The 57,671-nt window shown below is 45.6% G+C and carries 43 protein-coding genes and 1 pseudogene (2 of these 44 cut by a window edge); 24 read left to right on the top strand and 20 right to left on the bottom strand.

Features of this window, described 5'->3' with window-relative positions; translation table 11 throughout:
* The 11 genes from EYA81_RS05205 to EYA81_RS05155 form a co-directional block, all read right to left on the bottom strand.
* Positions 1 to 317, bottom strand: the 5' end (the start) of a protein-coding gene (locus tag EYA81_RS05205; RefSeq protein ID WP_131225435.1) for a sugar-binding domain-containing protein. It extends 2,404 nt beyond the left edge of the window; 317 of the gene's 2,721 nt are visible here — the first part of the coding sequence; it begins with the start codon at positions 315 to 317; its stop codon lies off the left edge, out of view.
* Positions 314 to 2,110 carry a glycoside hydrolase family 2 protein gene (locus EYA81_RS05200; RefSeq protein WP_131225434.1) on the bottom strand — a complete coding sequence of 599 codons (1,797 nt, stop codon included), beginning with the start codon at positions 2,108 to 2,110 and terminating at the stop codon, positions 314 to 316. The genes EYA81_RS05205 and EYA81_RS05200 overlap by 4 nt, the downstream gene beginning before the upstream one ends.
* Positions 2,111 to 2,149: 39 nt before the next feature.
* Positions 2,150 to 4,144 (bottom strand): glycoside hydrolase family 97 protein, encoded by a 1,995-nt coding sequence (locus tag EYA81_RS05195; protein WP_131225433.1) that lies wholly within the window; start codon positions 4,142 to 4,144, stop codon positions 2,150 to 2,152.
* A 14-nt stretch (positions 4,145 to 4,158) separates the two neighbouring features.
* The gene (locus tag EYA81_RS05190) at positions 4,159 to 5,451 is read right to left on the bottom strand and encodes an acetylxylan esterase (RefSeq protein ID WP_119961267.1); all 1,293 of its coding nucleotides are present in this window, start codon (positions 5,449 to 5,451) and stop codon (positions 4,159 to 4,161) included.
* A 13-nt stretch (positions 5,452 to 5,464) separates the two neighbouring features.
* Positions 5,465 to 7,528 carry an alpha-galactosidase gene (locus tag EYA81_RS05185; protein WP_131225432.1) on the bottom strand — a complete coding sequence of 688 codons (2,064 nt, stop codon included), beginning with the start codon at positions 7,526 to 7,528 and terminating at the stop codon, positions 5,465 to 5,467.
* A gap of 47 nt (positions 7,529 to 7,575) precedes the next feature.
* On the bottom strand, positions 7,576 to 9,456 hold the full coding sequence (locus EYA81_RS05180; protein WP_119961199.1) for an FAD-dependent oxidoreductase: 1,881 nt from the start codon (positions 9,454 to 9,456) through the stop codon (positions 7,576 to 7,578).
* A 136-nt stretch (positions 9,457 to 9,592) separates the two neighbouring features.
* Positions 9,593 to 11,323 (bottom strand): RagB/SusD family nutrient uptake outer membrane protein, encoded by a 1,731-nt coding sequence (locus EYA81_RS05175; protein WP_119961198.1) that lies wholly within the window; start codon positions 11,321 to 11,323, stop codon positions 9,593 to 9,595.
* A gap of 14 nt (positions 11,324 to 11,337) precedes the next feature.
* Complete coding sequence (locus EYA81_RS05170; RefSeq protein WP_131225431.1) at positions 11,338 to 14,661, bottom strand: TonB-dependent receptor; 3,324 nt, start codon at positions 14,659 to 14,661, stop codon at positions 11,338 to 11,340.
* A 225-nt stretch (positions 14,662 to 14,886) separates the two neighbouring features.
* On the bottom strand, positions 14,887 to 15,891 hold the full coding sequence (locus tag EYA81_RS05165) for a FecR family protein (protein ID WP_131225430.1): 1,005 nt from the start codon (positions 15,889 to 15,891) through the stop codon (positions 14,887 to 14,889).
* A gap of 53 nt (positions 15,892 to 15,944) precedes the next feature.
* Positions 15,945 to 16,526 carry an RNA polymerase sigma factor gene (locus tag EYA81_RS05160; RefSeq protein ID WP_118273886.1) on the bottom strand — a complete coding sequence of 194 codons (582 nt, stop codon included), beginning with the start codon at positions 16,524 to 16,526 and terminating at the stop codon, positions 15,945 to 15,947.
* Positions 16,527 to 17,070: 544 nt separating this feature from the next.
* Positions 17,071 to 17,940 carry an NAD kinase gene (locus tag EYA81_RS05155; RefSeq protein ID WP_118273887.1) on the bottom strand — a complete coding sequence of 290 codons (870 nt, stop codon included), beginning with the start codon at positions 17,938 to 17,940 and terminating at the stop codon, positions 17,071 to 17,073.
* Between the two features lie 104 nt (positions 17,941 to 18,044).
* On the opposite strand from EYA81_RS05155, the gene EYA81_RS05150 reads away from it, so the two are divergent.
* The 13 genes from EYA81_RS05150 to folE all read left to right on the top strand — a co-directional run bounded on the left by EYA81_RS05150 (position 18,045) and on the right by folE (position 29,194).
* On the top strand, positions 18,045 to 18,758 hold the full coding sequence (locus EYA81_RS05150) for a pyridoxine 5'-phosphate synthase (RefSeq protein ID WP_119961195.1): 714 nt from the start codon (positions 18,045 to 18,047) through the stop codon (positions 18,756 to 18,758).
* A complete protein-coding gene (locus tag EYA81_RS05145) occupies positions 18,758 to 19,474 on the top strand; it encodes a MotA/TolQ/ExbB proton channel family protein (protein WP_118273888.1) in 717 nt (238 codons plus the stop codon). The genes EYA81_RS05150 and EYA81_RS05145 overlap by 1 nt, the downstream gene beginning before the upstream one ends.
* Before the next feature lie 34 nt (positions 19,475 to 19,508).
* Positions 19,509 to 19,919: a biopolymer transporter ExbD gene (locus EYA81_RS05140; protein ID WP_005833355.1), complete on the top strand. Its 411-nt coding sequence runs from the start codon at positions 19,509 to 19,511 to the stop codon at positions 19,917 to 19,919.
* A 34-nt stretch (positions 19,920 to 19,953) separates the two neighbouring features.
* Positions 19,954 to 20,772: a TonB family protein gene (locus EYA81_RS05135; protein ID WP_118273889.1), complete on the top strand. Its 819-nt coding sequence runs from the start codon at positions 19,954 to 19,956 to the stop codon at positions 20,770 to 20,772.
* A 14-nt stretch (positions 20,773 to 20,786) separates the two neighbouring features.
* Complete coding sequence (locus tag EYA81_RS05130; RefSeq protein ID WP_131225429.1) at positions 20,787 to 21,341, top strand: DJ-1 family glyoxalase III; 555 nt, start codon at positions 20,787 to 20,789, stop codon at positions 21,339 to 21,341.
* Positions 21,342 to 21,375: 34 nt separating this feature from the next.
* Complete coding sequence (locus EYA81_RS05125; RefSeq protein ID WP_131225428.1) at positions 21,376 to 22,050, top strand: 2-C-methyl-D-erythritol 4-phosphate cytidylyltransferase; 675 nt, start codon at positions 21,376 to 21,378, stop codon at positions 22,048 to 22,050.
* Entirely contained in the window at positions 22,038 to 24,134 is a 2,097-nt protein-coding gene (gene recG / locus EYA81_RS05120) for an ATP-dependent DNA helicase RecG (protein ID WP_131225427.1), read from the top strand. Before EYA81_RS05125 ends, recG begins: the two co-directional genes overlap by 13 nt.
* Before the next feature lie 268 nt (positions 24,135 to 24,402).
* Positions 24,403 to 25,272 (top strand): M23 family metallopeptidase, encoded by an 870-nt coding sequence (locus tag EYA81_RS05115; RefSeq protein ID WP_117965248.1) that lies wholly within the window; start codon positions 24,403 to 24,405, stop codon positions 25,270 to 25,272.
* A 135-nt stretch (positions 25,273 to 25,407) separates the two neighbouring features.
* The gene (locus EYA81_RS05110; protein WP_005833349.1) at positions 25,408 to 25,950 is read left to right on the top strand and encodes a DUF1599 domain-containing protein; all 543 of its coding nucleotides are present in this window, start codon (positions 25,408 to 25,410) and stop codon (positions 25,948 to 25,950) included.
* A complete protein-coding gene (locus EYA81_RS05105; RefSeq protein WP_117965205.1) occupies positions 25,940 to 27,232 on the top strand; it encodes a BT_3928 family protein in 1,293 nt (430 codons plus the stop codon). Before EYA81_RS05110 ends, EYA81_RS05105 begins: the two co-directional genes overlap by 11 nt.
* Positions 27,233 to 27,281: 49 nt before the next feature.
* Complete coding sequence (tpiA, locus tag EYA81_RS05100) at positions 27,282 to 28,037, top strand: triose-phosphate isomerase (RefSeq protein ID WP_005829974.1); 756 nt, start codon at positions 27,282 to 27,284, stop codon at positions 28,035 to 28,037.
* A 102-nt stretch (positions 28,038 to 28,139) separates the two neighbouring features.
* On the top strand, positions 28,140 to 28,598 hold the full coding sequence (locus EYA81_RS05095) for an SPOR domain-containing protein (protein ID WP_117600821.1): 459 nt from the start codon (positions 28,140 to 28,142) through the stop codon (positions 28,596 to 28,598).
* An 8-nt stretch (positions 28,599 to 28,606) separates the two neighbouring features.
* Positions 28,607 to 29,194: a GTP cyclohydrolase I FolE gene (gene folE, locus EYA81_RS05090; protein WP_005829983.1), complete on the top strand. Its 588-nt coding sequence runs from the start codon at positions 28,607 to 28,609 to the stop codon at positions 29,192 to 29,194.
* Positions 29,195 to 29,216: 22 nt separating this feature from the next.
* Here the strand turns inward: folE and dnaG are convergent, their stop codons facing one another.
* From dnaG to recJ, 9 genes and pseudogenes are all read right to left on the bottom strand, one after another.
* Positions 29,217 to 31,319 (bottom strand): DNA primase, encoded by a 2,103-nt coding sequence (gene dnaG / locus EYA81_RS05085; RefSeq protein ID WP_131225426.1) that lies wholly within the window; start codon positions 31,317 to 31,319, stop codon positions 29,217 to 29,219.
* A gap of 87 nt (positions 31,320 to 31,406) precedes the next feature.
* Positions 31,407 to 32,180 carry a prephenate dehydrogenase/arogenate dehydrogenase family protein gene (locus EYA81_RS05080; RefSeq protein ID WP_117600823.1) on the bottom strand — a complete coding sequence of 258 codons (774 nt, stop codon included), beginning with the start codon at positions 32,178 to 32,180 and terminating at the stop codon, positions 31,407 to 31,409.
* 101 nt (positions 32,181 to 32,281) lie between these two features.
* A complete protein-coding gene (locus EYA81_RS05075) occupies positions 32,282 to 33,349 on the bottom strand; it encodes a bifunctional 3-deoxy-7-phosphoheptulonate synthase/chorismate mutase type II (RefSeq protein ID WP_131225425.1) in 1,068 nt (355 codons plus the stop codon).
* A 190-nt stretch (positions 33,350 to 33,539) separates the two neighbouring features.
* Complete coding sequence (locus EYA81_RS05070) at positions 33,540 to 34,724, bottom strand: pyridoxal phosphate-dependent aminotransferase (protein ID WP_117965209.1); 1,185 nt, start codon at positions 34,722 to 34,724, stop codon at positions 33,540 to 33,542.
* Positions 34,699 to 35,547 carry a prephenate dehydratase gene (locus EYA81_RS05065; protein ID WP_131225424.1) on the bottom strand — a complete coding sequence of 283 codons (849 nt, stop codon included), beginning with the start codon at positions 35,545 to 35,547 and terminating at the stop codon, positions 34,699 to 34,701. Before EYA81_RS05065 ends, EYA81_RS05070 begins: the two co-directional genes overlap by 26 nt.
* A 294-nt stretch (positions 35,548 to 35,841) precedes the next feature.
* Complete coding sequence (locus EYA81_RS05060) at positions 35,842 to 36,591, bottom strand: endonuclease/exonuclease/phosphatase family protein (RefSeq protein WP_117965211.1); 750 nt, start codon at positions 36,589 to 36,591, stop codon at positions 35,842 to 35,844.
* Positions 36,592 to 36,612: 21 nt separating this feature from the next.
* A complete protein-coding gene (locus EYA81_RS05055; protein ID WP_131225423.1) occupies positions 36,613 to 37,572 on the bottom strand; it encodes a lipopolysaccharide assembly protein LapB in 960 nt (319 codons plus the stop codon).
* A gap of 114 nt (positions 37,573 to 37,686) precedes the next feature.
* On the bottom strand, positions 37,687 to 39,666 hold the full coding sequence (locus EYA81_RS05050) for an ATP-dependent DNA helicase RecQ (protein ID WP_227201684.1): 1,980 nt from the start codon (positions 39,664 to 39,666) through the stop codon (positions 37,687 to 37,689).
* Between the two features lie 187 nt (positions 39,667 to 39,853).
* Positions 39,854 to 41,568, bottom strand: a pseudogene (gene recJ, locus EYA81_RS05045) (single-stranded-DNA-specific exonuclease RecJ).
* A gap of 191 nt (positions 41,569 to 41,759) precedes the next feature.
* Here recJ and yaaA point away from each other — a divergent pair.
* The 11 genes from yaaA to EYA81_RS04990 all read left to right on the top strand — a co-directional run.
* Positions 41,760 to 42,533: a peroxide stress protein YaaA gene (yaaA, locus tag EYA81_RS05040; protein ID WP_131225422.1), complete on the top strand. Its 774-nt coding sequence runs from the start codon at positions 41,760 to 41,762 to the stop codon at positions 42,531 to 42,533.
* A 147-nt stretch (positions 42,534 to 42,680) separates the two neighbouring features.
* The gene (locus tag EYA81_RS05035) at positions 42,681 to 43,676 is read left to right on the top strand and encodes a phosphatidylinositol-specific phospholipase C (protein WP_131225421.1); all 996 of its coding nucleotides are present in this window, start codon (positions 42,681 to 42,683) and stop codon (positions 43,674 to 43,676) included.
* 83 nt (positions 43,677 to 43,759) lie between these two features.
* The gene (locus EYA81_RS05030) at positions 43,760 to 44,584 is read left to right on the top strand and encodes an ROK family protein (protein ID WP_117600832.1); all 825 of its coding nucleotides are present in this window, start codon (positions 43,760 to 43,762) and stop codon (positions 44,582 to 44,584) included.
* Between the two features lie 174 nt (positions 44,585 to 44,758).
* Entirely contained in the window at positions 44,759 to 47,923 is a 3,165-nt protein-coding gene (locus EYA81_RS05025) for a TonB-dependent receptor (RefSeq protein ID WP_131225420.1), read from the top strand.
* 34 nt (positions 47,924 to 47,957) lie between these two features.
* Complete coding sequence (locus tag EYA81_RS05020) at positions 47,958 to 49,547, top strand: RagB/SusD family nutrient uptake outer membrane protein (RefSeq protein WP_131225419.1); 1,590 nt, start codon at positions 47,958 to 47,960, stop codon at positions 49,545 to 49,547.
* A 20-nt stretch (positions 49,548 to 49,567) separates the two neighbouring features.
* Positions 49,568 to 50,389, top strand: a complete 822-nt coding sequence (locus EYA81_RS05015) for an endonuclease/exonuclease/phosphatase family protein (protein WP_117600835.1) — start codon at positions 49,568 to 49,570, stop codon at positions 50,387 to 50,389.
* Between the two features lie 12 nt (positions 50,390 to 50,401).
* Complete coding sequence (locus EYA81_RS05010) at positions 50,402 to 51,211, top strand: hypothetical protein (protein WP_117600836.1); 810 nt, start codon at positions 50,402 to 50,404, stop codon at positions 51,209 to 51,211.
* A 224-nt stretch (positions 51,212 to 51,435) separates the two neighbouring features.
* Positions 51,436 to 54,366: a GH92 family glycosyl hydrolase gene (locus EYA81_RS05005; RefSeq protein WP_117600837.1), complete on the top strand. Its 2,931-nt coding sequence runs from the start codon at positions 51,436 to 51,438 to the stop codon at positions 54,364 to 54,366.
* A gap of 17 nt (positions 54,367 to 54,383) precedes the next feature.
* The gene (locus EYA81_RS05000) at positions 54,384 to 55,253 is read left to right on the top strand and encodes an endonuclease/exonuclease/phosphatase family protein (RefSeq protein WP_117600838.1); all 870 of its coding nucleotides are present in this window, start codon (positions 54,384 to 54,386) and stop codon (positions 55,251 to 55,253) included.
* Positions 55,254 to 55,375: 122 nt separating this feature from the next.
* On the top strand, positions 55,376 to 56,518 hold the full coding sequence (locus EYA81_RS04995) for an alkaline phosphatase (RefSeq protein WP_117600839.1): 1,143 nt from the start codon (positions 55,376 to 55,378) through the stop codon (positions 56,516 to 56,518).
* A 19-nt stretch (positions 56,519 to 56,537) separates the two neighbouring features.
* Positions 56,538 to 57,671, top strand: partial view of a trehalase family glycosidase gene (locus EYA81_RS04990; protein WP_131225418.1) — the 5' portion only. It continues 471 nt past the right edge of the window; only the first 1,134 of its 1,605 coding nucleotides appear in the window; it begins with the start codon at positions 56,538 to 56,540; the stop codon falls past the right edge of the window.

Raw genomic sequence — 57,671 nt, 5'->3', positions numbered from 1 at the left:
CATGCCGCAGGAATCTCTATTTCCCGCTGGTACCATGCGGGGCCCATATATTCGTAGACACGGGTCAGCCTATCCAGGTGGCGGTAAGGAGATTTGTAGCCTATTTTATAGTCATCTGTAATTCCCGGCAGAACGATGCTTTCCTGCAGGCGATGGCAGTAACGTACGTCCAGTGAACCTCTCCGGAAGTCCATGACATCTGTCTGGAATGCCCATTCACCGGACAAGTCCATTTCATTCTTTTCTTGGGCATGCCCGCTCCAGACCATAGAGGTCAGGAGGAGGGCAGCCATGTAGTGTTTTATTTTGTGTTTCATTGTTCTGTTTTCTTTTGGTTATAGTAATCACGCATGATGTACCATGCTTTTTTGCGTTGTCCCTGGTCGGAAACCAGTCCTTTACGGTTCCATTCCCCTCCCTGGTGTGGATGGAAACGGAAGGGAGAACGGAAATCAAAAAGAATCCACGGCGATGTTCCGCGCAGGTTGGGGATATGCTTGAACATTTCCAGATTGTCCTTGTAGAGTTGTGCCTGATAATCCTCACTCCAAGAACTCTTGACTTCCGCGTCGCCATGTTTGCCATAGAGCGCTTCGCCTCCGAACTCGGAAATGAAAAGAGGTTTGCCGGGAGCTACATTCCAGACAGCCTGGTCCGGAGCCAGTGGCCAGTCATGATACCATCCCATATATTTGTTGATGGCTACCATGTCCAGGATGTTGATAATGGAGTCATTCATCTCAAAGTTCCGGCTTTCGCGGTTGAAGCGTACCAAATCGAAGGCAGCCGTAATCAGACGGGTTGAGTCGATGTCCAGGCAACATTGTTTCATGTGTTTCAGAAATTCATTGCGCGGGGCGGAAGTGGCTGTTTCATTGGCAATCCCCCAAAAGGTAACGGAACAACGGTTTTTGTCGCGCATCACCATCTCTTTAATCATTCTGCCTGCTTTCTCACGGGTAGCGGTATTCTTGAAGTCAATCCCTTGCCAGATAGGTATCTCTTCCCATAAAAGGAATCCCATTCTTTCTGCCAGGCGGACAGTATATTCATTTTGTGGATAATGTGCCAGACGAATCATGTTGGCACCCAGCTCTTTGGCTTCGGATAACAGCATTGTTGCGTCCGCTTCTGAGAAGGCACGCCCGCGGCGTTGCGGAATTTCCTCGTGGAAGCTGATACTGCGCAGGAAGATGGGCCGGTCGTTCAGATAGATATCTTCGCCTTTTACATAAAGGTTACGGAAACCAATTTGCTCGTTGAGCCGGTCACTTTCCGAAGTGATGGTTACATCATACAGCTTTGGAGCATCCGGTGACCAACGTTGCAGTTTTTTGGTTTTGATAGTGGCCTGGGCAATTCCGTTGGCATCGGTAGTCATGTTCTGTCTGATGCCCAATTCGGGGATGGCGACTTGCACGTTGATGCCAGGCTTTGCTTCGGATAAGGTTACTTTGGCACGAATCAGGTTGGATTGTACCTTGTCCAACTGGATGAAATGGTCTTTGATGTAGCTTTGTGGAACGCTTACCAACATTACATCGCGTGTGATGCCGCCGTAATTCCACCAGTCAAAGGACATGGCAGGGATGGCATCCGTGGTGCGGGTATTGTTGACTTTCACCACCAGGAAGTTGTCCTTTTGCTTTACCTTATCTGTGATTTCCACCTGGAAGGGAGTGAATCCACCTTCATGGCTGGCTATTTTTTCCCCGTTCAGATATATTTTGCTACGGTAACTTACCGCACCGAAATAGAGAAACAAACGTTTGCCGTCAGTCTTTGGGGTATCGAAAGAGCGTCCGTACCATACAGTCCCTTCATAAAATTTCAATTCGGGCATTTGTGAATTGAAATCGGCAGGTACATTCAGGACCAAACCTCCGTCGAAAGAGTATTCATAAAATTGCTTGTTGTCTTGAGGTTTTCTGTTTTTGTACACCTGCATCCTTTCCCCTTGGTCATAAAGGTCTACAATGGCTCCCCACTTCCCATTCAGTAGCCGGTAGTCGCGTCCGTAAACATTGGACAATAAGTCTTGTGCTTGTGACTTGCCTCCCAGTACAGACACTGCGAGCAAACAAGTAATCATTAGTCTTTTAATTTTCATAAATCGTATGTATCAGTTAACGTTTAAAAAGCCTATGAATTATTCTTTGTATATTTTCAATGCGCATCCGCCTCCTTGTGCCATTTTGACGGTCAGTTTACGGGATGCAGGAATGTCTGTGACGGTCTTTTGGTAGTCGGAAGCCAGGCGGTTGGCATTCACTCCGTCATGAAACATTTCCGCTTTCCATCTGCCTGTACCGAGGAAAGAAAGGTCCAGTGTCAGAGTACGTGCATCCCAATTGGTCAGGGAGCCGACATACCAGACATCTCCTTTCCTGCGCGCCATTGTAATGTATTTTCCAATTTCTCCGTTCATGGCTACTGTTTGTTCCCAAACGGTAGGGATGGTAGCGATGAATTCCGTGCATTCTTCTTCACGGTCGTAATTGGTGGGACTGTCGCACAACATGTTCAATGGTGATTCAAATACTACATATTCAGCTAATTGGCGGCAACGGGTTCCCTGGCTCATTGGGGTATCCATTGAGGAGTGGTAACACCGTTTGTTGGCATTGTGCATGGCGCCTTGTGTATAGTCCACCGGTCCGGCCAGCATACGGATGAATGGCATGGTGACATCGTAGGTTACCTGGTCGGTATGGATGTCACTCCACTTCATCTGTTCCAGCCCGTGAACGGCTTCATAGTTGATGACATTGGGATAAGTGCGGTTCAGCCCGGTAGGTTTGTACGTGCCGTGAAAGTCTACCATCAACTTATATTTAGCGGCAATTTCGGCAGCCCGGTAGTGGAAGTCTACCATTTTCTGGTCATCCCTGTCCATAAAGTCAATCTTGAATCCCTTGATGCCCATTTCGGAATAGTGCCTGCATACATGTTCCATGTCGCGGGCAAAGGCATGGTAGCCTGCCCAAAGGATGAGTCCTACATTCTTTTGCCTGGCATAGGACGTGAGTTTCTTTAAATCTATTTCCGGTACAACCTGAAAGAGGTCAGCCTCGAGGTTGACAGCCCAGCCTTCATCTAGAATCACATACTCGATGCCATGCCGGGAGGCGAAGTCGATATAGTGCATGTATGTTTCATTGTTTATTCCAGCTTCGAAATCCACGCCTTTGATTCCCCAATGGTTCCACCATTCCCAGGCCACTTTGCCCGGACGTATCCATGAGATGTCTTTCATGCGTGATGGAGCAGCCAGCTTATAAACCATATCGTTATCTGCCAGCTCCTTGTCATTTCTTGCCACAACAATGATGCGCCAGGGTAGTTTGGCTTTCGGCTGGCAGGAAGCAATGTAGTTTTCACGCTCTGTGACCAATATTTGCAGTTGGTTATGCCCGCCTTGTTTTTTTGTTTTGGGGACGGCGGCAAAAGCGGAAGTGAGTGCTGTTCCCCCGTTCCTGTTGATGAGGAACATGCCCGGATAGCTCTCCACGTCGGATTCGGCAATACAAAGTTTACGGCCGTTTTCCTGCTCTATTACTACGGGGGTAAACATCAGTCTTTGGGGGTTCAGTCCGGATAGCTCTATATGTGTATAGGTGTTTTCAAAAGAGTTGGAGAACTGGGCCTCTATCGGTTGTTTATCGCCATCTTTTACATAAGGGACAATCGATTTGTAGTCCTTGTTGAAGTTGAAGGCGGCTTCTTCGTTTGTAACTTTGAACGGTCTGTTTCCGGTCGCTGCGAACCGGTATGCCATTCCTTCATTGTACATTCTGAAAATGAGGTTGAAATGTTCCCGGAAACTTAACGTCATTTCATTATAGACATCCTTTACTTCACTGCGCTTGTAGAAAGGAGAGGGAATCACCTCATTTGCCTGGCGATGACTGACTCTCTTAAGATGGGAGCCGTTACCCCAGACTGTCCCATTATCCAGATGTACTGATAAGGGAGAGGGGGCTACCAATGTATGCCCTTCTTCCGTCAGCTCGTAAGTGATCCGGTCACCTATATATAAGGTAACCTCCAACTTGCCGTCCGGTGAGTTCAGACGATATTCCTTTTGTCCGAACATGTTCGGGATGATGAAAAGCAGTGTTGTAATAAAAAAAAGTATTCTCATGATTCTTATAGTTTTTATTTGTTTTGTTGAAAGAAATCAGCGACCCATTTCCATGCGGCTACCCATTGTTCTGGGTAGGCATAATGAGCCGTTTCTTCGGATACTAATATTTGTTTGGGTGCTTGAATTACATTGTAGGCAGAATAGGTAGTAGTGGGTGGACAGACCATATCATTATATCCGAATGAGTAGAATCCGGGAACTTTTATTTGGCGTGCAAAATTAACTGCGTCATAATAACGTGCTGTATTTGCCTTTTCTGCAGTCTGATTTTCTTGCTTGTTAAACATGTGTGGCCATCCTCCGGCACGGTTATGTATATAGCCGACCATGTCACAAAGAGCAGGGTAAAAGGCTACCAGTCCTTTGACACGTGAATCAAGTCCAGCTGTCACGATGGACAATCCTCCTCCTTGGCTACTGCCGAATGTTATCAAATTGCTCCCATCGAATTGTGGTAGGGAATAAATAAAGTCAATGGCACGTACACAGCCTAGATATACACGTTTATAATAGTATTTATCCCGATTATCCAGATTGAACGTGTGGTACCCTTTTAATGCTCCCATATAGAGATTGGTATATACCGGTCCTGACATGTTGACCGGAATACCGTGTATTCCTATTTCGAAAACAATCCAGCCATTGGCAGCATGTTCCACATCTCCGGCATAAGAACGTATTCCTGCACCTGGTAGCTTTAAAACTGCGGGATATCGACCTTTTGCTTTAGGCATAGCCAGCATGCCGTATAAGCGTGTATGGGATTCATAATTCTGTATATTCACATGGAATACATTCACTTTCTCTGTACAACGTTCGGGTACAAGAGTCATTTGTACATCCATTGGTGTCTTTTGAGCCTGGAGCTTTGCTGTTTCCCAGAAATTTAGAAAGTCTTCGGGCAATGATGTGATAGGTTTTAATTTTTCTGGATCGATTCCAACGGTTACTATCCCTTGGTATTCGCGTCCTCCATATTTAACAAAGGCTTGGCAACGGAGAAAGCCAGGTTTTTCCATTGTTTGGGCTTCCACCGTAGCTGTCCCTTTTTCAGCTTGCAATATGCCTTCTTTGTGAGGCTTCATCATATCTTCTGAAATCTGGTACCGAATTTCTGTGTCAGGAATTGGTACGTTGTTTTTCAGTACCGTAATGCTGAATTCTATTTTTTCGCCTGGCTTATATAGCCAGTCTGTATGATTGGGAGTGATCTGTATCCGAATCAGCCGTTCGGCAGGTTGTCCGAAGGCTCGGTAAAACAGCATCAAGAAGGCGATTAAGAGTATACTCCTTGTGATTTTCATGTCAGTCTTTATTTTAGCGTTTGTTTTTAATCTCATACTTGTAGACAACATAGTCATTGATTGATGGCAGAGAGATTTCCAGCCTTCCTTTCTTTCCGGTTACTGCTGTCATCGCTTTGCCGTGTCCCATCAATGGGATACATCTTACTGTGACACCTTCTGGCAGCCAGGTTTCGACTTCTGTAGTCCCTTCTGGATGATTTTCACGGTACACAATCAAGTATCCTCTATCTTTCTTTAGAGACTGGAAGCCGGTCCAAGAGCGTCCCGACGGTTCATCTCCTATGGGTAGGATAGTGCCGGAATGCATGTCATGCTGAAATTTCTTGTAGGCTTCTGTATGTTCTCGTAATGTAAATGCTTCCTCGGGTAGATTGGTACCTTCCATCCAGGCAAGCGGCTGTCCTGCTAAAGTCGTAGCAAACAGATATTCAAATGAATAGTTTTCCGGAGCGAAGACTTCCCCTTTATATTTATCCGTATTTCTCCATTTGTTCAGGAACTCTATTTGCAGCTTTTCTGCCGGAACATATTTGGAAAGCATCCAGAGGTTACGCAAAGTCCAGTAAGGATAGTAGTTCTGCCAGTCGGTATAACGGTTTTCCAGAAAGATATTTCCATATTCATTGAACATGTGGTAGCCTCCGCGGCGGCTGGCTGTTGCATCAAGGTTGAAAATCACTTCCTCGTCCGTCTCTTCCAGCACTTTGTTGAATAAGCGGTGCAGGTTTGTTTCGGCTTCTTTACTGGGAATGGTGAGCCCGTCTATCTTGAATACTTTGATGCCGTATTCGCGATAAAGGCTGATGAGTGCTTGCGCATCTTTCTGCCAATCGGCAAAATCATTTTGTATGCTGGGATTGAACCAAAGACCGATTTCAATACCTAATTCCTTGCCACGTTTTACGATGGGATGCAAACCACGTGGATACTTTTGCGGGTCGGGTTTCCAGTAGTCTTTATTGTCCCAAATGTTCTTGAATGAACCGCGGGCTACAGCTGAATTAGGGCTTTTACCTATTTGCCAGCCATCATCAATCTGGAAATGGGTGATTCCCAGACGGGCGGCGCGTTCCAGTTCTTTCAAACAGAAGGATTCGTTTACTTTTGAGTCCTGGCTACGGTCTCCCCAGGTGTTCATCATAATCATCTCGTCGCGGTCGGCCCGGTAAGTACGTATATTCTTCTGATATGAACGAAGCGCTTGTAGGCGGCTCAGTTCACCTTCTCCGTATATTCCCAATACACATCCGTATGTTTGGGTCCAACGGTCGGGAGTCACCTCTTTCTCGGTAATGCCCAGGCCGGTTACTGTAAACTTCCCGAAATCAGTCAGAAAATCCTTTCCTTGATAGGCTAATTGTACCGAAGAGCAGGGAGCCTCTTTTAAAAAGAAGATGCCACAGTTGTCCTCGCCATTAAAGGCAAACAGCAGATTGCCGCGATATCCCAGTTTGCGATAGGAAATAATCTCTTTCTCGAAAACCAGGTTGTTGTGCCAGTCGGTCACATCGGAAAATTCCACGCTGCGAGCGTGCCAATGTTGTCCTTGGAAATGGAACTGGTCTAGTACAGCGGTTACTTCTTTAGATTTCATGTCTTCGGCGAATTCAATATTCTTCCGGTCGGCTGCACTAACTTCTCTGCCTCCGAAAATACTGTTTACTGTTCCTCTTAAATAGGTGTCGCAGGCTATGGCTGGACAATCATCATAAATACGATATACCCGTTTTATATCTAGCTTCTCCAGGCTGAAAGAAACTTCTACTTTCAGATAAGCGGGAAATATTTTAGTCTCTTTTACGGGAACTACTTTGAGTGAACCGTTTGATGGTTGCGGCAAATTTTTCGTTACTCTGAAATCTGGAGTAAGGCTGTGGTTCTTCCATGATTTTCCATTACTCTTGTCGGTCAGGCGGTAAGTTATGATATTTCCCCCGTTCCACAAAAAGGTGCGTTCGACCAAGCTGTTTCCGATGGTTAAAGTGTCATTTTTCAGACGGCCGTAACAAGTATCTTGTGCGTGTAACGAATATCCTCCGAAAAGGACAAATAATAATGTTAGAATATTTTTCATGATATGCGTGTTTTATTAATACTTAAATTGTAGTATCAACGTGTTTCTTACTTCTTGTTTTTTTCAATGATAAATATACGAGGCTCTTTTAATAATTTTTGTTCATTGAACTTCTGATTATCGGGAATCCCTTCTTTTTTTCCTACTCCCTCTTTCATCAGTGCTTTCAATTCCGGTAGGTGTTTCTGATATACTCCTCTCGGAGTGGTGTTGTACTTTTTACATAAGGAAGCTGCCATCCCGACAACTTCGCCCATCATTCCGGTGGTACGCATTACGCGGACAGTGCCCAGTGCCACATGGGTAACACTGATATTGCGGCCGGCCATAAAAAGATTCTCGATATTTCTGGAATATAGGCAGCGGTAGGGCACTGCGTAAGGATATATATGGATGTGTTTGGTTGCTGCTTTGAAGGGCGCATCAGGAAAGTGTGACGCATTGAGTGAATCCGGGAAATGCAGGTCGATGCTCCAGGTTGTGACGAAGGAGGCATCTTCGTGATAGACATTTTTGTCTATATCATCTTGCTTTAGAATATAATCGCCCAACAATCGGCGTGATTCGCGTTTCCCGGCAATATAGGCTACCCAGTCCAATGCGCGGTTCTTATATTTCTTGTTGTCCTTTAATTCATTTTTCAGAAAACTCCAGTTAGAATAGATGACCATTAAGCCATAATCACGTATACGTTCGAAGTCGTCGATTTGATTGAAGTTCATGCCGGTTTCCCATTTCCATTCACCCATCGTCACTTTTTCGCAATTCTTTTCATTGAATTGCAGGCCGTACGAGAAAATAGGGAAACGGGTAGGTTTACCTTTGTCTGCAGAGTACCATTGTACGGATGAACCCATTGTCATTTTGTCCGGTTGAATCGGTGCCAGCTCTTCTCCGTATTCGGTACGGGATTCGCGTCCCATGTTGTAGTCTGCACCGGCCAGATACCCGATGGTGCCGTCTCCGGTACAGTCGGAGAACAATGGTGCTTTCAGTTCCACTTCTTTTCCATTCTCTATATGCTTGATGATGACAGATTCTATTCTGTTGCCATCGGTCTTTACAGATATGGCGCGGTAGTTGGCATAAAGGGTGATATTCTTTTCATTGGCGATAAAAAGCTCCTTCTTTTCATCTTCATAGTTTGCGGCAGGTTTGGCATTTCCTTCTTTAGAATGTCCGAATTCTCTTATCATACGTCCCAGTCCGGAATTGGGGCCTACTCCGATATTGCCCCCTAAGTGAACCCTGACTTCAGAGCTATTATTGCCGCCAAGTACTGGGCGGTCGTTGATTAATGCCACTTTGCATCCCAATCTGGAAGCGGCTGCGGCTGCACACATACCGGCTATACCGCCACCAGTTACAATCACATCATAGGAGTATTGCTCCGGTTCGGCTGGAATATCCAGCATTTTTTTACGGAAATTTGTCAGTTGTACAGTTTCGTTAGGAGGTAGTTGCTCTTTTTCTGTTGTAAAATAAATAGCATCGCAACGGCCATTGAAACCGGTCAAGTCTTTTAATGTTAGATTACTATTCCCAGCCTTTACTGAAATTTTTCCGGCGGGTTGCCACATCCATTGGTTGCCTTCATCACCTAAAACTATAGGCAGCTTTTTATTACCGATTTTTAGAGTGAACTTTCCTGCTCCTTTGCCATCATACCAGGGAGAAGTCCAGTTATAGGTACGTACATATACATAATATGTACCGCTCTCGGGAAAAGATATGGTAGTGGAAGCATCCTCAACCGGGACTCCCATTCCATGAGCCATTAGATAGGGTGACCCCATAAGATCCATGAATTGCTGGTCTACTACCCATCCTCCTTTTTGGTCAAAGCTTTCTGCTTCTATCAATAGATTGGAGGCTGTGATAAGCTGGCTACAGAACAGTAGACTTAAAATCAATATAATTCTTCTCATAAATATGCGGTTCTTTATTTTGTTGTGGAAACGGTATAAAAGGGCTGCCCTGGATTTCTAATTTGCAGGGGCAGTCCTTTCATTACAGTTTGTTTATCCTTTTATTCACAATCTTTTTACCTATAATGTCTAACCGTTAATACCCTGGATTCTGTTTCATGTTTTCATTAATAATGATTTCAGATGTGGGGATTGGCCATAAATACTGCCGTTCGTCCCATTTGCGCTGGGAAAGTACTTGGATTAAGCCTTCTTTTTCCATAGCAGAGAAGTCTGCGATTCCATCTTCATCTATCTGTGGTGTAGTAGGCCAGAACCACAGTCCTTTTGATGTAACTTTGTCTCTTAATATGTCAGCAGGATATAGAATGCCGTAGTTCTTGGTGTTCAGAGCTTTGGTTGCCAATTTCCAACGAATGAGGTCCATGTAGCGGAGTCCTTCTTTAGCAAACTCTACGCGACGTTCCAGTCTGACTGTCTGGCGTAAGGACTTTTGGTCACGTGCTGTTACTGCCGGATATTTGTCTGTTTCAGAAGATTTCACTCCGTATGCTCTGGCACGTACACTATTGATGGCTTCTAATACAGATTCGTCAATCTTGTTCAGTTCAATCATGGCTTCTGCATAAGTCAACAATACTTCTGCGTAACGTATTTCAATATAGTCACTTTCCACTTTTTGTTTGTTATCTACCCAAGAATCGTCAATACCTTTTTTCCATAGCAATGCATTGAATGAGGTGTATTGTGCATTGGCACGGGTATCTTGGTTGGTTACCATTTTACCGGTTTTGTAGTTCATTACTTTTAATGCATCGGGATGAGGATCAAAGTCAAAGCTACAATGGCGGGTTCCAAATTCTACAATGGTGGCAGTACAACGGGGGTCACGGTTCTTGAAAGGATTGTGGGGATCAAAAAGAGGTGACTCGTCAATGGGCAACCCATCTGTACAGAGGAACGAAGCCAACAAGTCCCAAGAGGGTGCATACGAACCGTATCCTCCAGCATTTCTAGGTAGCTCATTTTTTGTGGCAGTAGCATCGTATAGAATGTTGTATTGCACGGAACGTGGGAATACAAGAATGCTTTCTATAGAATTTTTGGTATTCATCAAGAATAAGTCGCTGAAGTCGGGATGTAATTGATAAGCTTGCAAATTCATACACGCTTTAGCTGATTCGGCCGCAAGTTCCCAATCACCCATGTAAAGGGCAAAACGTGCTTTCATGGCTAGCGCAGCACCTTTTGTGAAACGTTGTGTCGAGTTACCGGTATAAGATACTGGTAACATAGAAATTGCTTTGTCGAAGTCTTGGTAAATTAAAGGTATAATCTCTTCTTTTGGAGTACGTCCTTTTTGGAAGGCTTCTTCAATGTAAATATTCTTATCTAGCCAGACAACATCACCAAAGAAAGAAACGAGTACTGCATATTTACAAGCTCTTGTAAAGTAAGCTTCTCCTCTGTATTGATTCAATATTTTTTCAGAGACACCAGCCTTTTCGGCGCGCTCAGACTTTTCAAGAAATGTATTGGCCATTGTTATACATTTATAGTTTGATTGCCATTGCTCTACTGGATACCAGTTCTCTGTTCCACCATCACCATTTACTGTACCGTCTAGGAGGTTGCAACGATTCACATTTCTATAGGTGAAGTTGTCGGTGGCTTGTTCCAGAAGTCCCTGGTTCATTTTATTCCAATATCCTATTTTATAGAATTCATTGGCAGCCATCAATAGTTCTTCTTCTGAAGAATACCAGTTTTCAGTGGAGGCCTCAGACAATGGAACTAAGTCCAAGTCATTGCAGGAACTTGCTAAAAATCCAAGTCCTAAAGCTAATATTATAAATTTATGTTTCATTTTTTTTCTTTCTTTTAAAAGTTAACAGATACGCCTAACAATATAGATGTTGTGATAGGATATTCACTTACTCCCATTTCAGGGTCCCATCCTTTCGGATATTTGCTCAAACAGAATAGATCGGAAGCACTGGCATAAATGCGTGCACCTTTGATACCTATTGCGTTCATCCATTCTTTAGGGAATGTATAGCCTAAAGTTATATTTTTGAGACGGAAATAACCTCCGTTGAACAGCCAATAATCTGACATGGCATAGTTGGAACTTTTGTTTACATGGGTTAGACGAGGATATTTGGCAACTGCGTTTTGTTCGTCCGTATTATAAGGACTCCAATAGTTTCCATCAATGATGGCGGGGAAATTCCCGTAATTGTTACGGAATGGTTCTACCATTTCTCTTGCCAAGCGTGCATTTTGTTTTCCGACACCTTGGAATGCCAATGAAAGGTCAAAATTTTTGTAGCCCAAATTGATATTACCACCATATAGGAAATGGGGTAATGAGCTGCCTAGTAATACTCGGTCATATTCAGGAGAAATCTTTCCGTCGGGTACACCGTCAGGACCAGATATGTCTTTGTATTTAATATCGCCCAATTGAGTGTTCTTATCATTGATTTTGGGAGAATTCTTTAAGTCTTCTTCTGTCAGGAAAAGACCATCGCTAACATAGCCATACCACTCATTGAATTCACTGCCTTCCATTTTAACTTTGTCACCGAGGAATTGGGTTCCTTGTAAATCCCCCATTTTGGAGGTGAAGTCAGAGAAGTTAATGGCTATTCCGTAGCTGAAGTCACCGATGTGGTCATTCCAACTGACATTCAATTCATAACCTTTGGTTGACATTTTGCCGGCATTGACGTCTGGGTCAGAGAATCCTAGAAAATCAGGGATAGCCATTGCTAATAGCATGTCTTTAGTATTTTTCCAGTAATAGTCACCGTTCACACGTAAGCGGTTGTTCAAGAAAGAAATGTCTAAGCCAATGTCTGTAGATTCAGTTTTCTCCCATGTTACATTTTCAATGGCATATTTCTGTTGGGATGCAGTTTGGTCAAAATAAATACCGTTGTTTTGATAGAAAATAGTGTTCCCAAATGCAATGGTTGACATATATGGGAAATCGCCAATACGTTCATTACCTAATGCTCCCCATGTAGCTCTAATCTTCAAGAATGACAGCCAGTCCCAATTAAGATTCTTCATGAAATTTTCTTCGCTGAGTACCCAACCGGCAGAGAAGGAAGGGAATGTACCCCATCTGTGTTTCTTTGCAAAACGTGATGAGCCGTCATGACGTATATTGGCCTGGAATAAATATCTGTCGGCATAGCTGTACATGACACGTCCGAAGTAGGAACGATAAGCGTACTCTTTTCCTTTTCCAGAGTTGCCAATTAAATCTTTAGGTCCATTATTGAGGTATGGAAAGTTCGTGAGAACGTATCCGTCTCTGTCAGCACCTAATTCTTCAATATATTCGTAATAGTTTTCGTAACCTGCCATAAGGTTGATGTCATGTTTTCCGGCAAACTTCTTTGCATAGTTTGCTATTAATTGTGTAGTGACATTGTAGCTGTCATTGCGGGTTTCTGAGAGTTTGGTTGTGTTGTATAGTCCGCTGTTGTCTAAGTATCCCCCTATTGTATTGGGATCATCTGCCAATGTATAGCTGGCTGCTTTCTTGAATGTTTTGAACTTGTCGTAATTAAAGCGAGGAGCAACGATTGCTGAAATTTTAAATCCGTCAAAAGGCTTGAAATCAATAGATGCTTTACCGCCCAATGCTGTGTACCATTTTTTTGTTGTACCACCCAATTTCATCAATCCATAAGGGTTAGCTCCTGATTTGCCTTCAGCTATACGGCCGTCATCCCATACTCCTGCATAAATAGCAGGCATGTAGCGCATCATTCCGAATGGAGTGAATTGCGGCATGTGGTGTTTAGTGCGCTTAACATTGAAGTCCAATGTAGCACTTAACTTTTGGGTAATGTTGAAGTCATTGTTTACACGTAATGTATAGCGTTGGAAATAACGGTCACCGTACAGACCGCCTACTTCATCATACGCTAAGGATGCTTTGGTCTTAACGACCTTGCTGCCGCCTGAAAGGTGGATACTGTGACTTTGACGGGTTGCGGACTTCTCAAGAATCAGATCTTGCCAGTCGGTTATAGGATACTGGTTGGGATTGGTTGCATTGTTTTTCACCCAGTTATTAACTTGATCTTCTGAATAGGCTTGGTATTTGCCACCGTCCGGATTATCTGTATATCGTAATTCATTAGCCATTTCCAGAAAACGTTGCACGCCTACAACCTCAGGCTCTGCGGTAGGTATTTCCCAACCGAATTCACCGTTATAGGTCAATGACAGTTCCTTGTCACTGGCTCTTTTGGTGGTGACAAGAATAACGCCAGCAGCGGCACGAGAACCATAAATAGCAGCGGAAGCAGCATCTTTCAATACAGAAATGCTCTCAACGTCGTTGGCATTTACTGAATTGATGTCACCAGGTACTCCATCAACGATAACCAAAGGATCTGAATTCCCGATGGTTGTGATACCACGTACATATATCTTGTCTGCATTTGCACCAGGCGCATTATTGTTACGGGTTACCATTAACCCAGGGATGGTTCCTTGCAAAGCGGTGGAAAGGGAAGTTGTTTTACGGGCGGCTACTTCTGCACCTCCCACAGAACCTACTGCACCGGTCAAGTCTTTCTTTTTTATGGTACCATAACCGATAACAACTACTTCTTCCAAAGTCTTTGAATCTTCTTGCAGCACTACATTGATTGCGCTTTTACCGTTGACAGCAACAGATGCCGGTATATAGCCTACGTAAGAAACGGTTAGAGTAGCTTTCTCCGGCACATCTTCCAATGTATATTCACCGTCAATATTGGTTATTGTTCCTTGTGTAGAGCCTTTGATAATAACGGAAGCTCCGATAAGCGGCTCATCATTTTCGTCTACGATTCTACCGGTTACTTTCTTTTTAGCACCTACAGATTTGTTGGTTTGCTGGAACAGCAAAATCTGCTTGTTTGCTTTTATTTCAAAGGAGATTTTCGTTCCTTTAAATAATTCTTTCAATACGGTCTCAAGTGAAGCATTTGATACATTTAAATCCTTTTTTGTTTCAAGATTGGGAAGTTTGTCTGTGTAGAATACGTTATAACCGCTAGCTTTTTCAATTTGCGGTATAATCTGCTTGATGGTCTGCTTGTTTACAGATAAACTGATTTGGGCGAAGCTGTTTCCCCAGAAAAACAGTGCACCCAGCAGTACTAAAGACCGCATAATCATTTTGTTTTGTCTCATGTCTAATAATATTAGATTAATTGTTTTTTATTTTGAGAAAGGCGTACCAAAGACCTGCTCTAATAAGATATTAGAGTAACTTATGACGAATTTCTCGTGAATGTTTAAACTAGAATTTTATTTTGCTGCCGAAAGCTGGCAGTTGTGTTTGGTGAAGTAAAAAGTTTATAAAATCTATTCCATATTTTCCTTTTTAAGTTAACATAAAGAGTTTATTAAACACTACTAATATATTACGATCGTATTATCAGATTTTATTTTGTAATTAATGCCGCCAGCTTGGCTGATGTATTCTAATACATTATTCAAACTGCTATTCTTAATGATGCCGTGATAAGTATATTGTTTTACTTTCTCGTTTTTGAATATAAATTTGCAATTATACATTCGAGTAAGCATGGTACAAATTTCTTCAAAAGATTCACCGTAGAACGCTAGTTCATTGCTTCTCCATAGCAAATAACTTGCATTAGGATGAAGCTCGCTTTTTTCGAACTGTCCATTGGTCAGGTTACAAACGAGCCTTTCGTTTGGCTTCATATATGCCTCGTGTCTGCCGTCGTCTACTTTAACCTTTCCACTTATCAGGATTACAGCTACTGATTTATCGTCTTTATGTGCACGTATATTGAAGCTTGTACCTAGTGCTTGTACATTGATGCCATTTGCTTTCACGATGAAAGGCTTTTCCTTGTCCTTTGCAACTTCAAAATAAGCCTCTCCTTCCAGGGAGACCATACGTGTTTTCTTGTTGTAAGTGTTGTCATATACAATTCTTGAATCGGAATTGATGTAGACCTTTGTGCCGTCAGCCAAAATGATGTCGGCCTTCTGCCCGTTGGATACGGACATGGTGACTTCTGTATTGGCGTCATCGGCCGGTCGTTTGACTCCTGCATAATAGGCTCCGCTTCCCACTGCCAATATGATGCAGGCAACTGCAGCATAGCGCCCAATCTGACGCAGGAAACGGTTCCTTGTTTTCAGGACCTTCGTTTCCGTGGTGGAACTTGCGTCTATCTGGCTTAAAAGTTCGGTGAACATTTCATTTTGTACGGCTTTGTCCATCGTGTCCGGAGCCAGTGCCCAGCATTGCTGATAGTATACGGAAAATTTCTGTTGAAAATCCGGTTGCTTAATCCATGATTTTAACTGCACATCTTCTTCAGGGCTGGTCAGTCCACGAAAAAAACGATCCAATAGTTCAATATGACTGTCTTTTTTATCCATGTTCTGTAATATATATCCGCAAGTCTGTCAAAACACTCACAGAATTTTGAATTTTAACAATTGTTTAGAAAGTAAAAGGAGAGAAATAACATGATGAATTTACGTAGTTCTTCTTTCAGTAGTTTCATAGTACGGTAGAAATGAGCCTCTACAGCACGTTCCGTCAAATCTAACTGGGATGCGATTTCCTTATTGGACAGTTCTCCTGCTCTCTTCAGCTGAAAAACCTTTCGTGAAATTTCCGGTAAGCCTTGCAGTAGTTGTTCTATCTGTTTTTCAATGATGGAGATGTCCATATCCACGGTATCTCCTTCGATAGCTGCTTCTTCTGTTTTCAATTTGTTTTCTACAAATTTGTTGTGCAGTAGCATACGTTCGGTTTCTTTATATACCATGTTGCGTGCAATGGTGCATAGATATGCCGGAAAGCTCTTCGCTGTATCCAGATTGCTGCGTTTTTCCCATATCGCCATGAAGCTGCTTTGGGTGATGTCTTTGGCTAATGACTTATCATATACAAGAAGAATAATGGTGTTATACAGCTTTGCACTATATTTTTCGTACAGCGCTTCAAAGGCAAATTTATTGCCTTCTCTCAATTTGGCTACCAATAGAGTATCATTTTCCTTCTGCATATTAATTCATCTTATATTTAAGGTTATAGACGCCATTCTAAATGGCATTTCCTTTGTTTGACAAAGTGTTATTTTACATAGATTATGCAAGAATAGACTGCAAAGGTGGCGTTTTTATTATTTATTTAAAAGCTTTTGGTTGAAAATATACATTCTTATTGCTTCTACGTCTGGACTTGTTTTATTCTTCTGTCGCGTGTTGAATCAGTTATCGGCTACAGGTGGTAGGTATCTCATTTCGGTATGTCGTTTTCATCTATTCCCAGCCGAAACAAGGGCTGAATAATAATCTGTATTGTTTACAAATAGTGTGGGCCTGAATAGAGTCGTATTCTGAACCTAATTCTGTCGTATAGTGAATGCCATTCAGTCGTATATTGAATAAGGTTCAGTAGTATATTGAATGTATTGTGTTTAATGATGTTGATAATCAGGCTGTTATAGACTTTTGTTTCGTCCTTAATAAAATGCGACAAATTGCCGGAATATCATTGCGCTCATTTCGCAGTGGATACGAATAAGAATTTTGGGAAGTGATATAGGCTTATCTGATATCTGCCCCCCACATCAGTTTATTACGAAGCGTATCAAAAAAGATGTGGTTGTACCGCTTGACTACCTTTATGCTATAGTCGGCACGTGAGATGTGCAACCGGGTCGTTTCTTTGCAGGACTCGCTACGGCCGTCGATGGCAACCAAGAAGTTATGGCTGCGGCTTTCCACATCAAGTGTAATTTCCCAGTCGTCACAAATGACGATGGGACGGACGTTGAGGCTGTGTGGAGCCACAGGGGTGATGGCGATGGTTTTACTGTGAGGCACGATGACCGGACCACCGACGCTGAGTGAGTAGGCGGTGGAACCGGTAGGTGTGGAGACAACCAGGCCGTCAGCTTGATAGGTGGTCAACGGAGCGCCATTGATGGCGGCGTGGATACTGATCATGGACGAACTGTCCCGCTTCAATACAGCTATCTCATTGAGGGCGTAAGGGGATTGCATCAAGCGTTCATCGTCGCACCTCAGTTGCAGTACACTACGCTCTTCTACCTTATAGTGATTGTTGTAGATTTCATCGAAGGTCTCTTCCATCTCTTCCGGTGAGATGTCGGCAAGGAAACCCAGCCGGCCGGTATTGATGCCCAGTATGGGGATATTCTTCTTTCCTACACGGCTGGCTGCTTTCAGGAAAGTGCCGTCGCCACCGATGCTGATAACCATGTCGGCACAGAAATCATCTCCGTCAAACAATTCGGCGTCAGGTATGTTTAGATGTAAATCGGCAGTCAGGAAGTGATGAAATTCCCGGCAGATGCAGAGCTGTGCATGATGCTGTCCGAGCAACCGGAAGAGGTTTTCTGCATGCGAGGATTTCTTTGCTTGGTAGGTATTTCCGAATATGGCAAATTTCATAATCAATTCTGTTGGATTGAAGTGCAAAGATGCTATTTTTTTCTCAGAATGCTGCCAATATATAACTATTATTTGTACTTTTGTCCCAAACTATAAACCGAATTATGACTAGATTAAGCGTTAATATAAATAAGGTGGCAACGCTGCGCAATGCCCGTGGAGGTGATGTTCCGAATGTTGTGAAGGTAGCGCTGGATTGTGAAGACTTTGGTGCTGATGGCATTACGGTGCATCCCCGTCCTGATGAGAGGCATATCCGCCGTAAGGATGTATATGATTTGCGGCCGTTGCTGCGGACAGAGTTCAATATCGAGGGTTATCCTTCACCCGAATTTATGGATTTGGTCTTGAAGGTGAAACCGCATCAGGTAACTTTGGTGCCCGACAGCCCTACACAGCTGACTTCAAACGCAGGCTGGGATACCAAGACCCATTTTGACTTCTTGAACGAAGTGTTGGATGAGTTCAACAATGCCGGTATCCGTACTTCCGTATTTGTTTCCACCGATGCCGAAATGATAGAATATGCTGCCAAAGCCGGTGCCGACCGCGTGGAGCTATATACGGAACCTTATGCTACGGCTTATCCCAAAGGACGGGAAGCGGCTGTAGCTCCTTTTGTCGAGGCTGCCAAGGTGGCCCGCAGCTTAGGTCTGGGGCTGAATGCCGGACATGATCTGAGCCTGGTGAATCTGAATTATTTTTATCAAAACATTCCGTGGCTGGACGAGGTGTCCATCGGGCATGCGCTGATTAGTGACGCGTTGTATCTGGGATTGGAGCGTACGGTCAAGGAATATAAAAACTGTCTTCGCTGATGAATGTAATGTTGTTATTGGCCCAAGTGGCTCCGGCACTGACTGACTCTATTGCAGGTGCCAATCCGGTACTGACACAAGTAAACGCTTCCGACGAAATGAATTTATGGAGTATGGCCATCAAAGGTGGCTGGATTATGGTTGTCTTGGGGTTGATGTCCGTACTTTGTTTCTACATCTTGTTTGAACGTAATTATGTTATCCGGAAGGCGGGGAAAGAAGACCCTCAGTTCATGGATAAAATAAAGGATTATATTTTGGGTGGGGAATTGAAAGCTGCCATTGCTTATTGTCGCAGTGTGGATACTCCCTCGGCCCGTATGATTGAAAAGGGTATCAGCCGTTTGGGACGCCCGGTGAACGATGTGCAGGCTGCCATCGAGAATGTGGGTAATATTGAGGTTGCCAAACTGGAGAAGGGAATGACGATTATGGCCACGATTTCCGGTGGCGCTCCTATGCTAGGCTTCCTTGGCACGGTGACGGGTATGGTACGTGCGTTTTGGCAAATGGCAAATGCCGGAAATAATATTGATATAACGTTGCTTTCCGGTGGTATTTATGAGGCGATGATTACTACGGTGGGCGGTTTGATAGTCGGTATTATAGCTATGTTTGCCTACAATTACCTGGTGACATTGATAGATGGCGTGGTCAATAAGATGGAAGCCAAGACAATGGCATTCATGGACTTGTTGAACGAACCGGCGAAATGATTAATTAAAGAATTAAGAATTAAAACTTAAAGGCGTGTTAAAACGTAGAGCTAAAATATCACCCAATTTCAGTATGGCGTCCATGACGGACCTGATTTTCCTGCTGCTGATTTTCTTTATGATAACATCTACCATGGTATCGCCCAATGCTATCAAGGTACTGCTGCCGCAGGGAAAGCAACAGACTTCTGCAAAGCCTTTGACAAGAGTTATCATAGATAAGAATCTGAATTATTATGCTGCTTTTGGCAATGACAAGGAACTGTCTCTGACGCTTGAAGAATTGACTCCTTTCCTACAATCGTGTGCGGAGAGGGAGCCTGAAATGTATATAGCTTTGTATGCTGACGAAACAGTGCCTTACCGGGAAATCGTGAAGGTGCTGAACATTGCAAACGAGAATAAATTCAAGATGGTGCTGGCTACACGACCACCGGAAAACTAAATCGTACATTGTACATGGCTAAATTGTAAATGCAATGGTGAATCGGAAGAAGAAAGGAAAATATATAGGTATGGCAGGTGCACTTGTGGTGCATGTTGCCATTATTGCCCTTCTGATACTGGTAGGATTCACACTGCCGGAACCCTCGGAAGAAGGCGGTGTGCCCGTTATGCTGGGAGAGGTGCCCGATGCACTGGGCCCTGCCGACCCTTCTTTGGTAAAGGTGGATGTCATGCCGGAGGAAACCGCTCCTCAGGTGCAGGAAACGGTGGAGCAGGACATCATTACGCAGGAAACTGAAGAAACCGTTGCCATAAAGCCTAAAGCCGAACCCAAGAAAAAGGAGGAGGTGAAGAAACCGGAAAAGACGGAAGCCGAAAAAGCAGAAGAGGCTCGCAAACTGGCAGCGGCAAAAGCCGAACGGGAACGTAAGGAAGCCGAGGAAGCTGCCCGTAAACGGGTAGCTGGCGCTTTTGGCAAAGGTGCTCAAATGGGCAGTAAAGGCGATACGGAAGGCGAAGGTATTCAAGGAAGTCCTACGGGGAATGCTCCGTCCGGAGCCACTTCGGGTACGGGAGGCTACGGCTCGTTTAATTTGGGCGGACGTTCTCTTGGTGAGGGCGGATTGCCGCGACCGGTATATAATGTGCAGGATGAAGGTAGGGTTGTGGTGACCATCACAGTGAACCCTGCCGGACATGTGATAGCGACCAGCATCAACCGCCAGACCAATACCGTCAATCCCGCATTGCGGAAAGCGGCAGAGGATGCTGCCAAGAAAGCCCGTTTCAATGCGGTAAGCGGCTTGAACAATCAGACGGGAACAATAACGTATTATTTTAATCTAAAATAAGAGGAGGAACAATTATGGGTACAGTTTATGTCTTTTTTGCCGACGGATTTGAAGAAATAGAAGCTTTTACTTCTGTGGATGTGATGAGACGCGCCGGACTGAACGTAGAAATGGTGACGGTAACCCCTGATGAAATAGTGACGGGAGCACACGATGTTCCGGTCTTGTGCGATAAGAATGTAGTGAACTGCGACTTCTTTGATGCAGAGCTTATATTATTGCCTGGCGGTATGCCGGGTGCGTCCACTTTGGAGAAGTGTGGAGAACTGCGTAATCTGTTACTGCGTTTTGCCCAAGAGCAGAAACCGATTGCTGCTATTTGTGCGGCTCCTATGGTATTGGGTAAGCTGGGATTGCTGAAAGGCAAGAAGGCTACTTGCTATCCCGGCTTTGAACAGTATTTGGAAGGTGCCGAATGTACGGGTGCTCCGGTAGAAAGAGACGGCAATATCATCACTGGTAAAGGACCGGGCGCTGCCATGGAGTTTGCATTGGCCGTAGTGGAACTGTTGCAAGGCAAAGAGAAGGTGCAGGAACTGAAAGAAGCCATGTGCGTAACAGATTTATGATTTTAAATCATAAATCATAAATCATAAATCATAAATGGTTCAGTATGCTCTGATTGTTGCCGGTGGCAAGGGCTTGCGCATGGGGACCGAACTCCCCAAACAGTTTCTCCCGATAGGGGGGAAACCTGTTTTGATGCGCACTCTGGAGGCGTTTTATGACTACAATGCTGAGATACGGATAATATTGGTGCTTCCCCACAGCCAGCAGGATTACTGGAGGCTGCTGTGCAGGGAGTACCGTTTTTCATTGCCGCATGCCATTGCAGATGGAGGGGAGACGCGGTTCCACTCTGTAAAGAACGGTTTGGCTTTGGTCAAGACACCAGCTTTAGTCGGTGTGCACGATGGGGTGCGTCCGTTCGTGGCCCGGGAAGTGATTGCACGCTGTTATGACTTGGCGGCCGAAAAAAAGGCCGTAATTCCGGTAATCGGTGTGGTGGAGACCGTTCGCCGTATGGAAGGGAAAGGCAGTGTGACTGTCGGCAGGGATGATTATAGATTGGTGCAGACTCCCCAGGTTTTTGATGCGGAACTGCTGAAAGCGGCATACGAGCAGCCTTATGCACCCCATTTTACCGATGATGCTTCTGTGGTGGAGGCATTGGGCGTATCTGTCTTTTTGACGCCGGGAAATCGGGAAAACATTAAAATAACCACTCCTTTTGATTTAAAAATAGCCACAGCTCTGATAGGTTCATGTTCGATTTAGCCACGCGTGACATAAAATATTTGTCGGGCGTCGGGCCGCAGCGTGCTTCGGTGCTCAATAAGGAATTGGGCATTTATTCCTTGCACGATTTGCTATATTACTTTCCATATAAATATGTAGACCGTAGTCGGATTTATTATATTCAGGAGATCGATGGGACAATGCCCTATATTCAGCTGAAAGGTGAAATACTAAGTTTTGAGACGGCTGGAGAAGGGCGCCAGCGCAGGTTGATTGCTCATTTCTCGGACGGTACGGGGGTGGTGGACTTGGTTTGGTTCCAGGGCATCAAATATTTGGTTGGGAAGTATAAAGTGCATCAGGAATATATTGTGTTCGGAAAACCGACCTTCTTCAATGGTAGAATCAATATGGCTCATCCGGATATAGACTCTGCTTCGGATTTGAAATTGTCGTCCATGGGGTTACAACCTTATTATAATACGACTGAAAAGATGAAACGGAGTTCTCTCAATTCGCATGCCATCGAGAAGATGATGAATACGGTGGTGCAGCAGTTGCGTGAGCCGTTGCCCGAGACCCTTTCTCCCGCTATACTTGCCGAGTATCATCTGATGCCGTTGACGGAAGCTTTGGTCAATATACACTTTCCCGCTAATCCGGATTTATTGCGTAAGGCAGAGTATCGGCTGAAGTTTGAGGAGCTCTTTTACGTACAGTTGAATATCCTGAGGTATGCAAAAGACCGTCAGCGGAAATATCGCGGTTATATTTTTGAAAGGGTGGGCGAAGTGTTCAATACCTTCTACTCCCGTAATCTTCCTTTTGAGTTGACCAACGCACAGAAGCGGGTGTTGAAGGAAATCCGTAAGGATGTAGGCTCAGGAAAGCAGATGAACCGCTTGTTGCAAGGGGATGTGGGAAGTGGAAAGACGCTTGTCGCACTGATGAGTATGTTGATGGCGCTTGATAATGGTTTTCAGGCATGCATGATGGCACCTACCGAGATCTTGGCAAATCAGCACTATGAAACCATCCGTGAGCTGCTGTATGGAATGGAGGTACGTGTGGAGCTGTTGACCGGTTCTGTCAAGGGCAAGCGGCGCGAAGCTATCCTTGCCGGTTTGTTGACGGGAGACATACATGTCTTAATAGGTACCCATGCCGTTATTGAAGATACGGTGAATTTTGCTTCGCTCGGTTTGGTTGTGATTGACGAGCAGCATCGTTTCGGTGTGGCCCAACGGGCACGCTTGTGGACAAAGAATGTACAACCTCCCCATGTATTGGTGATGACGGCAACCCCGATTCCCCGTACATTGGCAATGACGCTTTATGGCGACCTGGATGTGTCTGTTATCGATGAATTGCCTCCCGGACGTAAACCGATTGTCACTCTTCATCAGTTTGATAGCCGTCGGATAAGTTTATATCAGTCCATGCATAAGCAGATTGCCGAAGGCCGGCAGGTCTATATTGTCTACCCGCTGATTAAGGAAAGTGAAAAGATTGACTTAAAGAACCTTGAAGAAGGGTATCTGCATGTTTGTGAAGAGTTTCCCGAGTGTAGGGTTTGCAAGGTACATGGAAAGATGAAACCTGCTGAAAAGGATGCTCAGATGCAATTGTTCGTATCCGGCGAGGCACAGATAATGGTGGCTACCACCGTGATTGAGGTAGGTGTAAATGTGCCCAATGCTTCGGTGATGGTGATTGAGAACGCCGAGCGTTTCGGGCTGTCCCAGCTTCATCAACTTCGGGGACGTGTAGGACGTGGAGCTGACCAGTCCTATTGTATCCTGGTTACCGGCTACAAGTTGGCAGAGGATACAAGGAAGCGTTTGGAGATAATGGTGCGGACTAATGATGGCTTTGAAATAGCGGAAGCAGACTTGAAACTGCGTGGTCCTGGAGATTTGGAAGGGACACAGCAGAGCGGCATTGCTTTCGATCTGAAGATTGCCGATATAGCCCGTGACGGACAACTGCTGCAATATGTCCGTGAAGTAGCGCAAACGGTGGTGGATACAGATCCACATGGCATGTTGCCTGAGAACGAGGTCTTGTGGCGACAACTGAAAGCGTTGAGAAAAACGAACGTTAATTGGGCTGCCATTAGCTAAAAAACGGTTAAACATGCACTTTTATTACATTTTATGTTGTAAAACATGTTTGCTTGTAAGTCTCCTATCTATAGGGGATTAAGACATCTTTGCGAGCTTTACATTTTCCTCCTCTTCGAAAAAATAGTTAATGACTGATGTCGTTTTTCAGAGAGAAATGTTACCTTTGGGAGAATTTTTGAAAATCAATCTGGATATTCGCGTAGAACAAGTGGTGTTTGATTTGCCGAGATGCTTGCAACGGATATCAAAATGAATGACGAAACGGATGAATTTTAATTGGATAAAAACAGCTTTATTGGCTGCGACGGCAATGGTTAGCTTGAATTCTTTCTCGCAGGACTTGATTGCCCGCCAAGCCCCCGTCGACAGAAAACTTAAGAGTGTAGATTCACTGGCTTTGCAAAAACAGATACGTGCGGAACAATCATTGTATCCGGGTTTAGATTTGTATCCCAACTGGAACAACGAATTCGTACAAGCCTATGGCAATGCGATTGTGCCTGAGAGCTATACATTTGATTTGACCGGTTTCTGTATGCCTACTCCCAATACCCGTATCACAGATGTATTCGGTTACCGTCCCCGGAGAAGAAGAGCTCATTATGGTTTGGATATCAAGGTGTATGTAGGCGATACAATCCGTGCGGCTTTTGATGGAAAAGTACGCGTTGTCAAGAATCAAGGTCGTCGTGGATACGGCAAATACGTCGTTATTCGTCACGACAATGGTTTGGAAACCGTTTACGGACACTTGTCTAAACAATTAGTTGATACAAACCAGTTGGTAAAAGCTGGCGAACCGATTGCATTGGGAGGAAATACCGGACGTTCTACCGGTTCACACCTTCACTTTGAAACCCGTTTCTTGGGTATTCCCATCAATCCTGCGCTTATGTTTGATTTTGAAAAGCAGGATATCGTAGCTGATTCCTATACTTTCCATAAGACAAAAGGCTCTTCCGGTACGGCGCGTAGCATGGCATCGGGTGAAGGTCTGTTCTATAAGGTGAAGAAGGGAGATACATTGGGCAGGATTGCCGCCCGTCAGGGAACCTCTGTAGACAAGCTCTGCAAGCTGAACAGAATTACGCGTAAAACAATCCTGAGACCGGGACAAGTATTACGCTGCTCATAAAAACGTAAACAATCTCTATAGAAGAGGGTACTTTAATAGATTTTAGAGTGCCCTCTTTTTCTTTTTCTTTAATTATTCCTATCTTTGCAGCGCACTGTGAAAATAGGCTGTATTCCAGCATAAACAAGCAAGGAAATGAAAGATACCAAGCAACAGTTTGAACATGTCATTGCGGTTTGCCGTGACTTGTTCTCCAAAAAACTTCATGATTACGGTCCGGCGTGGCGCATTCTTCGTCCGTCTTCTGTGACAGACCAGATATTCATCAAAGCTAACCGCATCAGAAGCATTGAAACGAAAGGAGTGACTTTGGTAGATGAAGGCATCCGTTCTGAATTCATAGCTATTGTCAACTACGGAATTGTAGGGCTGATACAGTTGGAGCTTGGATATGCCGAGGCTGCCGATATGACCAATGAAGAGGCATTGGTGCTGTATGATAAATATGCCAAAACCTCTTTGGAGTTGATGCTTGCCAAAAATCATGACTATGATGAGGCTTGGCGCAGTATGCGTATCAGTTCGTATACGGATTTGATATTGATGAAGATTTATCGGACAAAGCAGATTGAAAGCTTGTCCGGAGCGACTTTGGTTTCGGAAGGTATTGATGCCAATTATATGGATATGATTAACTATTCTGTATTTGGTTTAATTAAGATTGAATTTGGAGATTGACAAGAAACATATTATCAGGAAAGTTTGGGTGAACCTCTGCCGTTTTCTGTTGGGGGCTTTGTTCATATTTTCCGGATTTGTGAAAGCCGTTGATCCGTTGGGCTTCTTCTATAAAATTCAAGATTACTTGACGGCTTTCGGCATGATTTCCTGGTTTCCTTCTTATGCACCTTTGCTGGTAGGGATAGTGTTGTCTGCCATAGAGTTTAGTGTAGGTGTTTTCTTGTTTTTGGGTATACGCCGGAAGGTGGCATCTGCATTGGCGTTATTGCTGATGGCTGTAATGACTCCGCTAACACTTTATTTGGCTTTGGCGAATCCGGTATCTGACTGCGGATGTTTCGGTGATGCGTGGATATTGACCAATTGGCAGACTTTCGGCAAGAACGTAGTCTTGTTGGTGGCGGCAGTATCTGTATTCAAGTGGCAGGATTTACTGGTACGTTTCATTACTCCGAAGATGGAGTGGATGATTTCCATGTATACGTTTCTATTTGTGTTTGCGTTGTCCTTCTATTGCCTGGAGAATTTGCCGATACTTGATTTCCGACCTTACAGAATTGGAGCGAATATCAAGGAGGGCATGGAAATTCCGGAAGGTGCTAAACCAAGCGTGTTTGAAAGCCGGTTCATTTTGGAAAAAGGAGGAAAGCGTCAGGAATTTACATTGGACAACTATCCGGACAGTACATGGACGTTTGTAGAATCACATACGATACTGAAGGAAAAAGGTTATGAACCTCCCATTCATGATTTTTCCATGATGAGTCTGGATACATGGGAAGATATAACGGACAGCGTACTGTCGGATAAAGGATATACGTTTCTGCTGGTTGCCCATCGGATAGAAGGAGCGGACGACAGTAACATCGACCTTATCAATGAAATATACGATTACAGTGTGGAGCATGGTTATGGCTTTTATGCCTTGACTTCATCTCCGGAAGACGAGATAGAATTGTGGCGTGACAAGACTGGAGCGGAATATCCTTTCTGCCAGACAGATGATATTACGCTGAAGACCATTATCCGTTCAAATCCTGGTCTGTTGTTGGTAAAGGACGGAACAATTTTGAATAAGTGGAGTGACAACCGGCTGCCTGATGAATATGTGCTGACCGATAGCCTGGACAAGTTGGAATTGGGCAAGCAGAAACAGGAAAGTGACTTACAAACAATAGGCTATGTGTTGCTGTGGTTCATCCTTCCTCTGATGATGGTGCTTTGTGTCGATATTTTAGTCGTAAGGCGTCGGGAGAAACAACGCCTCAGACAACAATAGTATCAAATAGTAAATAGTAAATACATTAACCCTTTTAATAATAAAAAAAATGAGAAAAAACATTGTTGCAGGAAACTGGAAAATGAACAAAACCCTCCAAGAGGGTATTGCTCTTGCAAAAGAACTGAATGAAACATTGGCTAACGAAAAGCCTAACTGTGATGTAATCATCTGTACTCCGTTTATCCACCTGGCATCTGTTACTCCTTTGGTAGACGCTGCCAAGATTGGTGTAGGTGCAGAAAACTGTGCAGACAAGGAGTCAGGCGCATATACCGGCGAAGTATCAGCTGCTATGGTTGCTTCTACTGGTGCAAAATATGTCATTCTGGGTCACTCTGAACGTCGTGCTTACTATGGTGAAACAGTTGCTATTCTGGAAGAAAAAGTAAAATTGGCTTTGGCTAACGGTCTGACTCCGATTTTCTGTATCGGTGAGGTATTGGAAGAACGTGAAGCAAACAAGCAGAATGAAGTGGTAGCTGCTCAGCTGGCTTCTGTATTCTCTTTGTCTGCCGAAGATTTCTCTAAGATTATCTTGGCTTACGAGCCGGTTTGGGCTATCGGTACCGGTAAGACTGCTACTGCAGAACAAGCACAGGAAATCCACGCTTTCATCCGTTCATTGATTGCTGAAAAGTATGGTAAGGAAATCGCTGACAACTGCTCTATCCTTTATGGTGGTAGCTGCAAGCCCTCCAATGCAAAGGAATTGTTTGCCAACCCGGATGTTGACGGCGGTCTGATTGGCGGTGCTGCCTTGAAGGTTTCTGACTTCAAGGGTATCATCGATGCCTTTAATTAATGGATAATGGAGGATTGATAATTGATAATGGGGGTGTGCCCGTTGTCAGTTATCAATTCCCTTTGTTTTTCATTATCAATTATCTACTATCAATTATCAATTATGAAAAAGCTTGGTTTACTTTTAGTTGCATGTTTCGTTTTTGCAACGATTTCTGTAGCGCAGAACAATATTGTGAAAAGCCTGGAACGTAATGTACCAGGACAAGGCAGGGTGACTATCCATCAAGATGCGCGCATTGCGGCATTGATAGGTTCGGAATATGTACCTGCCGGTTCGGATGAGCAGAAAGTAATTAAAAGTTCGGGTTACCGCATACAGGTTTATGCAGGGAATAATACCCGTCAGGCCAAGAACGAAGCTTATGCGGTAGCTACCCGCATCAAGGAACATTTCCCCGAACTTACAGTTTATACCTCTTTCAATCCTCCTCGCTGGTTGTGCCGTGCAGGAGATTTCCGCAGTATCGAAGAAGCGGATGCCATGATGCGTCAGTTGCGGGCTACCGGTGTATTCAAGGAAGTCTCTATTGTGAAAGAGCAGATAAATATCCCTTTATAAAGAATATCATGTTAGGAAAAGAAGAAATTGTATCTCCTTCATTGGATGAACTGAAGGAACATTATCACCGCATCCTTACTCTGCTGGGTGAAGATGCCGGACGTGAAGGTTTGCAGAAGACACCTGAACGGGTGGCGAAGGCCATGTTGTCGTTGACGAAAGGGTATCATATGGACCCGCACGAGGTACTTCGTTCAGCCAAGTTTCAAGAAGAATACAGTCAGATGGTGATTGTGAAAGACATTGATTTCTTCTCACTTTGCGAACATCACATGCTTCCCTTCTACGGAAAGGCACATGTGGCATATATTCCTAACGGCTATATTACCGGACTGAGCAAGATAGCCCGCGTAGTGGATATTTTCTCTCACCGCCTGCAAGTGCAGGAACGTATGACTCTCCAAATAAAAGAATGTATTCAGGAGACGCTGAATCCGCTGGGGGTTATGGTTGTTGTGGAGGCTAAACACATGTGCATGCAGATGCGCGGAGTAGAGAAACAGAACTCCATTACCACTACATCCGATTTTACCGGAGCATTCAACCAAGCGAAGACCCGCGAGGAATTTATGAATTTAATCAGGCATAATTCTTGATGGAAAACTCTCCGAATTGAATTTAAAAATTCAGGATGACTCTGTCTCCCAGTCGCTTTGCCATGATGCTTTTTACTTTGTTCAATTCGTTGTAGCGCTCCATGATACTGTTGCATTGAGTTTCATCGTTGGCTATGGTAGGGTTTTGCAATGCAAATAGAGTATGCTTCAATTCTTCGCAGACGATGGCATATTTGAAGTTAATCATTAACCGTGGTATTAGCTCATAAAGGCGTTCTTCGTCCGTCACCATTTGTTCTATCTGTGATTTCCTTAACTGATAGCGGTTGCTGATAAGCTCCACGCTCAGCTTGCTGATGACGGGGTCGGGATGCGCCACAAAATACCGTTCGGCAGTAAAGCCCTCATTGTGGATACGTTCGGCAGCCTCTGTCAGGATTTGCCGGTGAAGCGGATTATGGAAGGCAAGCTCGTCTTCTTTTAAATCATTGACTATATATTCAGTTACAGTGATAGGAGTTTCCTGCCCCTCTTCATTGGTGACATTGCACATCACCCGCTCGCCATAGAGCACTACCATCTTCAGAATAAGCCGTTCGTATTTATAGAACTCCTGGCCTTCCTTGCCTTCCTGCGGGATGAAGGATACATATTCTTCCTGGGGTAGAAAAGGTGGAGGTGTTTCGGAAGGGAGACTGGCAGGCAGTGATTCGGGCGTGTAGCCGATAACTTGCTGTGCGTCGGGGGGGGCAACTGTGGCTGTTTGACTGCCATTGATGCCTGCTTCTGCATTGGCTCTTGAGGCATTGGCCGACCGACGCTCACGTTCTGCTCGCTCAGCTTGTTGCTCGGCTTGCTTTTCGCGACGTTTGGCAACCTCAGAAACCAGCAGTTTGTCTTCTACGTGCAGTAATTGGGCGCACTCCTTGATATAGACATCGCGCACAATGGCTTCGGGAATGATGGAAATGCTCTGCACAAGGTTTCCTATAAGCTCGGCGCGCTTGATGGGGTCTTTTCCTGCATCTTCAAGCAACAGATTGGTTTTAAAGCGGATAAAGTCCGTTTCATTCTCTTGTATGAAATTCTGGAATTCCGTCGCATTGTGTTTGCGAGCAAAGGAGTCCGGGTCGTCCCCGTCGGGCAGGAGGCAAACTTTGACGTTCATGCCTTCTTCTAGCAACATGTCAATACCTCGGATAGAGGCCTTTATACCGGCAGCATCACCGTCGTAAAGTACTGTCATATTGTTGGTGAAGCGATGAATCATCCGGATTTGTCCGGGTGTCAATGCTGTACCCGAAGAAGCAACCACATTCTCTATGCCCGATTGGTGCATGGAAATGACGTCTGTATAACCTTCGACCAGAAAGCAACGATCTTGTTTCATAATGGCTTGTTTGGCAAAGTATATGCCGTACAGCTCGTTGCTTTTATGATAAATTTCCGATTCAGGCGAGTTGACGTACTTTACCTTGACGCCTTTGGTGGCACCGGCAAGCACACGTCCTCCGAAAGCTACCACCTTGCCGGAGAGAGTGTGTACCGGAAAGATGACCCGCCCCCAGAAGCGGTCACGCAGTCGGTGGTCGTCTGTTTCGTAGCAGAGGCCGGTCTTGACGAGATAGTCTTTTTTGTATCCTTTCTTTAGGGCTTCTTGAGCGAGTGCATCGTGGCTCTCGGTACAGTAACCTAACTGGAACTTCTCGATGATGTCATCGCGGAAGCCGCGGCTGCGGAAATAGGCCATACCGATACTCCGTCCGTCTATGTGGTTCTTTAGGATGTTCTGGAAGTAGTCGCGGGCAAAGTTGTTTACGATGAAGAGGCTTTCCCGTTCGCTCTGTGCTATCTTCTCCTCACTGGATAGTTCGCGTTCTTTGATTTCAATGCCGTATTTCTTAGCAAGATATTTCAGTGCCTCAGGATAAGACATCTGTTCGTGTTCCATGATGAAATGCACTACATTTCCTCCTTTTCCGCAGGCAAAGCACTTGCAGAGCCCTTTGGCGGGGGATACATAGAAGGAAGGGGTTTTGTCATCGTGGAAGGGACACAGTCCTACATAATTCACACCGCGTTTGCGCAGGGTAACGAAGTCCGATACTACATCGTATATTTGTGCGGCATCAAGAATTCTGTCTATAGTGGGTTGGTCTATCATGAAAGCGGTTCTATTAACAGTGCAAAGATAAAAAAAATCCCTCGTTGAGGACGAGGGAACCTGATGTTTTCACAATGGACATTTTATCTATTTAATCTTTTCTCTGATTTTGGTCAGATACTTCTTCATGCCTTCCGCATCCTTGTTGTTGATGATTTCCAGCAGATTCTTCAGTTCCAGACGGATGTTCTCCACTTGTGAGGGAGTGCGCGGGTTGAAGAGAATTTCTTGGAGCAGGTAATCGTCTTCACTCAGCAATCCTTTGGCGATAGCCATGTGCTTTTTGAATGTAGTGCCCGGAGCTTCCTGGTGTTTCATGACTGCCGAAAATACGAAGGTAGAAACAAAAGGGATGGACAGCGAATAGGCTACAGTCTCATCATGTTCGTCGAATGTATATTCAAAGATATTTAGCTTCATTGTCTGGTAAAGGTCTTTAAAGAAAATTTTTCCCAAGTGGTCACCTTCGCTGATGATGATGGCATTCTCTGTATTCAGATTACTAAGACTGGCAAAAGTCGGGCCGAACATGGGGTGTGTCGATACATATCGGAAACCGCTTTCTTCGTAAAATTTCTTCAATCCGGTCTTTACCGAAGCAATGTCACTGATGATGCAGTCCTTAGGCAGTACTGGCAACACTTGGCGGAAGGCGTCCAGTGTGTATTTCACCGTAGCTGCATTGATGACTAGTTCTGGTTCGAATTCCTTGATTTCTTCCAATGTAGTGAAACGGTAGGTGTTGTAGACAAAACGCAGTTGGTGCGGGTTAACGTCGAACACAGCCGTCTCGTGCTGGAAACTCAATATATCTGTAAAGAAAGAGCCCATTTTTCCGGCTCCAAGTATTAATATTCTCATGATGTTTAATGTGCTAATGTGTTAATGTGCTGATGTGCTAATTGCCATGCGGCATTACTGCGCAGCCAATTAGCACATTGGCACATTAGTACATTAAATAATTACTTATTTATAATTTCCATTTGTTGCCTCACACTCTCTTCGTGTATCGCCTCAAATACCTTTTTGATGAACTCGGCATCCATACCGCACAATGCACCTTGCGAGCCGCGTTTCTCAAGGATTTCGTTGTAGCGTCCGGTTTGTAGGATGGTCATATCATGTTCCTTTTTGTAAGTGCCGATTTCTCGTGCCACACGCATTCGCTTGGCCAGCTCTTGAATGAGATTGTTATCACATTCGTCAATCTGCTTACGTAATTCACTGAGGTTTTCAGTGCTTTGCGTTTCCTTGCGGATGACGAGCAGGTTGAGGATGTAATCTAGCACATCCGGAGTTACTTGTTGTGCTGCATCGCTCCAGGCACAATCCGGGTTGCAGTGACTCTCGATAATCAGTCCGTTGAAGCCCAAATCCATAGCTTGCTGGCAGAGTGGAGCTACCAGTTCGCGCTTTCCACCTATATGGCTGGGGTCGCAGATGATGGGCAGGTTCGGGATGCGTCGGCGCAACTCAATGGGGATATGCCATTGGGGCAAGTTACGGTAGAGCTTCTTGTCATAGCTGCTGAATCCGCGGTGGATGGCACCTAGGCGTTTCAGGCCTGCATTGTTGATGCGTTCCAAAGCTCCAATCCAGAGCTCCAAGTCGGGATTTACCGGATTCTTTACCAGTACCGGGATATCGACGCCTTTCAGTGCATCAGCAATTTCTTGTACGGCGAAAGGGTTGGCGGTGGTACGTGCACCTACCCAAAGAAGGTCAACTCCAGCCTTTAGGCATTCGTATACATGTTTGGCGGTGGCTACTTCGGTGGAAACGTACATGCCGGTTTCCTTCTTTACCTCTTTCAGCCAGGCAAGGCCGTCTACACCGATGCCTTCGAAACCGCCCGGTTTGGTACGCGGTTTCCAGATGCCGGCACGGAATAGTTTGATGCCTTTGTCTGCCAGTTGTTTGGCAGTGCTCATTACTTGTTCTTCTGTCTCTGCGCTACAAGGGCCGGCAATGATGAGGGGGCGTTTGTCCTCAATGCCGGGAAGGGTGATGGGTTCTAATTCGAGTTCCATATTCTTTGTTTATTAGTTTTTTAAAGTTTGTTGTATGAATGTCTCTTTTTCACTGTCCGTTTTCCTATATGGGAATCGTCGTTTCCCTATATGAGAACTATCGTTACCCTATATGGAAAATGCATTTACCTGCCTTTGAAAATACAGGTAAACATAAGGGTATGATTCTTAATATACTATATCCTATGTGCTAATTCATTATCTCCTTGATGCGGCTCAATGCTTCTGCCAGCTTTTGGTCCTTGCAGCAGAGGGAGATGCGGATGTATCTCTTGCCGTTGCTGCCGAAGATAAATCCCGGGGTGATGAATACACGCGCCTTGTGCAGCACGCGTTCCGTCAGCTCCTCCACATCTGCACAGGTGTCGGGTATTTTGCCCCAGAGGAACATGCCTACCTGGTTTTCATCGTACGTGCATCCCAGGGTGTGCATGATTTCGCCTGCCAGCCTGCGGCGGTTGCGGTAGTTGGCGTTGTTGCCGTCATACCAGTCGTGTTCGGCTTCCAGTGCAGTGGCGGCGGCGAGTTGCATGGCGCGGAACATGCCGCTGTCGATGTTGCTCTTCACTTTTAGTATCCATTGCACGAAGTCGGCATTAGAGGCAAGCATGCCGATACGCCAGCCCGGCATGTTGTGGCTCTTGCTCATGGAGTTGAACTCTATGCAACACTCCTTGGCGCCGGGGATGCTGAGGATACTGATGGGGTGTTCGTTCAGGATGAAGCTGTAAGGGTTGTCGTTCACGATGACGATGTCCTTGCGGCGGGCAAAGTCTACCAACTTCCGGTATAGTTCGGGGGTGGCATTGGCTCCGGTGGGCATGTTGGGATAGTTGGTCCACATCAGCTTCACGCGGCTCATGTCCATTTGTTCCAGCTCGTCGAAGTCGGGCATCCAGCCGTTTTCTTCTTTTAGGTTGTAGTTCACCACTTCGGCACCGAGAATCTTGCTCAATGAGGTGTAGGTGGGATACCCCGGATTGGGCACCAGCACTTGTTCGCCGGGGTTGACAAAAGCAAGCGTCACGTGCAGGATGCCTTCTTTGGAACCGATAAGCGGTTGTATCTCTGTGTTGGGATTCAATGCTACGCCGTACCACTTCTCGTACCACCGGGCAAAGGCTTGGCGCAGTTCGGGGATGCCCACGTAGGGCATGTAGCCGTGTCCATCCGGGTTGCAGGCGGCTTCGCAGAGCGTTTGGATGGTCTTTTCAGAGGGTGGCATGTCAGGGCTTCCGATGCCCAGACTGATGACATCCTTGCCTTCGGCGTTCATTTGCGCCACTTCTTTCAGTTTCTTCGAGAAGTAGTATTCGCTTACGCTTGCCAGACGTTCGGCTGGCTTTATCTTAGATGTTTGATTTTCCATCTTCATATTCTCCTAATATTTTTAGTTCTTTGGTCAGCGGTGTGATTGCTGCGATAGATTGTTTGTATCTCAGTACATTGTCGAACACGACATCTACGTAAAACTGATACTCCCATTCCCGTCCGATGATGGGGAGGGACTGTATTTTGGTCAGATTGATTCTGTAGAAGGACAAGATGGACAATACTTGAGAAAGGCTTCCTTCGGTGTGGGGCAGTGTGAACACCATGCTGGCCTTGTTGACATCCTTGCTGCGGTGCCGGTTCAGTTCATCCACCTGCCAAGGGTCGGCTACCACAAGGAAGCGGGTGAAGTTGTGCTTGTTTGTTTCGATGCCTTCCTGCAGAATCTTCATGCCATAACGCTCTGCGGCTGCTTTGGAGCAGATGGCAGCATGGCCTTTCAGGTTTTCTTTTTGGATGATTTCGGCACTGCGGGCGGTATCTTCGCCTTCCACCACTTTTATACTGGGGTGCTGTCCGAGGAATTCACGGCATTGCATCAGGGCGATAGGGTGGGAGTTGACTTCGGTAATATCAGCCCAGTCTTCATCGGGCAGGCAGACAAAACTATGGGAAATGCGCAGCTTGTACTCGCCAACAATCTGTGCACCACTTTGGCGTAATAGCTCATTGTTATGTAGCAAACTACCTGCAATGGTGTTTTCTATTGCCAGCATTCCTATGGTCTGACTGTCTTTTTTGATGGCACTGAACACGTCTTCAAAGTTGGCGCAACAGATTAATTCTATTTCTTCTCCTTCGAAGTACTTGTGTGCGGCGATGTCGTGATACGAGCCTAATATTCCTTGAATGGCTACCTTTCTCATTATTCTTTATTTTCTTGGTTATGCTATAAAAAAAATCCCGCTTCCATACGATGGAGCGGGATTCTGTATATTTACTTGTTTCTCTATTCAGTCCTTAAGCATCACTGTCACTTGATACATACAAACTCCCGCTCTACTTTCTGGCTAAAGTAAAAGTAAAAAAAGAAGTAATATGCATAAGTAAATGACTTCATACTTGTATTCTCTGTTTTTGAATTACGCGACAAAAGTAATGCTTTTCTTTTATATACAAACAAAAAACAATGTTTTTTTTAGGGATAGTAGCAATTTAACTTATTTCCCTTTAATTTGTACAATGACTTGAACCGGACGATGGTCGGATGAAATGGTGTCTTCTATGACTTTCCGGTATTGTACGTCAAACCGATACCCATTCTTGGAATAGCCGTAGATGTAGTCTATACATCGGTTGGGACGGTCTGCCGGGAAAGTATAAGAGGTTGTGTCATTGAGGGTGGCAAAATGTTTTGCCAATTCCAGCTGGGGAGCGCTTGCTGGTGCAGAGTTCATGTCGCCTGCCATAAAGATGGGCTTATCGACGTTTTGCAAGGCTTTTTCTATCAATGGTACGGCAAGGAGCTGGTCTTCTGGAGTGAGGGACTGGTGTGTGGCACAAAATACATAATCTTTAAATTCTGCAATAATGAGGGTACGTTTTTCTTCCCGTCCGGGCATTGGAATGATTTTGTATTTTATGGGTATCTCTCTGGAGAGGATTCCGATGCCGTAGCTTCCACCCTGAAAAGGAATGGCTGCTGCATAAGTCCCGTGCATTCCGGTCAGTTTTTCTAGTTCTCCGAGAGCATGGATTCCTTTGTTGCGCACCGTTACACTGTCAAGTTCCTGCAGGGCGACTATGTCCGGAGAAGTTTGACTGATAACATTGGCAATGCGTCGGTAATTGTACTCCTTGTCCATACCGATACAATTATGTACGTTATAGGACAATATGTTCACTTGCTGTGCATGGGCAGGTGCGAACATCAGTACAAAAAGTACTGATAGAAATAAATTTCGTTTCATTGGCGGCAATAATTGAATTTGTTATAATCCTAGGATATTACCGGTACTTCCCTCCGGTTGGTTACCATATTGTCCGTTAAAGTTCTGTATCTCTTTAGGATTGAGTTCCAGTCCTTTCTTCATGTCCTCCGCAGAGCCTTCCTTGTCTCCGTTCAGCAACTTGGCACGTCCGCGCTCATGATAGGCCTCTGCGAAATTAGGGTTCAGTTCTGTGGCTTCCGTAAAGAGCTCGATGGCTTCTGCCAGCTTGTTTTGGGTGATGTAAAGCTGTCCTAAGTAGAGGAAGGCTTGTTCGTTAAAGGGATTCAACTCCGTCACTTTCTGATAACTGCTTTCTGCTTTTTCTTTGTCTCCCGTAGCTTCTTCTATCTTTCCACGGAGCAAGATGGCACTTTCGTCTTCCGGGTCTTGTGCCAGAATGGTGTCTATGTCTTCCATCGCTTCCTTGTATTGCTGCATTTGGACCAGTGCTTCGGCACGGAGCAGACGGGCTTCGGTAAAATCATCTTTCAGTACGATGGCTTTCGTAAGATGAGCGATGCACATGATGCCGTCTCCTTGTCCATTGTTTGCTTTGCCTAGCAGGTAGTGTGCCATGGCGTTGCCCTCTTCTATTTCGATAGCTTTCTTTGCCGCTCCTGCCATGGCAGGATAGTCTTCCTGCATGTAGCATACGTTGGCAAGACTGAGGTAGGTGGAGGTATGTTCCGGCTCTATTTCGGTCATGCGTTCCAGTAGTTTGTGTGCCTCGTCCAGTTCGTTGGTCTGGGTGTAGACTTGGGCAAGGTAGCCCATGGTTTCAAAGTCTTCCTGAATGGCAAGGGCTTCAATGAAGCATTTGATGGCGTAGTCTGTACGGCCCATGCGTTGTGCACGCATACCGTCATACTTGAATATCTCAAAATTCTTCTGCTCGTTTTTTTGTTTCTCATTTGTCGGACTGTCTGACTTGCCGGAGAAAAAAAATTTAAAGAATCCCATAGGTGATTAAAAATTAAAGAATTAAAAAATAAAAAGGAAAAGGAGGAGCATGGCTGATAAGAGATGTTCCTCGTCAGCGGCAGGACATTCTTTTCCAACGGCAAAAGTAATGAATTATTTTTTGATTTGAAGCATTCCGTTGACAGCAATTACCTTGCCTTCGTCCAACAATTCATGTAACACATCGATGAGCATGTTTTTATCGTCCGGTATCTGTTCTGCCAAAGTGGCTGGAGTTTGTTGTTTATCAGATAGGGCTTGAAGAATCTTTTCAGAAAATTCCTTTTCCGAAAGGTGGCCGGAAGGTTTCTTGTTCTTCAAATTGATGCAAGTGTCGCACTGCCCGCAGTTATGCTCGTTCTTCTCTCCGAAGTAGTGTAGCAGCATCCGGCTACGGCACACGGTATCACTGCTCACGTAATCCAGCATGGCACTTATGCGTTTCTCATATCGCTCTTTGCGTTCCTCGTACACGGTGGGAGGGATTTGCAGGTGGCGCATTTCAACCCTCTCTCGCGTGTATATTATATATGGTGTCTTTTTGCGGGGGATGTAACTGACGATATGTAGCTTGGCTAGGTGGATGAGCTGTTCATACACTTGCCGGCGTGTGAGTCCGGTGCATATGGCCAGTGAATCTTCATTGATGAAAGCATGGTCTGTGAAGACCCCGGTATAGGAGCGGAGAATGGTTTGGATGAGTTTGTCCATATCTTCGCCGAGTTCCCTTAGTTTATAAAGTTCGTCTCGTCGGATAGTGAACAGTAGACGGGATGCATTGTCTTGTTCGTCTGTATATTCCAAGTATCCCGCTTGTGTCAGAATCTTCAAAGCACTGTCCACGGGAACGGGGAAGTACTTGAACTTTCGGCAAAAGTCTTCTATATTGAACTCGCGTACACAGCCTTGTCCATCTCCCATTGCCATCTGGTAATAGTATTGAAGATGCTCATATACTTCCTTTATATACTCTTTTTCAGGAAAGGTGTCGGGAATGCGTTTGTGCAGTGTTGCCTTATCCGACTTGGCGTAAAGGATGACCGCGTAGGCTTTTTGTCCGTCCCTTCCGGCACGTCCTGCTTCCTGGAAGTAGGCTTCTATGGAATCGGGCAGATCCATGTGGATGACAATCCGTACATCCGGTTTGTCGATACCCATACCGAATGCATTGGTGGCGACCATGACACGGCTTTCTCCTGTTTGCCAGCGTTGTTGGCGGATGTCTTTGGTGGCGTTATCCAGTCCGGCATGGTAGAAATCTGCGGTGATGTCTTCGTTGTGCAGCAGTTCGGTAATTTCCTTGGTGCGGCGGCGGTTGCGCACATAGATGATGGCGCTTCCGGGCATACGGCGCAGGATGTGCAACAGCTCTCCCGTCTTGTTTTCCGTCTTGCGGACGATATAGGCAAGGTTTTTGCGTTCGAAACTCATGCGGAACACATTTTCCTCACGGAAATGCAAACTGGCCTGGATATCTTTCACTACTTCCGGAGTGGCGGTGGCTGTCAATGCCAGGATGGGGATGCCGGGCAGCAGTTTGCGTATTTCGGCTATCTTCAGATAGGCAGGACGGAAATCGTAACCCCATTGTGATATGCAGTGGCTTTCGTCTACTGTAATCATACTGATTTTCATCTTCTGCAGTTTGGTGCGGAAGATTTCGGTATCGAGCCTTTCGGGGGAGATATAGAGAAACTTGAAATTGCCGAAGATGCAGTTCTCTAATGTGACGATGATTTCCTGCCTGCTCATGCCTGAGTAGATGGCAAGCGCTTTGATTCCTCGTTTTTTCAGGTTTTGTACCTGGTCTTTCATGAGGGCAATCAACGGAGTGATGACCAGGCAAAGTCCTTCTTTGGCAAGAGCCGGAACTTGGAAAGTGATGGATTTTCCTCCTCCCGTGGGCATTAGTCCCAAAGTGTCCCGTCCCTCAGTAATGCTATTGATGATGTCTTCCTGGATTCCCCGGAAGGCGTCATAGCCCCAGTATTGTTTCAGAAGCTTCCCCCCCAATCTACCTTCTCCAGCTCCTCCGCTATCAGGGGAGAGCAATCCCGTAGGGAGGGGAGTTTTGGAGTTACTATTGCTGTTCATGGTCTTATTAAACTTCTTGCCATTCCTATCGTAGGTGTTTCAAAATACTCTTAATGCTTTCTTTAGAAGCGGATTACGAGGAATAATGCGGATTCAGTAAAATAAATCCGTGGAATCCGCGTAATCCGCGCCTGAAATTATAACATAAAGAAAATGCTTATATACTTTTGATACATCCTCATGACTTTTAATTCGGCTTTATGTCTTCAATCTGCAACTGCACTTCACCCCTCTTATGAGTATTCTCTTCAATAGAATAGCAGATGTCGAAGGAACGTTTGGTCTTGATGAAGCGTACGTGGGAACTTTGCCCGAAAGCGATGCCGTTCATCACATTGTTCGATTTATTATCCACTAATTCCAGCTTGATATGTTCTTGGTCGCGACCTACGACTTTGCTGGTACCATAATCATAGACATTGTGCGTGCAGAAAATAGGTTTGGCATTGTCCGGTCCGAATGGATTGAACTTCTTCAGGTCGCTGAAGAATTTCGGAGTGATGTCTCTGAAATCAATCTCGGCATTGATGTCGATGACGGCGCATGTCTGTTCCGGCAGGATATTTTGTGATACGAACTCTTCGAAACGTTCGATAAAAGCTGGTACATTTTCCACCTTCATGGAAAGGCCGGCGGCATAGGTATGCCCTCCGAAGTTTTCCAAAAGGTCGCGGCAGTATTCAATGGCTTTGTAGACGTCGAATCCGGAGACGGAACGGGCAGAGCCGGTTGCCATGTCATCCGTGCGCGTCAGCACTACTGCCGGGCGGTAATAGATTTCAGTCAGCCGGGAGGCAACGATTCCGATGACACCTTTATGCCAGTCTTCATTGTACAATACTATAGAACGGCGATCGGCAAGTCCGTCCAAATCGGCCACAATCTTATTGGCTTCTTCGGTCATGGTCTTGTCCAAGTCCTTGCGGGTCTCATTGTATTGATTGATTTGTCCGGCTTTCTCCAGGGCAAGAGAAAAATCTTTTTCAGTAAGCAGGTCAACGGCTTCTTTTCCGTTCTGAATACGTCCGGAGGCATTGATACGAGGACCTATTTTGAATACAATGTCACTGACAGTGATATCCTTGTCCGTTAGTCCGCAGACATCAATGATGGCTTTCAGACCTACACTGGGATTGCTGTTCAATTGCTTTAGGCCATGGTAGGCAAGGATACGGTTTTCACCCATGATGGGTACAATATCTGATGCGATGCTGACGGCGCAAAGGTCCAATAGGGGAATCAGGTGATGGAACTCGATACCATTGTTGATGGCAAATGCCTGCATAAACTTAAAGCCTACACCGCATCCGGACAGATGCTCATAAGGATAGGTGTTGTCTTCCCGTTTGGCATTCAGAATAGCTACAGCAGGGGGAGTACATCATCGGGGACATGATGGTCGCAGATGATGAAATCAATGCCTTTCTCCTTGGCGTATGTGATTTCTTCGACGGCTTTGATACCGCAGTCTAATACAATAATTAAGCCTACACCACTTTCTGCGGCATAGTCTACTCCTTGGATTGAAACTCCATACCCCTCATTGTAACGGTCGGGGATATAGTAATCAATGTTCGAATAGAACTGTTGAATAAACTTATAGACCAATGCCACAGCCGTGGTACCGTCTACGTCATAATCTCCATAAACAAGAATGCGCTCTTTCTTTCCCATTGCCTTGTTCAGGCGCTCTACGGCTATATCCATATCCTTCATCAGGAATGGGTCGTATAAGTCCGGTAATTGGGGGCGGAAAAACTTTCGGGCATCCGCTGCCGTTGTTATTCCCCGCTCCACCAGCAATTTTCCCAATATTGAGCTAATTCCCAATTCTTGGGCCAGTTGTTGGCTTGCTTCTGCCTGTTCGGGTGTAATGGGTTGATAATTCCATTTGTGAGTCATTTTATATATTATTTTTTCTTTTTCTATCTCGAGATGTTGGGGAGTGGGGGCTAATACGTGCACTTTTCTCTAACAAGGTGTAAAGGTATGAAAAACTCTTGAAACGGAGGTGGATTCTGTGGAAAATCTTTATAACTATATGCATTCTCCACTAAAAATCTTTATTTTTGTATCTATAAAAAAATATTGCTATGCTTGTTTTTATTTCTTGTGCAAAGACCATGGCAGCGCACTGCTCTGTTGTCGTGCCCGAAGTCACAGTCCCGAAATTCGAGGTGGAGGCTGTGCGGAATGCGTTGGAAATGTCTCAGTATTCGGTATCCGAATTGGAAAGGCTTCTTCGGGTGAATACCAAAATTGCTGCCGAGAACCGTTTGCGTTTTCATGATTTCTGTTCGGAAGAGAATTGTCCGATGCCGGCCATCTGCGCCTATACCGGAGCTGTTTTTAAACGTATTCTTCCGAAGGATTTTTCAGCGGAGGATTTTCGTTATGCGCAAGAACATCTGCGTATCACTTCTTTTCTTTATGGGTTGCTTCGCCCGCTGGACGGTATCAAACCCTATCGCTTGGAAGGAGATGTCCGTTTGCCCGAAAAAGGTGGAATATCCATGTTTGATTATTGGAAGCCTTTGTTGACGGATTACTTCATAGAGGAAATTAAAAACTGTGGCGGTGTTCTCATTAATTTGGCAAGTGCTGAAATGAAAGATTTGTTCGACTGGAAGCGGGTGGAGCAAGAGGTGCGTGTTATTACGCCCGAGTTTCAAGTTTGGAAGGCCGGACACCCTAAGACTGTCGTTATCTATGCCAAGATGTGTCGCGGAGAGATGACGCGTTTTATTGTCAAGAACCGTCTGGAGTGTCCTGAGGAGTTGAAATCCTTTTCTTGGGAGGGCTTCGTCTGGGATGAGATACGCAGTACGGAGAATGTATGGCATTTTTTGTTAGGTACATCTATGTAATGAAAAGGTACATTACGTTTGGCTCGGATGTTACTATATGTTGCTTTTGATGTTTGCGCAAAATGAAGAACTAAATACGCAATTTAGGATGAGGGAAAAGAATGAACCCTCTACATTTGCATGCAGTAAACTTAAAAGCAATATACTATGAAGAGAAACGGATTTAGAACAGTTGTTGTATTAGCTTTGACCATATTTCTATTGAATGCTCCGGTTTGTGCTACAGCTCCCAGATTGCAGGATACTTGTGCGGAGGCGGGGGATGAGGCTGCATTGCGGCCTGAGTGGATGAGGATTCTCCATGATACACTTCCTATATGTAAGATTTCTATTCCCGGTTCACACGATAGTGGTAGTATCAAAGGAGGGCATATGTTGAAAACGCAAGCAACAGATATTCCTGCCCAATTGCAACAAGGCATCCGCGCTTTTGATATCCGTTTGGAAAAGAAGGATGATAAACTGGGGGTATTTCACAGCCATGCCTTTCAGGATATATATTGGGAAGATGATGTTTTACCTGCTTTTATACACTTTTTGCAAACATATCCTTCTGAGACTTTGATTGTTTCTTTGAAAAAGGAAGGGGGAGAATCGCGGGATTATGCTTCTCTGCTGTCTGCTTCTTTAAACAACCCTAAGTATCAAAGTTATTTCGTGATGGACTTTCGCCCTGAACTGACGCTGAAAGATTGCCGTGGAAAGATTCTTTTCCTGCATAGGGATTATGCTATGGATAATTATCCTGGAGCAGCATGTGTAGGTTGGGAGGATGACAGCACTTGCCTGCTCACTCTTCGCAATAAAGATGGTAAGGAAGGGATAGCTCTGCTCGAAGATGAGTATCAATATGAATCGGGTGAGGAGGCCGGGAAGAAGGTCGGGGTTTGTATTCATAATATTGAAGGGATATCTGTTGAGCCGGTTTCTTCACGTCGGTGGGGGATTACTTTTGTAAGTGCGACGGGGCTGCCCTTGGGAACCCCTAAAGTCTTTGCTGATAAGGTGAACAAGTCTATTGCTGACTATTTAAAACAAAAGAATAGCCGGAATTGTGGTATTGTTTTTATCGATTTTGTCTGTGAACCTGGAGGAAAAGATTTGGTGGAATATTTGATTGATAGTAATGTTTGCGCAAAATGAAGATTTATATGCGCAATTGGGAATACTGAAAAAAAAGCATTTTTTTAATTTTGCACATGTTGAACACCTTAATGTTATATACTATGAAACTGTCAATAGATTTAGGAGGAACCAATATTCGAATAGCCCAAGTGGAAAAAGGGAACTGCTTGAATAAAGTGTCGGTTCCATGTTTAGCTCAGCAAGATGCTTCTACTGTGTTAAACCAGCTTTCCCAGCTTATTCGGAATATGATGAATGAGCAGGTAGATGGTATCGGTATCGGTGTCCCTTCAATTGTTGATCCGGAGAAAGGAATTGTATATAATGTAGCAAATATATCTTCTTGGAAAGAAATACACTTGAAGGAGATTTTGGAGAACGAATTCAAGGTGGCAGTTGCCATTAATAATGATTCCAACTGTTTCACTTTAGGGGAGAGCCTATACGGCGAAGGAAAATCTTACACCAATATGGTAGGCGTTACTATTGGGACCGGAATTGGAGCTGGTGTTGTCATTGACCGCCATTTGTATGGTGGGCAATATATGGGAGCCGGTGAGATAGGCTCATTTCCTTATTTGGACTCTGATTTTGAACACTATTGCAGTAGTTTCTTGTTTAAACGTTATGGAACTACCGGTGCGGTAGTAGCTGAAAAAGCCCAGCAAGGAGAACAAACTGCATTGGAGATTTGGAAAGAGTTTGGGAGGCATTTGGGCAATCTTATAAAGGCAATTCTTTTTGCCTATGCTCCCCAAGCTATTGTTTTAGGAGGCGGTATCGTATCGGCTTTTCCTTTCTTTAAAGATGCTATGGAACAAACAATGCAAAGTTTCCCCTACAAAATCATATCGGATAATGTGAGGGTAGTGGCTTCGCATAAAAAGGATTCCAGTCTATTGGGTGCTGCCGCTCTTCTTGAGTAATAATCCCTATACGATTTAATTGAAAAAATAATAAACGTTTTATTGTTATATTGTTTCACGGATAAATAAGGGCTGTTAGAGAAATACTCCTTTTGTAATAACTATGTAATTCTGCTTTCTGACCTTTGTGGCAGAATTATAATTTTTATATTATAAACTTTAAATTTTGAATGCATGAAACAAGTAAATCTTAGAATCTATCGAACGATTCTGACCCTATTGTTGGGGCTGTTCTTGTCGGCAGGTGCTTATGCACAGCAGATTTCTGTGAAAGGAACAGTAAAGGATCAGAATGGCGAACCAGTGATTGGTGCCAATGTCCTTGTCAAGGGGACGACGAATGGGGTAATTACGGATGTGGACGGAAAGTTCGCATTACAAACCACAGAAAAAGATGTTTTGGAAATCAGCTTTCTGGGGTATAAAACGCAAGAAGTAAAGGCATCGTCGAAGCCTATTACCATAATTTTGCAGGAAGATGCGGAATTGCTTGACGAAGTGGTGGTCATTGGCTATGGAACGAGTCGTAAGGAAGACTTGTCCACCGCGGTTTCTACAGTGAAAATGGATGATAAGTTGAAAAGCCGTCCTGCAAATTTAGGTTCTTATTTGCAAGGACAAATGCCGGGAGTCATGATACAGTCCAATGGTGGAGACCCGATGTCCGATGTCTCTCTGTCTATCCGTGGGCGTGGTTCGCGTGGTACGGACGACAGTTATAACAGCGGTGATGGTGTGCTCTATGTGGTCGACGGCGTGCCGGGAGCCCCTTTCAACATGGAAGATGTGGAAAGTATCACTGTGCTGAAAGACGCTGCTTCTGCTGCCATCTATGGTGCTAGCGTAGGTTCGGGCGGTGTGGTTGTGGTAACCACCAAGCAGGCTTCCGCAGGCAAGGTGAAGGTGAACATCAACATTTCCAAGAGCTTTAAGAACGCTGTGAACCTGCCGGAGACGCTGACTGCCGAAGAGTATAACAGAATCTGGGCTGATGCTTGTACGGCTACCGGTGACCCTCTCCACGCTTCCAGAAACCCGGAGATTTTCCCTTATGGCGACGTTACCCGTACCGATTGGATGGATGCCATCTTCCGCACCGGCTCGCTGGAACACTATGCCCTCTCTCTGTCGGGGGGTAGCGATACGATGAAGGGTTTCGCTTCGTTTGCTTATGATGACGACAAGGGGGTGCTCCTCAATACCTATGCCCGCAAGTTCTCTGCCAAGGCCAATCTGGACTTCCAGGTGGTAAAATGGCTAAAGGTGAGCGAGCGTGTCAGCTACGAATATAAAAACGGACAGGGCGATGTAGGTACCGGTCACGAAGGTGTGCTCAATCAGGCTGTCTTCTTCCCCCGCTCGGCAAGTATATATGACTACGACAAAGAGGGAAAATTGATGATTGATGAAAAAACAGGCAAACCGCTTTACCATGGCACTATCCCCCGTTGGGCATCTGCAGAGGGCATCAATAGTCCTTACGGTGAGATGCGCAACCCTGTTGCCATGTTGGAACGCCTCGACCAGATACGACCTTCCAACCGCATCTACTCTACTACTTCGTTTGAGTTGAAGCCTGTTTCGGGTCTTACGGTGAAGAGTGACTTTACTGCCGGAATCGACATTCGTACGGAAGACATATTCAATTGCCGTGTTCCCGAAATCGGTCGCCCAAATTCTGATAACTCTCGCGATAAGACCAATACTTGGAACAGCAAGCTTTTGTGGGAAACTACAGCCACTTATGCCAAGGTGTTTGCCGACAAGCATCACTTCAGTCTCATGGCGGGTTACTCCATGAGCTACGAAAAGTATAAATATGACGCTTACTACACTACCGGCTACGTCAATGAGGATCGTCACTCCATTACCAACGGCCAGGCAGGCGAATGGAGCAAATTTCAGCCGGAGGAAAACATTTGGGAGGAAAGTATGTTGTCGGTATTCGCTCGTCTGGGCTACTCTTACGAAGACCGCTACTTCCTTACTGCTAGCGTGCGCCGCGATGCCACTTCCAAACTCTATAAGGATAACAACTCCGGCGTGTTCCCTGCATTCTCGGCTTCTTGGAAGATTTCTTCCGAAGAATTCTTTGAACCTTTGAAGAATGTGGTGAATCTGCTGAAAGTCCGCGGAAGCTGGGGACAGGTAGGTAACGTGGCATTGGTTCCGCGCTATTCTTGGAATGTGCCTCTGAATGAAACCGATTGGGCGATGATTTATGGTAAAGATTTGAACAACATTGTATATGGTGGTGTATATGCCGGTTCTATCGGTACGAAAGACTTGAAGTGGGAGACCACCGAGCAGTGGGGAGTAGGTTTGGACATGGGCTTGCTGGACAACAGCCTGAATCTTACTGTGGACTACTTTAATAAGCGCACGAAAGACCTTATCGAGGTGGTGCCTGTTCCTTCGGTGGCAGGTATCTCTGTCTCTCCTTACGGCAACGTGGGCGATGTGGTGAACCGTGGTTGGGAATTCGGCTTGAGCTACAGCAAGAAGATAGGACACGTGACATTTGGTGTAAACGGCAACCTTTCTACTGTTCACAATGAAGTGCTCGACCTTGGTAACCTTGAATTCATGCAACACAATGTGGTAATCAACAGTCTTACCCCGTTGCGTTCCGCCGTGGGCCATCCTTGGTATTCTTATTACGTGCTGAAGACCGAAGGTATCTTCCAGAGTCAGGAAGAGATAGACAACTTTACTTGGAGAGACCCCGAAACGGGCATCAAGCAAAAAGTGCAGCCCAATGCCAAGCCCGGTGACTTCAAGTATGTGGACTTCAACAACGATGGCAAGATTACCGATGATGACAAGCAATATCTGGGCAGCTATATGCCTAAGATTACTTTCGGCTTTGGCGGTAACTTGCAGTGGAAAGGCATCGACTTCAGCTTCCAGTTCCAAGGTGTGGGGAAATCCACCGTTTACAACGGCTTCAAGCAGATGGGTTACACCGGTCGCGGACAGGGTGGCAATATGCTTGCCGACGTAAAGAACTCCTGGGAATATAACAAGACTTCGGGCGTGCCCAGAATCGGTTTGATTTCCGATCCTAATGGAAACTACAACAGCTTGAACGACTTCTTCTTGGAAGATGCCAGCTACCTCCGCCTGAAGAACGTTACCATCGGCTACACATTGCCCGACAATGTGATGAGAGCCATCGGTCTGCCGGGCAGCACGGCTCGTTTCTACCTGAACGGCGAAAACCTCTTTACGGCTACCGATTATAGTGGTATCGACCCCGAAGTAGGAAACTTTGGTATCGACGGAGGTACATATCCCGTGGCACGCTCTTTCAGTATCGGATTTAACTTTAGCTTCTAAATGAAAACCAAACTCTAAAAAACAGTAGATTGAAATGAAAAAATATAAAACTATAGCATTGTCGCTCTTGCTGGGCTTTTCATTGGCCGCCTGCAGTGATTTCCTGGAATTCGAGCCTTATGGACTGGAGGGCAGTACCAATTTCTGGAAAACGGAAGAAGATGTGGAAAAGGCGTTGAATGCTTTCCATGAGTTCACCTACCAAGAAGGAGTGACGGGCCGCGGATTCATGTGGTTTGAGAATTGTAGTGACAACATGGTGACCGGTCGTTCACAGAGTGAGGCACAGGCCATTAAGGATTTCCAAATGACCCCGGAAAACGGTCGCGACCAAAAAGACAATTGGCCGTGGATGTACCGCATCATTGCCCGTGCCAACGATGTGTTGCGCAATGTGCCCGACATGTCCATCTCCGGGAGTGTAAAGAACCGCGCCATCGGTCAGGCACGCTTCTACCGCGGTTTCAGCTATTTGTGGCTGGCTCCTTGGTATGGCGATAACGGTGTGAACGGCGGTATTCCTATCGTAACGGAAAAAACGCCGACTGCCGAAATAGACCAACCGCGTCCGACTTCGGTGCTTGCCAACTATGACATGATTATAGAAGACATGCGCGCTGCCGCCGATTTGCTTCCCTATTTGTCCGAAATGGCCAACGAAGACTATGGTCGTCCTCACAAGGCTGCATGCTGGGCATTTGCAGCTCGTGCGGCACTTTACGCTTCGCAGTTCGATGCTAAGTATTACGACACGGTTATCGAGATGTGTGACAAGGTGATGGGTATGACAGGCGCGGATAAACGTGGCCTCTATCCCGACTTTGCCCGTCTGTGGCGCGAAGAGAACAACTTCTGCGAAGAATACATCTTCTCGTTGCTGGGTAATGCAGTGGAAGGTCCTAAATTCCATGGCATGTCGTTTGAGAACGGTGGCTGGGGATTGTATAATACGTGGGGGTACTTCCAGCCTACGCTTGAGCTTTACAACGCTTACGAAGCAGGTGACGAGCGCCGTGACGCTACTATCCTTTATCCGGGCGACCATATCCAGTTTGTGGGGCAGGATGTTACATGGGCGGTAGGCTCATGGGCTACATCAAGCACGTCAGGCTTGACCTGGAGAAAATTCATGTCTCCTTGGGAAAACGCCGACTGTATAGGAAAAAAAGTGAACTCCAATATGAACAATGCCAGCAACGTGCTGGGCACTTGCCTTATCCGTTATGCCGACATTCTGTTGATGAAGGCAGAAGCTCTTATCTGGAAGAACGGCGAAGGTGATTCCGAGGCCAAGTCTCTGCTGAATCAGATTCGCAAGCGTGCCGGATTGCCTGAAAACAGCCAAGCCACCAAGGTGCAATTGAAGAACGAACGCCGTTGTGAACTTGCATTTGAGTTCCAACCCAGTCGCCACCTTGACCTCGTGAGATGGCACGATGCACAGGAAGCTTATGCCAAGCCGTTGCATGGGGTGAAGACCACTACTAACCCTGACGGCTCATTTAATGTGCAGGAGGTTGAAATCTGGCCTGCACGTACATTCAATCCGAATGTAAACCATGTGTTCCCGATTCCTGCCAAAGAGGTGGCAAACAGCAAGAACTTGAAGCAGAATGTTTATTAATGTTTAAATAAATCAATAAAATGAATACGAGATTTTATCCTTATATCATATTGGTGCTCTTCGTGATGGTCTTTGGGGGATTTTTCTCCAAAGCCAAGGCGCAGGACAACCGGTTTAAAGTGATTACTTTCAATGTCTTGTCCTTCGAACAGGAGGATAAATGGGGGGAGCGTAACTCTTTTGATGTGACTCCTTATTCCGACTTCTTGAAAGATGAAAATGCGGACTTTATCATACTCAATGAGGTGGAGAACAGAAGTTCCCGCCAGATGAGAGATGGAAAATATATAGATAAAGTGCAGGAAATTGCCGATAAGTTGGGTATGTTTGCCATCTATGGCTATTCTTATAACCTGAATAACAAGCAGGGACAAAACCCCGAAGAGAACTATACCTATTGCATGAACGAGCTTTATGGTAACGCCATTTTGAGCAGATACCCTATTATCGCTTCTCGTACAATGCAGCTTCCCCGTCCGGCAGGTTCTTCTGACCAGCGTGGTGCCGTGATTGCCGAGGTGGCGTTGCCTTCGGGCGACATCATTGCTGTGGTTGCCACTCACTTCGACCATACCGGAGGACAGCAGGAACAGGCGGAAGCATTGATTGCATTCTTGAACGATACCAAGGTGCCTGCTCTTCTGGCCGGTGACTTGAACGTTTATCCCGGTGCTTCGCCCATAGAGCTTATTGGAACTGAATTTGACCAAATGGGGAACCATTGGGTAGATTATATCTTTGCTTCCAAAGGCGGTTGGAATAAAATTAGTGAAAAGTTTGTGGATGCAGGAAAGCTTTCTGACCATGATCCGGTAATAGTTGAGGTTGAACTTAAAAAGTAATACGATAACGATATGAAAAAGAATATATTATATACATTCGCCGCACTAGGATTCTGCTCAGTACTGGCAGGCTCCTGTATCGCAGAGGACCTTGGAGTGGGCAATATCAAGCAGGAAGAGAACGCTAACTCCGATTGGAACAAAACCAGAAGCGTGGAAGTTCACTTTTTGTCGGCACTGAATGACGCCAACATTGGGGAAACCGATGCGATTGTCAATCATATCAACGCGTTGGGCGAGGATTGTTCCATTGGTGTGATAGACCGTGTGGACGTAAGCGGTGGCAGCAATATGGCCACTCATATCTCTTTTGCCACCAGCCGTTTTCCCGGTTATGCATTGAATAAGGTTGTTAAGAATGGAAATGGCATTGCTACGGAAGGCTCTCTTATCTTGTACAATCACAAGAACAATGCTGAAGAAGGATTCAAGGTGAGTAACGATTGCTTCATCAAGTTTATCAGCATTATGTGCAAGAGTATGGTGAAGGAGAACCAGAAGGACATATTGGTGCCTTTCGCTACGGCACGTTTTAGCTCTAAAGAGCAGATAAATGCTGCAAAATCGGCACTGGGAACCGTTGTGGACAGCAGGCACAATGGTGTGTTGATTGGTACTGTGAAAAGCAATCTTGTGGAGGACTTGAAGAGGGTTGCAGAGTCCATCAGCAACGTAAAGTTTAGCCAAGCTGATATTGCAGCCGGAGAATATGCTATCTTTATGGTTGCAGACAAATCGTGGGTTCTTCGTGAGACTACCACAAATTCAGTGTCCGGCAATGTGAAAGATTATTGTCTGGCCATTGAACCGGGTGTGGAATGATAAAATAGACCTCATTGCCATTGGTCTGATCTGCAAGGGTTGGTGTGCGTGGCATATCGGCTCTTGCAGAATTTTGTTATATGGGAAGGTTTTGTTATCTTTCCTCTGAAGAAAAAATGATTTCTTTATTATGGCGGTGTAAAAAACTCATGCTTTTTATGTACTTTTGTGTCTGTAAGAGTAGGAAAACATCGTAAACAATAACTTGAAAAACATTCATCTCAATGAATTTGAAAGAACTTCTGTATGCCGTTTTGGTCGGTGTAGTGTGTGGGGCTTGTTCGTCCGATGTGAAACAGCCTGTTGATTGCGTAGACCCGTTCATCGGTACCGGCTTCCACGGACATACCTATCCGGGGGCGACTGTGCCTTTCGGGGCAGTGCAACTGAGTCCCGACACGCGTGCCGGAAACTGGGATGCCTGTGCGGGGTACCACTATGACGACAGCACTTTGAAGGGATTTTCGCATACCCACCTTAGCGGCACCGGCTGCATTGACTTGGGCGACGTCCTGTTTCGCCCCACTACACAAAAGCCGGACTTGACGGCCGAAACGCTTTGTCTTCCTGCGGCTTTCAGCCATAAAGAAGAGGAGGCTTCCGCCGGATATTATTCCGTCGTGCTGAAAGAAGAAGGTATAAAGGTGGAACTGACGGCAACCGCCCATGCCGGTGTGCACCGCTACACATTCCCCGCTGGAAAGGAAGCGGCTGTCATCATCGACTTGGCACATCTGCTCGATAACGAACATATCTATGAAGCTACACTGGAACAGACGTCCGACTATGAGATTGCCGGTATGCGCCGCACTAGGGGATGGACGGATAACCAGTATGTCTATTTTGTGGCGCAATTCTCTAAACCTTTTAAGACGGTGGACTTTGTGCAGGAACGGAAACCGGTTGCTACACAGGCAAAATTGACCGGTACCCACTTGCAGGCTTGCTTGGCTTTTGACAACAGCGACGGAGAACCCTTGGTGGCAAAAGTCGGGCTGTCCGTTGTCAGCGAAAAGAATGCACGTGAAAATTTGGAATTCGAAGTGGCGGATTTCGATTTCGATACCGTGCGCAGTGCTGCTCGTACTGCTTGGGAACAGGCGCTCTCTGCCATTGTGGTAGAAGGCGGCAATGCGGACGACAGGAAGATTTTCTATACGGCTTTGTATCATTCGATGGTGGTGCCCAATGTGGTGAGCGATGTGAATGGTGAGTATCGCCGTCACGACATGACGACAGGCAGGATGCCCGAGGGCAGGAAGCATTACTCCACTTTCTCCTTGTGGGACACTTTCCGTGCTTGGAATCCGCTGATGACACTACTCGATGCCGGATTGGTGAATGACATGGTGAACTCTTTCCTGGATATTTATGATGCTTCGGGCGAACTTCCCATCTGGCCTCTTTCTGCCGGAGAGACGGGGACGATGATAGGCTATCACTCCGCTTCTGTCATAGCAGATGCTTATCTGAAAGGCATCCGTGGGTTTGATGCCGAGAAAGCGCTGGAAGCAATGGTAGCCTCTGCCGAGAAGAACGAAAAAGGGGCGGACTGCTATGTGCGGAACGGTTTCATCCCCTCGAACATCAAGCGGGAATCTATCTCTTGCCTGCTGGAATTTGCCTACGATGACTGGTGCATAGCCCGCATGGCGCAAGAGATGGAGAAAGAAGATATTTGCAAGACATTCATTGCACGTTCGCAAAACTATGTGAATGTGTTTGATGGGGCTACCAAGTTTTTCCGTCCCAAACGGATGGATGGCAACTGGGAAGCACCGTTCAAGCCGTTGGAGGTGGGACGTGCCTATACGGAGGCCACTGCCTGGCAATATCGTTTCTTTGTGCCGCATGATGTGAACGGCATGATGCAGTTGTTTGGCGGCAAGGATGATTTTGTAGTGGCACTCGATTCCATATTCTCTTCGGACTTGAAGCTGGAAGGGGAACTTTCGGACATCACCGGCTTGATAGGTCAGTATGTGCATGGCAATGAGCCGAGCCATCATATCGCTTATCTGTATGACTATGTCGGTCAGCCTTGGAAAACCCAGGAACTGACACGCCGGTTGCTGCGTGAGATGTATGCACCCACTCCCGAAGGCATCATCGGTAACGAAGATTGCGGGCAGATGTCGGCATGGTATATCCTTTCAAGTCTGGGCTTCTATTCCGTGTGTCCCGGTAGCAATGAATTTGCACTGACCACGCCGCTGTTTGATAAGGCGGTGATAAGGCTGGCCAACGGAAAGACATTGTCTGTGCTTGCCAACAATCCGGAAAAGAATATCTACATAAACAAGGTAGAACTGAATGGAGAAGCCATAGAGGGTAACTTCATTACCTATGAACAGCTGATGGAAGGGGGCGAATTGCGTTTTACGCTGACAGACAAGCCGGACAAGAGCCGTGGAGTTTCGGAAGAGTCGGCGCTTTACTCTTATACTAAGGAGCATGTGGTGTCTGTCCCATACGTTGACAAAGACCTGAATCTGTTTATGGATAAGATAACGGTGGCACTGGCCACGGTAACGGCAGGAGCAGAAGTGAGATATACGCTGGATGGAAGCGAACCTACAGAACTGTCACCGCTCTATGAAAAGCCGCTGGAACTGGACCAGACTACTCCCATAAAGGCAAAAGGATTCAAGGACGGATTCTGCCCAAGCCATACACTCTCCATCATGGCCACCAAGGCTGAGATGAAACCTGCACTTGCAGTCTGTCCTGTGCGGAACGGCACATCCTACAAATATTTCGAGGGTACTTACCGGAAGGTGGCGGATATAGAGAAGAGTCCGTTGCTTGATATCGGTATCATGGCAGAACCTTCCATCAAGGAGGCACGTCAGGAAGACCACTTCGGCTATATCTTCTCCGGCTTGATAGAGGTGCCCGAAGATGGAATCTACACCTTTATGACTCGTTCGGACGATGGCAGCGTATTGTACATTGATGATGAGATGGTGGTGAATAACGATGGTTCGCACGCCGCTATTCCTGCTACGGGGACTGTGGCACTGAAGAAAGGATTCCATGCTTACAAGCTGTATTACTTTGAGGATTACGAAGGAGAAGAGCTGGGTTGGGGCTGGAAACTTCCTTCGGCACAGGAGCTGTCACCTATTCCTGCTTCTGCATTGTATGTGAAATAGTCAAAAAACAGATAACCATGAAGAAAATAGCTTTATTACTTTTCCCGCTTCTGCTCGTATCGTGCGGACAGGAGAAACAGGACAAGCCTGCCGTGCAGGAATCTACTATGAATGTGATGTCTTTCAATATAAGGTATGACAATCCAGAAGACAGCCTGAACAATTGGCGGTACAGGAAAGACCGTGCGGCCAATGCCATCCGCTTTTATGATGCGGACATTGTGGGCATGCAGGAGGTGCTGCACAACCAGTTGCAGGACTTGCAGCAGCGCCTTCCGGATTATGGAGTGATAGGTGTGGGTCGCACAGATGGTAAGGAAAAAGGAGAATATAGCGCGCTCTGGTATAAGAAAGAGCGTTTTGAGGTACTTGATTCCGGCACATTCTGGCTGAGCGAAACGCCCGAAGTGGCAGGTTCCAAAGGTTGGGACGGTGCTTGTGAACGTGTTGCCTCATGGGCGAAATTGAAGGACAAGGTTTCGGACAAGGAGTGCCTGGCCATGAACACGCACTTGGATCATGTGGGCGTTGTGGCACGCCGCGAGGGAATCAGCCTTATCTTGAATAAAGTGAAAGAATTGGGTAACGGGATGCCGGTGGTGCTGACCGGAGACTTTAACTCTACACCGGAGTCGGATGTCATCAAGCATATCACCAACCCGGAAGATCCGGGACATCTGACGGATGCACGCACGGTGTCGCCCGTAGTATATGGACCTGCATGGAGTTTCCACGATTTCGGCAGCATTCCCTACGAACGTCGTTCACTGATAGATTATGTGTTTGTGGGCAACGGATGGAAAGTGCTGAAATATGGTGTGTTGGCCGAGATGGAAAACGGGGCTTTCTTGTCGGACCATGCTCCGGTGCTGGTGACGGTAGAATGAAATGATATGTCGTAATTCACCACAGAGGACACAGAGTTCTACAGAGTTTTTTTGAATTATGAATTAAGAGAAGAATTTGTGTCAATCTGTGTAATTTGTGGTGAAAAATAAAAAATAGAAAGATGAAAAGAATAGCAAAGATAAGTGTATGGGCACTTTTGGCAATCGTGTTGCTGCCCGTTGGAACATCGGCACAAAGCCGTCGTGACAAAGAACAGACCTACGTGTTGGAACAACCGTATGAAGTGACCAAAATAACGCCTCCGCAAGGCAAGAAGGTGAAGAACGTCATCCTAATGATTGGCGACGGAATGAGCTTGATGCACGTTTATTCGGCATGGACCGCAAACAGGGGAAAGCTTTTCCTGGACAACTGCCAGGCGGTGGGTTTGTCTAAGACTTATTGTGCCGACAAGCTGATTACGGACTCCGGTGCCGGAGGAACGGCGATTGCCACCGGACAAAAGACCAATTACCACTATGTGGGAGTGGATACGGAAGGACGACCTTTGAAATCTCTGATTGATTTGGCTTCGGAAAAAGGAAAATCAACGGGTCTGGCAGTGACCTGCCGCCTATGGGATGCTACTCCTGCCGACTTCTGCTGTCACAACAAGGACAGGGATGCAGAAGAGGATGTGGTGACGGGATATGTGGATTGCAAGGTCGACTATGTGTTTGGCGGCGGTGCACAATACTTCGAGAACCGGAAGGACGGACGCAATTTGTTTGAAGAACTGCGTACGAAGGGTTTCCAGACACCCCGCACTTGGGACGAACTGGCGGCTATAGGGAGTGGCAAGGTGTTCGCAGTGCCTTATCCAAAGGATACACCTCTTCCGGCAGAGCGTGGCGACCTCTTGGCGCGTGCATCCTTGAAAGGTATCGAATTACTGAATCAGAACAAGAAAGGGTTCTTCATGATGATAGAGGGCTCGCAGCTGGATGATTACGGACATTTCAACGACCTGGACTTGCTGATGCAGGAAACGCACGACTTTGACCGTACCATCGGAGCTATCTATGAATGGGCTGCTAAGGACGGCGAAACGCTGGTTGTAGTGACGGCCGACCATGAAACCGGAGGACTTACGCTTGTGGACGGCGATTTGAAACAAGGCAAGATTGTCTGCAAGTTTTCCACCGGCAGCCATAGCGGTGTGATGGTGCCTGTATATGCTTTTGGTCCCGGAGCGGAAGAATTTACCGGAATCTATGAGAATACGACCATCTTTGATAAAATAAAGAAGTTGCTTAAATTATAACCAAATAACTCTATTTCCCATGCTGAAACATGTTTTATTGGCAGGTCTGTTGTCGCTCTCGGTGGGTTCGTCGCTCAATGCCCAGAGCTGTGGCAACGATGAGAAGTATCGTCTGCCCTACAAGAATACTTATGTGAAAGAACCGTTGGTCACTGAAAACGAATATCGTGTGGCAAAATCTGAGACGATTGTGCCGAAAAGCTTCGAAGAAGCCCGGCAGATTCTTCCCAATCCCATTTGGGGTGGACATGACAAGGAACTTGAAATGTATTGGAAGGCATGGGAAATAGCTATCGGTAATATTCGTGCTCCTCAAGCAGGCTCGGGTTTTGTCTCAAGCTATTTGGATACAGCTTATAATGGTAATATCTTTATGTGGGATTCCTCTTTCATTCTGATGTTTGCCCGCTATGGTACCCGTTTCTTTCCTTTCCAGAATACGCTGAACAACTTTTACGCCAAGCAGCATCCCGACGGTTTCATTTGCCGTGAAATAAAGGCAGATGGTGCCGATTGCTTTGAACGCTATGATCCGGTGAGTACCGGACCGAATTTGATGCCTTGGTGTGAGATGGTCTATTTCCATCAGTTTGGTGATACAGAACGCCTGCACAAGATATTTCCGGTACTTTGTGCTTATTATAAGTGGTTGAAATTGAACCATACTTGGAGAAATGGAACCTACTGGTCAAGCGGATGGGGAACCGGCATGGATAATATGCCCCGTGTTCCGTCGGAATACAGCCCTATCTACAGTCACGGGCATATGATTTGGTTGGATACAAACCTACAGCAATTATTTACTGCCAATTTACTACTTGAGATGGGCTTTTATCTGGAACGTTGGCAAGAGATAGAAGAGTTTGAAGACGAAGCCAAAATGCTGGGAAAATATATCCATGACAATCTTTGGGATGAAAAGACCGGTTTCCTTTATGACCAATATGCTGACGGTACTCTCTGTACAACCAAGGGAATAGGTGCCTATTGGGCTCTGTTTACTGATGTATTGGATTCTGTACAGTTGGACCGTATGGTGAAGGAATTGGATAATCCTGCCACATTCAACCGGAAACACCGTATTCCTTCTTTGTCTGCCGATAATCCCAAATACAAGGAGAATGGCCGTTATTGGCAGGGTGGCGTATGGCCG

Source organism: Bacteroides sp. A1C1, assembly GCF_004328515.1.
GTDB classification, from domain to species: domain Bacteria; phylum Bacteroidota; class Bacteroidia; order Bacteroidales; family Bacteroidaceae; genus Bacteroides; species Bacteroides uniformis.
The sequence above is the reverse complement of the archived record's forward strand: the minus strand, read 5'-3'. Positions and strand labels throughout refer to the sequence as shown.

Coding starts and splice junctions, on each gene's coding strand:
- EYA81_RS05200 (WP_131225434.1), bottom strand. CDS start 2,110: ATGAAAATTAAAAGACTAATGATTACTTGTTTGCTCGCAGTGTCTGTA.
- EYA81_RS05195 (WP_131225433.1), bottom strand. CDS start 4,144: ATGAGAATACTTTTTTTTATTACAACACTGCTTTTCATCATCCCGAAC.
- EYA81_RS05190 (WP_119961267.1), bottom strand. CDS start 5,451: ATGAAAATCACAAGGAGTATACTCTTAATCGCCTTCTTGATGCTGTTT.
- EYA81_RS05185 (WP_131225432.1), bottom strand. CDS start 7,528: ATGAAAAATATTCTAACATTATTATTTGTCCTTTTCGGAGGATATTCG.
- EYA81_RS05180 (WP_119961199.1), bottom strand. CDS start 9,456: ATGAGAAGAATTATATTGATTTTAAGTCTACTGTTCTGTAGCCAGCTT.
- EYA81_RS05175 (WP_119961198.1), bottom strand. CDS start 11,323: ATGAAACATAAATTTATAATATTAGCTTTAGGACTTGGATTTTTAGCA.
- EYA81_RS05170 (WP_131225431.1), bottom strand. CDS start 14,661: ATGAGACAAAACAAAATGATTATGCGGTCTTTAGTACTGCTGGGTGCA.
- EYA81_RS05165 (WP_131225430.1), bottom strand. CDS start 15,891: ATGGATAAAAAAGACAGTCATATTGAACTATTGGATCGTTTTTTTCGT.
- EYA81_RS05160 (WP_118273886.1), bottom strand. CDS start 16,526: ATGCAGAAGGAAAATGATACTCTATTGGTAGCCAAATTGAGAGAAGGC.
- EYA81_RS05155 (WP_118273887.1), bottom strand. CDS start 17,940: ATGAAATTTGCCATATTCGGAAATACCTACCAAGCAAAGAAATCCTCG.
- EYA81_RS05150 (WP_119961195.1), top strand. CDS start 18,045: ATGACTAGATTAAGCGTTAATATAAATAAGGTGGCAACGCTGCGCAAT.
- EYA81_RS05145 (WP_118273888.1), top strand. CDS start 18,758: ATGAATGTAATGTTGTTATTGGCCCAAGTGGCTCCGGCACTGACTGAC.
- EYA81_RS05135 (WP_118273889.1), top strand. CDS start 19,954: ATGGTGAATCGGAAGAAGAAAGGAAAATATATAGGTATGGCAGGTGCA.
- EYA81_RS05130 (WP_131225429.1), top strand. CDS start 20,787: ATGGGTACAGTTTATGTCTTTTTTGCCGACGGATTTGAAGAAATAGAA.
- EYA81_RS05125 (WP_131225428.1), top strand. CDS start 21,376: ATGGTTCAGTATGCTCTGATTGTTGCCGGTGGCAAGGGCTTGCGCATG.
- recG (WP_131225427.1), top strand. CDS start 22,038: ATGTTCGATTTAGCCACGCGTGACATAAAATATTTGTCGGGCGTCGGG.
- EYA81_RS05115 (WP_117965248.1), top strand. CDS start 24,403: ATGAATTTTAATTGGATAAAAACAGCTTTATTGGCTGCGACGGCAATG.
- EYA81_RS05110 (WP_005833349.1), top strand. CDS start 25,408: ATGAAAGATACCAAGCAACAGTTTGAACATGTCATTGCGGTTTGCCGT.
- tpiA (WP_005829974.1), top strand. CDS start 27,282: ATGAGAAAAAACATTGTTGCAGGAAACTGGAAAATGAACAAAACCCTC.
- EYA81_RS05095 (WP_117600821.1), top strand. CDS start 28,140: ATGAAAAAGCTTGGTTTACTTTTAGTTGCATGTTTCGTTTTTGCAACG.
- folE (WP_005829983.1), top strand. CDS start 28,607: ATGTTAGGAAAAGAAGAAATTGTATCTCCTTCATTGGATGAACTGAAG.
- dnaG (WP_131225426.1), bottom strand. CDS start 31,319: ATGATAGACCAACCCACTATAGACAGAATTCTTGATGCCGCACAAATA.
- EYA81_RS05080 (WP_117600823.1), bottom strand. CDS start 32,180: ATGAGAATATTAATACTTGGAGCCGGAAAAATGGGCTCTTTCTTTACA.
- EYA81_RS05075 (WP_131225425.1), bottom strand. CDS start 33,349: ATGGAACTCGAATTAGAACCCATCACCCTTCCCGGCATTGAGGACAAA.
- EYA81_RS05070 (WP_117965209.1), bottom strand. CDS start 34,724: ATGAAGATGGAAAATCAAACATCTAAGATAAAGCCAGCCGAACGTCTG.
- EYA81_RS05065 (WP_131225424.1), bottom strand. CDS start 35,547: ATGAGAAAGGTAGCCATTCAAGGAATATTAGGCTCGTATCACGACATC.
- EYA81_RS05060 (WP_117965211.1), bottom strand. CDS start 36,591: ATGAAACGAAATTTATTTCTATCAGTACTTTTTGTACTGATGTTCGCA.
- EYA81_RS05055 (WP_131225423.1), bottom strand. CDS start 37,572: ATGGGATTCTTTAAATTTTTTTTCTCCGGCAAGTCAGACAGTCCGACA.
- EYA81_RS05050 (WP_227201684.1), bottom strand. CDS start 39,666: ATGAACAGCAATAGTAACTCCAAAACTCCCCTCCCTACGGGATTGCTC.
- yaaA (WP_131225422.1), top strand. CDS start 41,760: ATGCTTGTTTTTATTTCTTGTGCAAAGACCATGGCAGCGCACTGCTCT.
- EYA81_RS05035 (WP_131225421.1), top strand. CDS start 42,681: ATGAAGAGAAACGGATTTAGAACAGTTGTTGTATTAGCTTTGACCATA.
- EYA81_RS05030 (WP_117600832.1), top strand. CDS start 43,760: ATGAAACTGTCAATAGATTTAGGAGGAACCAATATTCGAATAGCCCAA.
- EYA81_RS05025 (WP_131225420.1), top strand. CDS start 44,759: ATGAAACAAGTAAATCTTAGAATCTATCGAACGATTCTGACCCTATTG.
- EYA81_RS05020 (WP_131225419.1), top strand. CDS start 47,958: ATGAAAAAATATAAAACTATAGCATTGTCGCTCTTGCTGGGCTTTTCA.
- EYA81_RS05015 (WP_117600835.1), top strand. CDS start 49,568: ATGAATACGAGATTTTATCCTTATATCATATTGGTGCTCTTCGTGATG.
- EYA81_RS05010 (WP_117600836.1), top strand. CDS start 50,402: ATGAAAAAGAATATATTATATACATTCGCCGCACTAGGATTCTGCTCA.
- EYA81_RS05005 (WP_117600837.1), top strand. CDS start 51,436: ATGAATTTGAAAGAACTTCTGTATGCCGTTTTGGTCGGTGTAGTGTGT.
- EYA81_RS05000 (WP_117600838.1), top strand. CDS start 54,384: ATGAAGAAAATAGCTTTATTACTTTTCCCGCTTCTGCTCGTATCGTGC.
- EYA81_RS04995 (WP_117600839.1), top strand. CDS start 55,376: ATGAAAAGAATAGCAAAGATAAGTGTATGGGCACTTTTGGCAATCGTG.